Source organism: Corynebacterium meridianum (genome assembly GCF_016342265.1).
GTDB lineage: Bacteria > Actinomycetota > Actinomycetes > Mycobacteriales > Mycobacteriaceae > Corynebacterium > Corynebacterium meridianum.
Genome location: NZ_JAEIOS010000012.1, coordinates 173,015 through 230,685, shown reverse-complemented (window position 1 = coordinate 230,685; position 57,671 = coordinate 173,015). Strand labels below are relative to the sequence as shown.

At 68.2% G+C, this 57,671-nt stretch carries 54 protein-coding genes (2 of these 54 running past the window's edge); 19 read left to right on the top strand and 35 right to left on the bottom strand.

Translation table 11 applies throughout. The features are described from left to right. On the top strand, positions 1-419 hold the final stretch of the coding sequence (locus JDV75_RS07585) for a hypothetical protein (protein ID WP_198738654.1). The gene continues 454 nt to the left of window position 1, outside the view; the window shows 419 of its 873 coding nt (coding positions 455-873); its start codon lies beyond the left edge, outside the window; it ends in the stop codon at positions 417-419. 3 nt (positions 420-422) lie between these two features. Here JDV75_RS07585 and JDV75_RS07580 read toward each other — a convergent pair whose 3' ends face one another. The 9 genes from JDV75_RS07580 to JDV75_RS07540 all read right to left on the bottom strand — a co-directional run bounded on the left by JDV75_RS07580 (position 423) and on the right by JDV75_RS07540 (position 14,495). After that, a complete protein-coding gene (locus JDV75_RS07580; RefSeq protein WP_198738653.1) occupies positions 423-2,489 on the bottom strand; it encodes an ATP-dependent DNA helicase UvrD2 in 2,067 nt (688 codons plus the stop codon). A 15-nt stretch (positions 2,490-2,504) separates the two neighbouring features. Then, positions 2,505-3,398: an NUDIX domain-containing protein gene (locus JDV75_RS07575; protein ID WP_198738652.1), complete on the bottom strand. Its 894-nt coding sequence runs from the start codon at positions 3,396-3,398 to the stop codon at positions 2,505-2,507. Next, entirely contained in the window at positions 3,395-4,471 is a 1,077-nt protein-coding gene (locus tag JDV75_RS07570) for a potassium channel family protein (RefSeq protein ID WP_198738651.1), read from the bottom strand. The genes JDV75_RS07575 and JDV75_RS07570 overlap by 4 nt, the downstream gene beginning before the upstream one ends. A gap of 78 nt (positions 4,472-4,549) precedes the next feature. Next, entirely contained in the window at positions 4,550-7,957 is a 3,408-nt protein-coding gene (locus JDV75_RS07565; protein WP_198738650.1) for an ATP-dependent helicase, read from the bottom strand. Next, positions 7,947-11,219, bottom strand: coding sequence for an ATP-dependent DNA helicase (locus JDV75_RS07560; protein ID WP_198738649.1), 3,273 nt, complete (start codon positions 11,217-11,219; stop codon positions 7,947-7,949). Before JDV75_RS07560 ends, JDV75_RS07565 begins: the two co-directional genes overlap by 11 nt. A 3-nt stretch (positions 11,220-11,222) precedes the next feature. Beyond that, a complete protein-coding gene (locus JDV75_RS07555) occupies positions 11,223-12,098 on the bottom strand; it encodes a TIGR02569 family protein (RefSeq protein WP_198738648.1) in 876 nt (291 codons plus the stop codon). A gap of 62 nt (positions 12,099-12,160) precedes the next feature. Next, positions 12,161-13,300, bottom strand: a complete 1,140-nt coding sequence (locus tag JDV75_RS07550; RefSeq protein ID WP_198738647.1) for a ThiF family adenylyltransferase — start codon at positions 13,298-13,300, stop codon at positions 12,161-12,163. Beyond that, positions 13,293-14,189, bottom strand: a complete 897-nt coding sequence (locus JDV75_RS07545) for a DUF3152 domain-containing protein (protein ID WP_198738646.1) — start codon at positions 14,187-14,189, stop codon at positions 13,293-13,295. Before JDV75_RS07545 ends, JDV75_RS07550 begins: the two co-directional genes overlap by 8 nt. A gap of 81 nt (positions 14,190-14,270) precedes the next feature. After that, a complete protein-coding gene (locus JDV75_RS07540; RefSeq protein ID WP_198738645.1) occupies positions 14,271-14,495 on the bottom strand; it encodes a DUF3107 family protein in 225 nt (74 codons plus the stop codon). A 284-nt stretch (positions 14,496-14,779) separates the two neighbouring features. Between JDV75_RS07540 and JDV75_RS07535 the strand changes: the two genes are divergently transcribed. Together JDV75_RS07535 and JDV75_RS07530 are read left to right on the top strand one after the other, a co-directional pair. Continuing rightward, positions 14,780-16,150 carry a DEAD/DEAH box helicase gene (locus tag JDV75_RS07535; RefSeq protein WP_198738644.1) on the top strand — a complete coding sequence of 457 codons (1,371 nt, stop codon included), beginning with the start codon at positions 14,780-14,782 and terminating at the stop codon, positions 16,148-16,150. Beyond that, positions 16,147-17,433, top strand: coding sequence for an Rv3212 family protein (locus JDV75_RS07530; protein WP_198738643.1), 1,287 nt, complete (start codon positions 16,147-16,149; stop codon positions 17,431-17,433). Before JDV75_RS07535 ends, JDV75_RS07530 begins: the two co-directional genes overlap by 4 nt. Here the strand turns inward: JDV75_RS07530 and JDV75_RS07525 are convergent. After that, positions 17,426-17,908, bottom strand: a complete 483-nt coding sequence (locus JDV75_RS07525) for a hypothetical protein (protein ID WP_248095908.1) — start codon at positions 17,906-17,908, stop codon at positions 17,426-17,428. The two genes, JDV75_RS07530 and JDV75_RS07525, sit on opposite strands and share 8 nt — an antisense overlap. Before the next feature lie 59 nt (positions 17,909-17,967). Between JDV75_RS07525 and JDV75_RS07520 the strand changes: the two genes are divergently transcribed. The 3 genes from JDV75_RS07520 (at position 17,968) to JDV75_RS12330 (ending at position 19,803) form a co-directional block, all read left to right on the top strand. Continuing rightward, positions 17,968-18,948, top strand: coding sequence for a diacylglycerol/lipid kinase family protein (locus JDV75_RS07520; RefSeq protein WP_198738642.1), 981 nt, complete (start codon positions 17,968-17,970; stop codon positions 18,946-18,948). A 283-nt stretch (positions 18,949-19,231) separates the two neighbouring features. Further along, positions 19,232-19,495 carry a WhiB family transcriptional regulator gene (locus JDV75_RS07515; RefSeq protein WP_198738641.1) on the top strand — a complete coding sequence of 88 codons (264 nt, stop codon included), beginning with the start codon at positions 19,232-19,234 and terminating at the stop codon, positions 19,493-19,495. A 233-nt stretch (positions 19,496-19,728) separates the two neighbouring features. After that, positions 19,729-19,803, top strand: coding sequence for a 50S ribosomal protein bL37 (locus JDV75_RS12330; RefSeq protein WP_014300525.1), 75 nt, complete (start codon positions 19,729-19,731; stop codon positions 19,801-19,803). A 115-nt stretch (positions 19,804-19,918) separates the two neighbouring features. On the opposite strand, the gene rsrA is transcribed toward JDV75_RS12330, so the two are convergent. Then, positions 19,919-20,194 (bottom strand): mycothiol system anti-sigma-R factor, encoded by a 276-nt coding sequence (gene rsrA, locus JDV75_RS07510; protein ID WP_232958320.1) that lies wholly within the window; start codon positions 20,192-20,194, stop codon positions 19,919-19,921. Then, a complete protein-coding gene (locus JDV75_RS07505; protein ID WP_198738640.1) occupies positions 20,191-20,838 on the bottom strand; it encodes a sigma-70 family RNA polymerase sigma factor in 648 nt (215 codons plus the stop codon). Before JDV75_RS07505 ends, rsrA begins: the two co-directional genes overlap by 4 nt. Positions 20,839-20,986: 148 nt before the next feature. Between JDV75_RS07505 and JDV75_RS07500 the strand changes: the two genes are divergently transcribed. Then, positions 20,987-21,520, top strand: coding sequence for an aminoacyl-tRNA deacylase (locus JDV75_RS07500; protein WP_198738639.1), 534 nt, complete (start codon positions 20,987-20,989; stop codon positions 21,518-21,520). A gap of 66 nt (positions 21,521-21,586) precedes the next feature. Next, complete coding sequence (locus JDV75_RS07495) at positions 21,587-22,675, top strand: hypothetical protein (protein ID WP_198738638.1); 1,089 nt, start codon at positions 21,587-21,589, stop codon at positions 22,673-22,675. Positions 22,676-22,683: 8 nt separating this feature from the next. On the opposite strand, the gene JDV75_RS07490 is transcribed toward JDV75_RS07495, so the two are convergent. Then, positions 22,684-22,875, bottom strand: a complete 192-nt coding sequence (locus JDV75_RS07490) for a hypothetical protein (protein ID WP_198738637.1) — start codon at positions 22,873-22,875, stop codon at positions 22,684-22,686. Next, complete coding sequence (locus tag JDV75_RS07485; RefSeq protein ID WP_198738636.1) at positions 22,851-23,270, bottom strand: helix-turn-helix domain-containing protein; 420 nt, start codon at positions 23,268-23,270, stop codon at positions 22,851-22,853. Before JDV75_RS07485 ends, JDV75_RS07490 begins: the two co-directional genes overlap by 25 nt. 77 nt (positions 23,271-23,347) lie before the next feature. Between JDV75_RS07485 and JDV75_RS07480 the strand changes: the two genes are divergently transcribed. After that, positions 23,348-24,259, top strand: coding sequence for an MFS transporter (locus tag JDV75_RS07480; RefSeq protein ID WP_198738635.1), 912 nt, complete (start codon positions 23,348-23,350; stop codon positions 24,257-24,259). A gap of 2 nt (positions 24,260-24,261) precedes the next feature. Next, entirely contained in the window at positions 24,262-24,738 is a 477-nt protein-coding gene (locus JDV75_RS07475) for an MFS transporter (RefSeq protein ID WP_198738634.1), read from the top strand. On the opposite strand, the gene JDV75_RS07470 is transcribed toward JDV75_RS07475, so the two are convergent. Beyond that, positions 24,728-25,426, bottom strand: coding sequence for an SOS response-associated peptidase (locus JDV75_RS07470; RefSeq protein ID WP_198738633.1), 699 nt, complete (start codon positions 25,424-25,426; stop codon positions 24,728-24,730). The genes JDV75_RS07475 and JDV75_RS07470 overlap by 11 nt on opposite strands. An 18-nt stretch (positions 25,427-25,444) precedes the next feature. On the opposite strand from JDV75_RS07470, the gene aroA reads away from it, so the two are divergent. The 3 genes from aroA (at position 25,445) to JDV75_RS07455 (ending at position 29,234) form a co-directional block, all read left to right on the top strand. Further along, the gene (aroA, locus tag JDV75_RS07465; RefSeq protein ID WP_198738632.1) at positions 25,445-26,788 is read left to right on the top strand and encodes a 3-phosphoshikimate 1-carboxyvinyltransferase; all 1,344 of its coding nucleotides are present in this window, start codon (positions 25,445-25,447) and stop codon (positions 26,786-26,788) included. Then, positions 26,781-27,797 carry a ribosome small subunit-dependent GTPase A gene (rsgA, locus tag JDV75_RS07460; RefSeq protein WP_198738631.1) on the top strand — a complete coding sequence of 339 codons (1,017 nt, stop codon included), beginning with the start codon at positions 26,781-26,783 and terminating at the stop codon, positions 27,795-27,797. The genes aroA and rsgA overlap by 8 nt, the downstream gene beginning before the upstream one ends. A gap of 153 nt (positions 27,798-27,950) precedes the next feature. Continuing rightward, positions 27,951-29,234, top strand: coding sequence for a chloride channel protein (locus JDV75_RS07455; RefSeq protein ID WP_198738708.1), 1,284 nt, complete (start codon positions 27,951-27,953; stop codon positions 29,232-29,234). An 81-nt stretch (positions 29,235-29,315) separates the two neighbouring features. Here the strand turns inward: JDV75_RS07455 and JDV75_RS07450 are convergent, their stop codons facing one another. From JDV75_RS07450 to JDV75_RS07435, 4 genes are all read right to left on the bottom strand, one after another. Further along, the gene (locus JDV75_RS07450) at positions 29,316-30,620 is read right to left on the bottom strand and encodes a fatty acid desaturase family protein (RefSeq protein ID WP_198738630.1); all 1,305 of its coding nucleotides are present in this window, start codon (positions 30,618-30,620) and stop codon (positions 29,316-29,318) included. Between the two features lie 55 nt (positions 30,621-30,675). Next, positions 30,676-31,779, bottom strand: a complete 1,104-nt coding sequence (locus JDV75_RS07445; RefSeq protein WP_198738629.1) for a ferredoxin reductase — start codon at positions 31,777-31,779, stop codon at positions 30,676-30,678. Between the two features lie 179 nt (positions 31,780-31,958). After that, a complete protein-coding gene (locus tag JDV75_RS07440) occupies positions 31,959-32,465 on the bottom strand; it encodes a DUF6912 family protein (RefSeq protein WP_198738628.1) in 507 nt (168 codons plus the stop codon). A 3-nt stretch (positions 32,466-32,468) separates the two neighbouring features. After that, positions 32,469-32,879: an HAD-IA family hydrolase gene (locus tag JDV75_RS07435; protein ID WP_198738627.1), complete on the bottom strand. Its 411-nt coding sequence runs from the start codon at positions 32,877-32,879 to the stop codon at positions 32,469-32,471. A 292-nt stretch (positions 32,880-33,171) separates the two neighbouring features. Here JDV75_RS07435 and JDV75_RS07430 point away from each other — a divergent pair, with 292 nt between their 5' ends. Then, positions 33,172-33,654, top strand: a complete 483-nt coding sequence (locus tag JDV75_RS07430; RefSeq protein WP_198738626.1) for an Rv3235 family protein — start codon at positions 33,172-33,174, stop codon at positions 33,652-33,654. A gap of 103 nt (positions 33,655-33,757) precedes the next feature. Here the strand turns inward: JDV75_RS07430 and secA are convergent, their stop codons facing one another. The 12 genes from secA to JDV75_RS07370 all read right to left on the bottom strand — a co-directional run bounded on the left by secA (position 33,758) and on the right by JDV75_RS07370 (position 48,944). Next, entirely contained in the window at positions 33,758-36,400 is a 2,643-nt protein-coding gene (secA, locus tag JDV75_RS07425; protein ID WP_198738625.1) for a preprotein translocase subunit SecA, read from the bottom strand. A 198-nt stretch (positions 36,401-36,598) separates the two neighbouring features. Beyond that, positions 36,599-37,270, bottom strand: coding sequence for a ribosome hibernation-promoting factor, HPF/YfiA family (hpf, locus tag JDV75_RS07420; RefSeq protein WP_198738624.1), 672 nt, complete (start codon positions 37,268-37,270; stop codon positions 36,599-36,601). 132 nt (positions 37,271-37,402) lie between these two features. After that, on the bottom strand, positions 37,403-37,849 hold the full coding sequence (locus JDV75_RS07415) for a ComF family protein (RefSeq protein WP_232958318.1): 447 nt from the start codon (positions 37,847-37,849) through the stop codon (positions 37,403-37,405). A 210-nt stretch (positions 37,850-38,059) separates the two neighbouring features. Further along, entirely contained in the window at positions 38,060-39,835 is a 1,776-nt protein-coding gene (lpqB, locus tag JDV75_RS07410) for an MtrAB system accessory lipoprotein LpqB (protein WP_198738622.1), read from the bottom strand. Continuing rightward, positions 39,835-41,472: an MtrAB system histidine kinase MtrB gene (gene mtrB / locus JDV75_RS07405; protein ID WP_198738621.1), complete on the bottom strand. Its 1,638-nt coding sequence runs from the start codon at positions 41,470-41,472 to the stop codon at positions 39,835-39,837. Before mtrB ends, lpqB begins: the two co-directional genes overlap by 1 nt. Positions 41,473-41,546: 74 nt before the next feature. Further along, a complete protein-coding gene (mtrA, locus tag JDV75_RS07400; protein WP_198738620.1) occupies positions 41,547-42,227 on the bottom strand; it encodes an MtrAB system response regulator MtrA in 681 nt (226 codons plus the stop codon). 132 nt (positions 42,228-42,359) lie between these two features. Continuing rightward, positions 42,360-43,004: a dTMP kinase gene (locus JDV75_RS07395; protein WP_198738619.1), complete on the bottom strand. Its 645-nt coding sequence runs from the start codon at positions 43,002-43,004 to the stop codon at positions 42,360-42,362. 40 nt (positions 43,005-43,044) lie between these two features. Then, positions 43,045-43,407, bottom strand: coding sequence for a hypothetical protein (locus JDV75_RS07390; protein WP_198738618.1), 363 nt, complete (start codon positions 43,405-43,407; stop codon positions 43,045-43,047). Positions 43,408-44,488: 1,081 nt separating this feature from the next. Next, on the bottom strand, positions 44,489-45,694 hold the full coding sequence (gene manA, locus JDV75_RS07385; protein ID WP_198738617.1) for a mannose-6-phosphate isomerase, class I: 1,206 nt from the start codon (positions 45,692-45,694) through the stop codon (positions 44,489-44,491). An 18-nt stretch (positions 45,695-45,712) separates the two neighbouring features. After that, positions 45,713-46,708, bottom strand: a complete 996-nt coding sequence (locus JDV75_RS07380) for a hypothetical protein (RefSeq protein WP_198738616.1) — start codon at positions 46,706-46,708, stop codon at positions 45,713-45,715. 167 nt (positions 46,709-46,875) lie between these two features. Beyond that, positions 46,876-48,252, bottom strand: coding sequence for a phosphomannomutase/phosphoglucomutase (locus tag JDV75_RS07375; protein ID WP_198738615.1), 1,377 nt, complete (start codon positions 48,250-48,252; stop codon positions 46,876-46,878). A gap of 245 nt (positions 48,253-48,497) precedes the next feature. After that, complete coding sequence (locus JDV75_RS07370; protein ID WP_198738614.1) at positions 48,498-48,944, bottom strand: DUF3499 family protein; 447 nt, start codon at positions 48,942-48,944, stop codon at positions 48,498-48,500. A gap of 95 nt (positions 48,945-49,039) precedes the next feature. On the opposite strand from JDV75_RS07370, the gene JDV75_RS07365 reads away from it, so the two are divergent. Then, positions 49,040-49,495, top strand: a complete 456-nt coding sequence (locus tag JDV75_RS07365; protein ID WP_198738613.1) for a metallopeptidase family protein — start codon at positions 49,040-49,042, stop codon at positions 49,493-49,495. 75 nt (positions 49,496-49,570) lie between these two features. Here JDV75_RS07365 and JDV75_RS07360 read toward each other — a convergent pair whose 3' ends face one another. The 4 genes from JDV75_RS07360 to rfbD form a co-directional block, all read right to left on the bottom strand. Next, positions 49,571-49,819: a WhiB family transcriptional regulator gene (locus JDV75_RS07360; protein ID WP_198738707.1), complete on the bottom strand. Its 249-nt coding sequence runs from the start codon at positions 49,817-49,819 to the stop codon at positions 49,571-49,573. A gap of 511 nt (positions 49,820-50,330) precedes the next feature. Continuing rightward, positions 50,331-51,422, bottom strand: a complete 1,092-nt coding sequence (manB, locus tag JDV75_RS07355) for a mannose-1-phosphate guanylyltransferase (protein WP_198738612.1) — start codon at positions 51,420-51,422, stop codon at positions 50,331-50,333. A gap of 68 nt (positions 51,423-51,490) precedes the next feature. Beyond that, the gene (locus JDV75_RS07350) at positions 51,491-52,381 is read right to left on the bottom strand and encodes a glycosyltransferase (RefSeq protein WP_198738611.1); all 891 of its coding nucleotides are present in this window, start codon (positions 52,379-52,381) and stop codon (positions 51,491-51,493) included. Positions 52,382-52,385: 4 nt separating this feature from the next. Then, complete coding sequence (rfbD, locus tag JDV75_RS07345) at positions 52,386-53,273, bottom strand: dTDP-4-dehydrorhamnose reductase (protein ID WP_198738610.1); 888 nt, start codon at positions 53,271-53,273, stop codon at positions 52,386-52,388. Positions 53,274-53,394: 121 nt separating this feature from the next. Between rfbD and JDV75_RS07340 the strand changes: the two genes are divergently transcribed. From JDV75_RS07340 to JDV75_RS07325, 4 genes are all read left to right on the top strand, one after another. Next, the gene (locus tag JDV75_RS07340) at positions 53,395-54,981 is read left to right on the top strand and encodes an LCP family glycopolymer transferase (RefSeq protein WP_198738609.1); all 1,587 of its coding nucleotides are present in this window, start codon (positions 53,395-53,397) and stop codon (positions 54,979-54,981) included. A 34-nt stretch (positions 54,982-55,015) separates the two neighbouring features. Continuing rightward, positions 55,016-55,672, top strand: coding sequence for a TIGR03089 family protein (locus JDV75_RS07335; protein ID WP_198738608.1), 657 nt, complete (start codon positions 55,016-55,018; stop codon positions 55,670-55,672). A gap of 29 nt (positions 55,673-55,701) precedes the next feature. Next, complete coding sequence (locus JDV75_RS07330) at positions 55,702-56,733, top strand: ABC transporter ATP-binding protein (RefSeq protein WP_198738607.1); 1,032 nt, start codon at positions 55,702-55,704, stop codon at positions 56,731-56,733. A gap of 274 nt (positions 56,734-57,007) precedes the next feature. Continuing rightward, positions 57,008-57,671 carry the 5' portion of an ABC transporter substrate-binding protein gene (locus JDV75_RS07325; protein ID WP_198738606.1) on the top strand. 656 nt of this gene lie beyond the right edge of the window, so 664 of the gene's 1,320 nt are visible here — the first part of the coding sequence; its start codon is at positions 57,008-57,010; its stop codon lies beyond the right edge, outside the window.

Here is a 57,671-nt window from a genome sequence, read left to right as displayed (position 1 = left end):
ACGAGTTGCCCGGACTGGCGCTTCCGATCCTGCAGCGGGGCGGGGACGTCATTCCCGTGACCGTCGTGGACGGCCGGGTGGTCCTGGGGCCGCTCCGCCTACGGGGAGAGGGGCCGTGCCCGCTCTGCCTGCGACTGCATCAGTGCGACACCGATCCTGACGGCCCGCGGGATACGTTCCGGTTCGGGGACGGCGGCTGGTTGCCCCCGGATCCCGTTGTCCTGCACACGGCGGTCACGTCCGCCGCAGCGCTGGTTCTCCGCTGTGCGGGTGTCACGGCCCCGGCCCCGGGACCCGACCGTGGGTTCCTCTCCGTGGGAACGGTGCTCACCGTCGATCCACACCGGCTCACGACCGGTTCGGTCCGCTACGGGACGCATCCGCACTGCCCGGAGTGCTGGTCAGCTGCGCACCGGTGAAGGTCAGTCGAGGGTGCCGTTGATGATGGCCAGCACCTGGCCGCCGTACTTGTCCACCTTCACCGGGCCGACGCCACTTACCCCGAGGAGTTCCCGCTCATCGGCGGGCATGGCCTCGGCGATGGCCATGAGGGTCGCGTCGGAGAACACGATGTACGCGGGAACCTGATCCTCCCGTGCGGTCTCCGCCCGCCAGGCGCGCAGCTGCTCGAAGATCCCGTCGTCCGCGCCACCCGGACAGTCGATGCAGCGGCGCAGAACCTTCTCCTGCGGGCTCTGCAGCGGGGAGCCGCACACCCGGCACCGTTTCGGGCGGTTCCGGGAGGATCCCCGTTCCACCGGCTCCGGGTCGGTGACGATCCCGTCGAGGAACCGGGTCCGTTTACGCGACTTCCTGCCGCCCTCCTGTCGGGCGAGTGCCCAGGAGCAGAAGAGATGGGTCCGGGCGCGGGTGACGCCGACGTAGAACAGTCGTCGTTCCTCCTCGATCTGGTGGTCCCCGGCCTTGATCGCGTGACTGATGGGCAGGGTGTTCTCGACGAGACCGACGAGGAACACGGCGTTCCACTCCAGCCCCTTCGCCGCGTGCAGCGACGCGAGGGTCACCCCCTGCACCGTCGGCGGGTGCTTGGCCTCGGCCCGGTTCTTCAGCTGCACGAGCAGTCCGTTCATGTCCAGGTCCGGGGTGGCGAGGCCGAGCTCGTGGACGAGCTCCACGAGGGCGTTGAGGGACTGCCACCGTTCCCTGGCCTGGGCACCCTCCGGTTCCTCCGGGGTGAGACCGAGGGGCGCGAGGACGGCGCGCGCGACGACGCGGAGCCCGGGGCCGACGGCCTCGTCGGGGAGATCGTCACGCTGCGCGGCGCGCACGAGCTCGGAGATGGCTTTGCGGACCTCGGTCCGGTTGAAGAAGCCCTCGCCGCCACGGACCTGGTAGACGATCCCGACGTCGGAGAGCGCCTGCTCGAACACGGCGGACTGGGCGTTGATGCGGTAGAGTACCGCGATCTCGGACGGCGGCGTCCCGGAGTCGATGAGCTCCGCGATCTTCTTCGCCACGGCGGCGGCCTCCGCGGGTTCGTCGTCGTGGACGGAGAACTCCGGTTCCGGCCCCGGATCCCGCATCCCGGTGAGTTCGAGCCGGGTACCGGCCACGCGTCCCTTCGCCCGGCCGATCACCGCGTTCGCCAGCCGGGTGACCTGCGGGGTGGAGCGGTAGTCCCGCTCGAGTCGGGTCAGGGTGGCGTCGGGGTACTTCCGGGTGAAGTTGAGCAGGAAGTCCGGGGTGGCGCCGGTGAAGGAGTAGATGGTCTGGTTCGCGTCCCCGACGACGGTGAGGTCGTCGCGGTCCCCGAGCCACGCGTCGAGGACCCGCTGCTGCAGCGGGGTGACGTCCTGGTACTCGTCGACGACGAAGCTGCGGTACTGCTCGTGGAACTCCTCCGCGACGGCGGGGGCGTTCTCCAGGGCGGCGGCGGTGTGCAGGAGGAGATCATCGAAGTCGAGGAGCATCCCCTCCTCCGAGGTCTTAGCCTGCTCGTAGCGGCGGTAGACCTCCGCGACCTTCTCCGCGTCCACGGGCGGGGTGCGCTGTGTTCCGGCGATCGCCTGTGCGTAGGCGTCCGGGGTGACCAGCGAGGCCTTGGCCCACTCGATCTCACCCAGGATGTCTCGCACGGTCTCTGTGCTCGAGTCCACCCCGACGCTGCGGGTGGCCCGCCCGACGAGCGGGAACTTGTTGTCCAGCAGCCGCCACGGCAGGTCGCCGGCGACCTGCGGCCAGAAGTACCGCAGCTGGCGCCGCGCCGCGGCGTGGAAGGTGCGGGCCTGGACACCACCGATGCCCATGCGGGCGAGCCGGTGCCGCATCTCACCCGCGGCCCGGGCGGTGAAGGTCACCGCGAGCACCCGGTTCGGGCCGACGAAGCCCTGGTCGATGAGGTGCGCGATGCGGTAGGTGATGGTGCGGGTCTTGCCGGTCCCGGCGCCGGCGAGGATGCAGACCGGACCGCGGGGCGCGGTCGCGGCCACGCGCTGGTCCGGGTCGAGTTCGTCCAGGTTGATCGCCAAGGGGTGCCTCCGGGGTCAGTGTTCGGTGTTCGTCGTGGCCGCGGTCGCCCGCGCCCGGGCCCACCCGATGATCAGGCGGTGCGCGATGGAACCGGGTGGGGCGATGGGAACCACCCCGTCGAGGATGTCGGCGGGTCCGGCCCAGATGATCTCGGCGAGTTCCCCGTCGGTGCCCCACCGGGCATCGGCGTCGTCGGTGACGGCGGTGAATCCGATCATCACCGAGTCCGATATCGGCCACGGTTGGCTTCCTGCGTAGCGGATGTCCCGGCAGGTGCGCCCGGTCTCCTCCGCGACCTCGCGGGCGAAGGCGTGCTCCAGGCTCTCCCCCGGCTCCACGTATCCGGCCACCAGCGAGAAGAAGTCCCGCCTGGCGTCGCGGGCGAGGAGCACCCTGTCGGTTCCGGCGAGTTCGATCAGACCGATGACGGCCGGATCGACGCGCGGGAAGTAGTCCGCACCGGCGCCGTTGACGGCCCTGCTCCCGGTGTCGTTCCAGGTCAGTACCGATCCGTCGCGGGGGTCGAAGCGTGTTCTCTCGGTGGTTCGCAGGACCGCGACGGCCCGGTCCACGGTCCGGGACCAGGCCCGGCGTTCGAGGTCCCGCGGGGCGACCGCGCGGGTGGCCGATGTCCGCGACATGATGGTCGCGGCCGCGTCGTCGTCGACGCGCAGGGCGTAGTCACGGTCGACGGTTCCCCGGGTGGTGCCCACCTCGAGCAGCACCCGCCCGTCGGTGGGTACGCCGAGGGCGGTGAGCTGCGCGGTCGTGAGGTAGACGGCGGTGAGGTCCTCGGCCATCAGCGCCCTGTCACGCGTGGTGACGCAGAGGTGGTTCTCGTGGACTACGGGTACCGCGTCAACGGTTCCGGGATCCCCGGTGGAGATGTCTGTTTCCTGGACCGTCACTGACCCGACACGTCCTCCCGGAACACGCGGCGCACGAACAGCAGCCGGTCCCCCGGTTCCACGGTCTCGGCCTCGGGTGAGTCGATGCGGTAGAGCTCACCTGATCGCACGACACCGAGAACGATGTCCGCGAGGTGCCGGGGGTTCGCCCCGACCTCGTCCTCCCCGACGAGTCGTTCGGCGATGGAGAAGCCCTCATCCGGGGACAGCAGATCCTCCATCATCTCCACGACGGACGGGGTGACGGTGGCCAGACCGAGCATGCGGCCGGCGGTCTCGGAGGAGATCACCACGGAGTCCGCGCCGGACTGCTTCAGCAGGTGGAGGTTCTCGGATTCGCGCACACTGGCCACGATCGTCGCGGCCGGGGCGATCTCCCGGACGCTCAGGGTGACCAGGACCGCGGTGTCGTCCATGTTCGGGGCCACCACGACGGCCCGGGCCCGGGTCACACCCGCGAGTTTGAGGACGTCGGCCTTAGTCGCGGAGCCGTGCACGGTGACCAGCCCCTGGCTCGACGCCATGTCGAGGGAGTGCCGGTCGGTGTCGACGACGACGATCTGGCTGGGTGGCGTGCCGTCGGCCATGAGTGCGGCGACGGCGGAGCGTCCCTTGGTGCCGTAGCCGACGACGACGGTGTGGTTGCGCATGCGCTTCCTCCAACGCTGGATCTGCAGTGCCCGGCGGGTTTCCTCCGTGAGCACGGACAGGGTGGTACCGACCAGGAGGATCAGGAATGCGATCCGGATCGGGGTGATGATGATGATGTTGATCAGGCGGGCGTTCTGGGTCACCGGGGTGATGTCGCCGTAGCCGGTCGTGGACAGCGACACCGCCGAGTAGTAGACCGCGTCGATGAAGGTGAGGTCCTCGGAGTAGCCGTCCTTGTCCGCGTAGACCATCAGCGCGACGAGAGCGAGCAGGATCAGTGCGTACACCACCCGGCGCGCGATCAGCGTCCACGGGGAGAAGTAGCGCTGCCCCGGGATGCGGATGATGTTCAGCAGCGCGTGATCGGGCAGATCATCGAGTTCGGTGTCGCTGCGGAACCGGTCGCGGAAGCTCTTGCGCATCTCGTCTCCGTGTTCTGGTCGTCTCGCGGTGCCGGTGGGTCCCGGTTGTGCGGCGTGCCCACCCGACGGTGGGGAACCCTACAGCAACCGCGCCAGTTCCCCGGCGTCTGGTAGCTTACCCGGCTCTAGGGTGTGGTCGGGGCCGATGTAGTGGAAAGCCGCCCTGATCTCCGCGGGGTCTATGCCGTGCCCCAGTCGCCTGGACAGCAACTGCGCCCACGCGAGACGGTAGACGGCCAGCTGAACCACCGCCGAATCGAGGTCCCGGCCGGTCGGCGGCCGCCCGGTCTTCCAGTCCACGACCATCCATCCCCGCGCGGGATCGTCCCCCTCGTGGAACACCGCGTCCATCCGACCGCGGACGACGTGCCCGCCGATGGTGATCTCGAAGGGCTGCTCCACGTGGGCAGGTGTCCGCTGCGCCCAGGCGCTGGCGAGGAAGGCCTCCTTGAGCCGTGCCAGTTCGGGCCCGCGGATGTCCTCCTCCCCCAGCCCCGGCAGCTCGTCCTCGTCCAGGAGCGCGGTGGCCCCGTAGCGGTCCTCGATCCACTGGTGCAGGGCGGTTCCCCGTTTCGCGTAGGTGTTGGGTTTGAAGGGCACCGGCCGGCGGAGCCTGCGGGCGAAGGCGGTGGCGTCGCGGGACACGGCCACCAGGTCGGAGGCGGTGAGTTCGCGCCCGATCTCCACGTCGACGACCGGGGTGTCCAGGCGTCGCTGCTCCTCGATCAGCGCGGTGACCTCCTGCTCCCAGAGCTGTTCGATGTCGCCGTCACGGCCCGGAGCGGGCGGGTCGACGGCGGCGGGCCGGACGAGCTCGGCGCCGCGGCGGACGGCGTCGGCACGCGCGCCGAGGTACTCGGGCGGGAACACGGCGTCCGGGGCACCCGCCTCCCCGTCCGTCGACGGTTCGGGACCGGTGGAGGTGCCGGGGTCCTGCGCCTCCGGTTCGTGCCAGTGCGCGACGGTGTCGGGCTGGTCGCGGCGGATGGCGTCGAGGTGGACGTAGGGGGCGGCGGTCGTTCCGGTGTCGCTCACCCCGGAACCGGTGACGTAGAGCAGTCGCTCGGAGCGGGTCAGCGCGACGTAGAACAGACGGGTGTTCTCCTCCTCGAGTGCGGTGCGGAACTGTGCGCGGTGCTCCTCCATCGCGTTCTCCAGGTCCTTCCGGTTCTCCACGTCGGCGGTGTCCAGGACGGGGCTGCCGACACTGTCGGTGGCGTCCTCGCGGGCGTCACCCCGCAGGGTCGCCGGGACCTTCGTGATGTCGGTGAGCCAGGTCTCGACGGTGACCCGGGGCGATGAGGTGTCGGTGTAGGTGCGGTTGTCGGCGTGGAGGACGGCGACGGTGTCCCACTCGAGGCCCTTCGCCTTGTGCACGGTGAGGATCTGCACGCGGTCGGCATTCACACGCACCTCGCCGGGTTCGAGCCCCTCCTCCTGTTCGCGGGCGAGCGCGAGGTGGTCGAGGAGGCTGCGCAGATTCGCCCCGGGGATCTGGGCGAAGGAGGCGACGTGCTCGTGGAAGCGGTCGAGGTGCACGGTTCCGGCGGCACCGTCGGCATGTGGGTCGGTCCGGGCGAGGACCTCTGTGCGGATCCCGGTGATCCGTTCGATGTCGCCGAAGATCTCGGGCAGGTCGTGCCCCAGGGAACGGGTGCGCAGGTGACGCAGGTGGGAGGCCAGCCGACGGAGCCGGGCCAGGCCCTCCGGGCTGTAGCGCTCGGGTTCTCCCAGATCGGCGACGGCGTCGGTGAGCCCGGCGGTGGCGGTGTCGTCCCCGGCGGGCAGAGCTTCGGCGATGATGTCACGGAGCCGGGCGAGTGCCGGGTCGTTGGGGATGTCCTCCCCCGCATCCGGGATGCGGCTCCGGTCGTCGTCACGCCCGCTGTCGGAGCCGCCGGTCGCGCGGCCGGTGAGATTCGCCGCGCGGCCCGCGAGGGCGAGGACGTCGGCGGCCCCCAGACCGACGTAGGGGCCGGTGAGGATCCGGAGTGCCGCCCGGTTGTCCCCGGGTCGGACCAGCATCGTCGCGAACGCCACGAGATCGGCGACCTCGGGGATGTCGAGGAGCCCACCGAGCCCGACGATCTCGACGGGGACACCGCGTTCCCCGAGTGCGGCGGCGATGGCGGCGGAGTGTTTCCGCTTGCGCACGAGGACGGCGCCGGTGAACGTCTCTCCCCCGGCGCGACGGTCCGCGTAGTCGGCGGCGAGGTGATCCGCGAGCCAGCCGATCTCGGAGGCGGCGTCGGCGAACCAGCCCAGCCGGAGGGACCCCGCGGGTGAGCCGGGGCGGGGACGGAGCGGCTGGACGGCCCGACCGGGGTCGTTCGCCGGGCCGAGGACGCTGCGGGAGACGGCGTTGGCCGCGGTGAGGATCTCGGGTGGGTTGCGCCAGCTGGTGACCAGCTCCATCTTCGGTGCCGGCTGCGGCGGTGCGGTGGGGTCGTGGCGGTCGATGCGGGGGAAGTCGGTGACGAAGCGCGTGAGGTTGGCCGCGGTCGCACCCCGCCAGCCGTAGATCGACTGCATGGGATCCCCGACGGCGGTGACCGTCAGGGAGGGGTCGGTGCCGCCGAAGAGGCTGGACAGCAGCACCCGCTGGGCGTGCGAGGTGTCCTGGTACTCGTCGAGCATGACGACGCGGAAGCGGCGGCGCTGGCTGTATCCGACCTCGGGGTGCGTGGAGGCGAGCCGGGCGGCGAGGGACATCTGCTCGCCGAAGGTGATGACGTTGCGGCGGGTGAGTTCGGCGCGCAGTTGTCCGACGAGCGGAAGCAGCGCGAGCCGCAGCAGCTGCCGCTCCCTGATCCTCGCGGTCTTCTGCGCGAGCTTCTCCTTCTGCCGCGGCCCTGGCGGCAGTTCGTCGAAGAGGTTGACGAAGGGATCGGTCTCCTCCTTGATGCCGGCGGCGTCGACCATGTGGTTGTCCATGTCGGCGGCGAGTGCCAGGAGGGTGTCGACGATGTGGGCGCGCCCGGTCTCCATGGGCAGCTCACCACGGTAGGAGCCGACGAGGTCCCAGGCGATCTGGAAGAGCTCGGTGCGGGTGATCAGCCGGGCGGAAGGCTCCACGGGGAGCAGCAGGCCGTATTCGCCGATGAGCCGACCGGCGTAGGAGTCGTAGGTGGACACGGTCGGGGTGATGGCCCGGAGATTGTGCTCGAGAACACCGGTGGGGTCGAGGTCGCGGAGGCGCGGGATCCCGGCGAGGGTCGCCAGCCTGGCGCGGATGCGCTGGGAGAGCTGCTGGGCGGCTTTCCGGGTGAACGTGAGGCCGAGGACCTGGTCGGGGGCGGCGAGTCCCGAGGCGACGAGCCACACCACGCGGGCGGCCATGGTCTCGGTCTTGCCCGCGCCGGCGCCGGCGACGACGAGGAGGGGGCCGGGGTCGGCGCCGATGATGGCGGCCTGCTGATCGGTGGGGGCGTGTTCCTGGCCGAGCCACCGGGACAACAGCACCGGGGAGAGTTTCTCAGCGGGCATCGGTGAGCACCCGTCCTTCCTCCTGCGCGGGGCACATGCGGCGCAGCGAGCACCGTTCGCAGGAATCGTTGATCCTGGCGGCGAGCCGGGGTCCGGTCACCGAGGCGGCGAGCCGCGGCAGGGTGGCGGCGAGGTCGTCGAGCTCCTCCGGGGTCTTTGCGGCCTGGTCGCGGGTGGTGATCTTCGCGGACGCGGTGCCCGGGTAGACGAGGACGCCGCCGCCGACGGATTCGGCGGCGCCGGGGGTGTCGGCGTCGGTGACGCGGATACGCCCGGGTTCGCCACCTGCGGTGGTGTCGGGGACGACCTTCCCCCTCGACAGGGCGAGCTGGTAGGAGGCGAGCTGCGCGTGCTCCCCCATCGACTTCTGGGTGGGTGGGTTGGCGCCGGTCTTCAGGTCGACGACGACGAGGGCTCCATCCGCGGTGCGTTCCAGGCGGTCCATCCTTCCGTTGATGACCAGGTCCCGACCGTCCCTGGTGGTGCCCACGGTCACGGACACGGGGACCTCCACCCCGACGGTCGTGAACACCGAGCGGGAGATCGTGAGCCAGTCGGCGGTGCGTCCGATGAGGCGGTCCCAGGCGGCGAGGTCGATCGGCACCCGCCAGTCCGGGGTGCCATTGAGTTCGAGGACACGGGTGTAGGCGTCGCGCACCAGCAGTTCGGCCGCTTCCCGTTCCGCACCGCACCCCACGGCCTCGGCGAAACCGTGGGCGAGGATTCCGGCGATCAGGTGCAGCGGTATCTCGTCGTCGGTGTCCACCCGCCCGAGGACGGCCCGTAGCGGACACGCCGCGATCTGTTCGATCTGCGACGGGGACAGGGTCACGGTGTCCCGGCGCGGGCGGACCGGCAGGTCGGTGGACGGCCCGGCGAGTCCCCACCACTGATCGGGGTCGGCACCGGGCACTCCGGCCTCCGCGAGGCGGGCCAGTTGGCGGGCGGCCTGGCGCCGGCGGCTGTCGGGTGCACCGGGGTCGCAGACGGCACGGCGGAGTTCGCCGACCATGGCCGGGACCGACAGCAGTCGGGTGCCGACCGGGATTCCGTCGATTTCGGCTGTGCCGCCGTGGTCCTCTCCCCCGGTTTCGAGGGGTCCACCGCCGACCCGGTGGATCTCCACACCGAGCTCCTCCAGGAATCGGGACGGCTCGAGGACCTCGTTGCCCTCCGGGGTGTCGAGGGCCGTGACCAGCAGGGTGTCGGTGGCGCGGGTGCACGCCAGGTGGAACAGGCGCCGTTCCTCGGCGAGACGTTCGACGGCACGGGAGATGTGGACGTCGGGGTCGATGCCGTCGTCGAGGAGGTCGACGAGTTCCTCCTGGCCGAACAGGGTCCCCGTCTCCGAGGTGGTGGGCCAGGTGCCCTCCTGGACTCCGGCGACGACGACGGTGTGCCATTCCCTGCCACCTGCGGCGTGCGCGGTGAGCAGGTGGACGGCGTCGGGTTCGACCCCGCGCCGGTCGCGGGCGCCGGTCGGGAGCTGCTGATCGGTGATGTGCCGGACGAAGGCGGCGGTGCCCGCGGTGGGGCGCCGTTCGACGAAGTCGCCGGCGGCGTCGAACAGGGCCATCATCGCGTCGAGATCCCGGTCGGCCTGGGACCCGGCGGTGCCGCCGCGCAGGGATGCCGCGGAGAGCCGGTCCGCCAGACCGGTGGCGTTCCACAGTTCCCACAGGACGAGCTCCACCGATCCGCCGGTCCGCTGCGCCTCCGTGCCCGCGGCGAGGACGGAGCGGATCCGGTCGAGGATGCCGGTCTCCCGGTCGGTGAGGAAATCGGTGGCGCTGACCCCGTCGTCCGCGGGAGCGGGGGCCGGGTTCTCCACGGCGGAGCCGTGTGGGAGGACCATCTCGGCGAGGACGTCGACGGCCCGGCGTCGCCCGCCACGCCGGAGTTCGGCCTGGCGCAGGCCGCGCAGCAGGCGGCGGAGGGTGACGGGGTCGGCGCCTCCGACGGGACCGAGGACGAGTTCCTCGACCTCGGTGCGTTCCAGTGGGCCTTCGAGTGCGCGGGCGGCCAGCAGAATCGCGGAGACGATCCGCTGCTCGGCCAGGACGGTGTCGGTGGGGTCGAGCTGGACGGGCACCCCGGCGGCGAGCAGTGCCCGCCGGATCGCGCCCAGCGCCGCGGTGGAGCGGACGATCACCGCCATTCTCGGCCACGGGACCCCGTCCATGAGGTGGGCACGGCGGAGGGTGTCCGCCACGGCACCAGCCTGGGCCGCGGCGCTGTCGCAGATCACCGCCCCACGGTGAGCCGGTGTCCGGTGCGGGGTGTCCAGGACGAGTTCGTCGGTGCACGGATACTTCGTGAGGAAGTCGGGGTTGGCGCCGCGGAAGCGGAACACCGCCTGCCCGGGATCACCGGCGATGACGGTCAGCCGGGTCGAGGGGATGAATAGTGTCAGGAGTTCGGCGGTGCGCGGATCGAGGTTCTGTGCGTCATCGATGAGGAGGGTGTGCAGAGCGGTGCGCTGCTGTTCCAGCAGTCCGTCGTCGAGGGCGAGGGACTCGATGGCGACGGTGACGAGTTCGGAGGCGTTGTAGCTGTGCACTCCCCCGAGTGCCATCGTCTGTTCGTACTCGCGGAGGAAGTCCCCCGCCGCCCGCCACGTGGGGCGCCCGTGTTCCCGCCCGAGGCGCACGAGATCCTCCGGCCTCAGACCACGCTCGACGGCGCGGAGCAGGAAGTCGCGGAGCTGGCGGGCGAAGCCGACCATGGTCAGGGCGGGCCGGAGTTCCGCGGGCCAGCTGCCGAGCCCGTCCTCGGCGTGGCCGGCGAGGAGTTCCCGGATCACGGCGTCCTGTTCCGCACCGGTGATGAGCCGGGGTGCTTGATCGCCGGCGCGGGCGGCCGCCGCTCTGAGCAGCGCGAAGGCGAATGACGGTGCAGAGCGGACGAGGGGCGCGGAACCGGCGAAGTCGGGGATCTCGCTCAATCGGTCCGCGAGCTGCCCGCGCAGCCTGCCTGCCGCCTCCTTCGACGGGGTGACGATGAGCAGACCGTCGGGGTCGGAGCCCTCACGCAGCCGGGCCAGGGCGGTGTCGATCAGCAGTGCACTGACCCCGTGACCGGCGGCGCCGGTGACCCGCCAGATCCCCTCCCCGCCGTCGATCAGGCTCCGCGCCCCCGGCTCCCAGGTCCGTCCCGCATGCTCCGGCTGCGCCGTGGAACGGCGCAGCCGGACGGTCGGATTCGGTGGCGGCGCGAGGTGGTTCCACGCACCGCCACCGGTGGTGGAGCGGGTTTCAGGCATGGGTCACAGTGTGTCAGTGACGCCGGACAGGAGGAGCTCGACGACCCGGGCGAGTTTCGCACTCGCGTTCGGATCGGCGTCCTCCAGCAGGGCGTGCAGGTAGAGCCGGTAGAGCAGCGCGCGGCGCATCAGCTGCCCGATGTCGGGCAGGTGGGAGTAACGGGCGATGATGCCGTCGTCGACCTCGCCCGCGACGAGAGCGTCGACGATGACCTGGGCGGCGGTGTAGCCGTGCGGGTGCGCGACACCGACGATGTCGGTGACCACCGGGGGGAGATCCCCGGAGAACAGCGTCGTCGCGTACATGTCCGCGTGTCCGACCTGACGGGTGCCACCGACCGGTTCGAGACTCCTGGTGACCAGTGCGGCCATCGTCATTCCGGCGCGCTGGGTCTCACTGGCCGTGGCGTCCAGCCCGAGGGCAGGGGTGAGGACGGAGGCCGGGTCAGCGGACCAGGCGGCCCGGTCCGCGACCGCGAACAGGTCGGTGACACCGTCCGGGGCACCCACGGGGGCGGTGAGGTGCTCGGGAACCGGCAGCGCCGCGAGGGCGTCCGCCAGCCGCAGTGCCGCGGCGACCGTCTCATCGACTCTGGCGGCCGGTTCGCCTTCGATGAAGGTGGAGGCACGCCAGCCGGACACGACGTAGCGGCCGTCGGTCGACCGTACGGGCCGCGCGGGCCGGATACCGTCGGGACGGAGCTGTTCCCGGACCTTGGCCGACCAGCTCGCGGCGACGGGATCGAGGACGCGGCTGATCACCGTCTGGTCCACCAGCCAGCCGTTGTCCCAGACGGGACCGAGCGGCCGCGGGAACCGGTCGGAGGCGCGGAAGATGCCGCACACGTAGTCCGGTAGTTCCGGAGGGGTGTTGTCCATGTCCGCCACGTTACCGCCCGGCCCCGGGGCAACGGGAACGGAAGTGGCGGTTCACCGGCTACTCACCGCCTCAGCCACCAGCCGTTGATGCCGCCGGACAGGGACACGACATCCGTGAATCCCGCGCGGTCGAGCAGTAGGGCCGCCGCCCGGGAGCGGACACCGGCGGCGCAGTAGACGGCCAGCGGTGTGTCCCGGGGCAGATCGTCCAGGGACCCGAGGGCACCGGCCTTCAGGGTGCTGAGTGGCAGCCGGAGCGGGTCACCGAGGACGCCGCCGGCCCATTCGTGGGGTTCCCGCACGTCGACGAGTCGGACACCACTTCCGGCCAGTTCGGGCCACCGGGTCACCGGGGTCTCGCGGATCCCGTCCGGGGTGACGGCAGGTACAGGGGCGCAGACCTCCTGCTGTTCCTGCGGGTTCTTGTGGCGCAGGTCCGCGGAGGCCGCCTGGGGCTCGAAGCGGACGGTGCGCATGTTCGCGGCCGCACCGTCCCAGAGCGCCAGTCGGCCGACCAGCGGGGTGCCCGTCCCGGTGACGAGCTTGATCACCTCGGTGGCCATGATCGTGCCGACGACTCCGGGCAGCACCCCGAACACCCCACCCTCGGCACAGGTGGGCACCGTTCCGGGCGCAGGCGGTTCGGGGTAGAGGTCGCGGAGCGTGTGTCCGTCGGCGAACACGGACACCTGACCGGAGAACCGGCTGATCGATCCCCAGACCAGTGGGATGGCCCGGTCGGCGCACGTGTCGGCCACCAGGTAGCGGGTGGCGAAGTTGTCGGAGCCGTCGACGACGATGTGCGGGTTCAGCGCACCGAGGACCGCCCCGATCGTGTCCCGGGTCAGCCTCGTGTCGAAGGTGCGTACGGTGACCAGTGGATTGAGGTTCGTGATGAACTCGGCGGCCGAGTGCACCTTGGATGTTCCGACGGCGGCGACGGGGTGGATGATCTGGCGTTGCAGGTTGCTCAGGTCGACGACGTCATTGTCGACGACCCCGAGCATCCCGACGCCCGCGGCGGCGAGGTACTGGAGCACCGGGGACCCCAGACCACCGGCACCGACGCACAGGACCCTGGCGCCGGCGAGACGCTGCTGCCCGACGAGCCCGATTCCCGGCAAGCTCAGGTGCCGGGCGTACCGCTCGACGGCACCTTCGGGCAGTTCGACCGGCCGTACGGGGAGCGTGGTGTCAGGCATGCGGGTAGGGCCAGGGGTTGTAGCGGCACACCGCACCGTCATCGGGGTAGACCTCTCTCGGGCTGATCCCGGCGAGGACGGAGTTGGACAGCGACAGGGTCTGCTGCATCATCACCGGTGCCAGTTCACCGTCACCGCCGCAGGGTTCGTGCGCGGCGAAACCGATGCCGTGCCCGACCTCGTGATTGATGAGGTACTGGCGGTAGGAACCGAGATCCCCGCCGAAGGGCAGTGCGCCGCGGATCCAGCGGGACTCGTTGAGCAGCACCCTGTTGCCGTCGGAGTAGAAACAGCTGGTCTCCATCTCGAGGGAGTGTCCGCACAGTTCGTGTGTGGTGCCGACCGAGGTCAGCTGGATCCGGAGATCCGGGGTGCGGGGATCATTGCCGTCGATGTGCTGGAACGCGAAACGCGGGTCAGCACTCCATCCCCGCGGGTCGGCGAGGGTCGCGTCTACCATCGCCGCGACGGCGTCGTCTCCCCCGTAGACCGAACCGTCCACGCCTTCCTCGACCTCGACGACATAGGTGAATGTCTTTTCCCCCCTACCGATCGGAGGGCCCGCGTAGCCGACGGTGCGGAACTCCCCGGTGCCCTTCTCCATGAAGGGGGCACCTGGCGGGAGTTCTCCGTTGGGCAGTTCGGGTCGGACGGCGTCCACGGGGTTCGGTCCGCCACCGAGCCCGGGATCGGCGGCGGGCGCTTCACCGGCGGATGTGTCCGGGGTGCCCGGAGCGGACGCGCCGGTGTTCGTGGAGGCGGCGCGCAAGGTGTCCGCCTCCTGCGCGTCGGTGGTGAAGATGCTGACCAGAACCCAGACGGTGATCACGATGAGCACCGGAATCGCGTAGGCACGCCAACCGTATTCCCGGGCGAAGCGTACAAGCATCGGTTCCACGTCTCTTCAGGTCTCTCCAGTTGCGGGGGGGTGGCCGTACCCGGCGGTGCCGACCGGCCCGGCGTCAGTCGGTCAGTGCAGGAAGCCCACGGGGCGCGACGTCGTGGTCCCGACCTCGACGTAGGCGATTCGGTTGTTGCGCGCGAGAACGACCCGCCCCTTGTCGTCGGTGAGCCGGAGCACCCCCGCGTCATCGGCCAGGGCGTCGGCGACCTGCTTGACGATGGCCTCCTGATCCTCGTTGCTGCTGACCACTACTTCGCGGGCGGTGTCGGAAAAACCGATCTTGATGTCCACGTCGTGTCTCCTCGGGTTCGTTCAGATTTTCATCGGGCCCACGGATCCGCCGGATCGACCCGGGGGTGTCCGGCGGGAGGGCGCAAAGGTTAAGGGTTTTCACCGGGGAGCCTACGCGCACGGTGAGGCGTACGCACATGCGGGCCCGTCCCCGGCCGGGCGGGATACCGGGACGGGATCGGGCCGCGGGCACCGGACACCGGGACCACCCCGGGAGAGGGTGGGGTTGGTCCCGGGCGGACACCGGGGTGTCTAGCGGGCGTCAACGTGGATACTATGAAGGGGTGTCTGAACAGAAGCTGAAGCCAACGTTCGCCGAACTCGGCGTCGCCAAGGAGATCACCGATGCTCTGGCGAACGCCGGCATGGTCCGGACCTTCGCCATCCAGGAGCTGACGCTACCGCTCGCGCTCGCCGGAAAGGACCTCATCGGGCAGGCGCGCACCGGCATGGGCAAGACGATGGGTTTCGGCGTCCCCCTCCTCGACAGGGTCTTCGATGACGCCGATGTCGAGGAACTCGACGGGACCCCGCGGGCCCTCGTGGTCACCCCCACCAGGGAGCTGGCGGTCCAGGTGGGTGAGGACCTCCGGAGCGCCGCGACGAATCTGCCCGTACGCATACTGACCATCTACGGTGGCCGGCCCTACGACGAGCAGATCGAGGCCCTCGAGGCCGGCATCGACGTGGTCGTGGGCACCCCCGGCCGCCTGATCGACCTGTACAACCGTGGCTGCCTGAAGCTCGATCACGTCGCGGTCCTCGTGCTCGACGAGGCCGACGAGATGCTGGACCTCGGTTTCCTCCCGGACATCGAGAAGCTGCTTAAGGCGCTGACCCACAAGCACCAGACGATGTTGTTCTCGGCGACGATGCCGGGGCCGATCATCGCCCTGGCCCGCACCTTCATGGACCGCCCGGTGCACATCCGGGCGGAGGAGGTCGGGGCAGCGGCGACCCACGCGAGCACGCGCCAGGTCGTGTTCCAGGCTCACCGGATGGACAAGACGGCGGTACTGTCCCGGGTGCTCCAGAGCCGGGGCCGGGGGCGCACGATCATCTTCGCCCGGACGAAGCGCAGCTGCGCCACGATCGCCGAGGATCTCGCCGCAAAGGGTTTCGCCGTCGGTGCGGTGCACGGGGACATGGGCCAGCCGGCCCGGGAGAAGTCACTCAACGCGTTCCGTGAGGGAACCGTGGAGATCCTCGTCGCCACGGATGTCGCGGCCCGCGGTATCGACATCGACGACGTCACCCACGTGATCAACTACCAGACCCCGGACGACGAGATGACCTACGTCCACCGCATCGGCCGGACCGGCCGCGCGGGGCACACCGGTATCGCGATCACACTGGTCGGCTACGACGAACTCGTGAAGTGGGAGCTGATCAACAAGGAACTCGATCTCGGTCAGCCCGAGCCTCCCGCATGGTTCTCCACCTCACCGGAGCTCTACGAGGCCCTCGACATTCCGGAGGGTGCCGGGGAGAGTGTCGGCCCGGCCCGCAAGGTCTTCGGTGGCCCCTCCGTGACCCGTCCCGCCGGAGCCCGCGCGGGCAGCCGCAGACCGCACCGTGACCGCCCATCGGGTGGCGGTTCCCACCACCGTGACCGTGGTGCCGCCTCCCGCGGTGGGCGGGGTGGGAATCGATGAACGGTACCTCCACCGAAGAACCCGGGAAACACGCGGTCGTGCTGCACCGCAGCCGCAGGGATCTCATCGCCACCGGCGTGATCACCGCGGCCGCCGTCCTCGGCGTCGGTACCGTGTGGTTGACCTCGGAGAACCGCGCGGCGGACCTGGAGACCGCCACCCGACCGCACGTCGCGGCGGAGGCACCCGCCACCGCGCCCGCGCAGGTGCACGAGGCGTGGCGGGCCGCCGACTCCGCCGTCCCCGGCCAACCCCAGGTCCAGTCCGCGGCCGGACTCGTGTTCACCGCGGAGGGCGGCACCCTGACGGCCACCGCCCCCGCGAACGGTGAGACCATCTGGTCCTACCACCGCGACAACCACGAGATCTGCTCAGTGGGTTCCGCCTTCGACCGGGTGTACGTCGCGTACCGGACCGGTGTCGGGTGCGGGGACGTGATCGGGCTGGACGCCGCCACCGGAGAGTACCGTGCCGCCAGGTCCGCCATCGCTTCGGAGGAGACGGTGCCGATCCGCTCGAACGACGCCGTGGGCATCGTCTCCCGGGACCGGGTGGAACTCTGGCGCAACGATCTCGTGCGCACCGTCGAGTACGGCGATGTGGAGGCGAAGCAGGAGCCCACGATGCAGCCGAATGAGGAGTGCACCGTCAGTTCCGCGCTGACCCGTAAAGACCTCCTCTCTGTGGTCGAGTACTGTCCCCCGACCGAGGGCCAGGGCGCGGGTTACTGGCTGCGGATGCAGGAACGGGTCCCGGAGGACGCCCGGAAACCGGAGATCAAGACGCAGGTTTTCCTGGGGGGCACGAAGGCCGAGATCGTCGCCGCCGGCGAGGGTGGTGCCGTTGTCTACCGCGATTCGGCGGACGGGGAGCAACCGCGGATGACCGGTTTCAACCTCGACGGCAACGAGACCGGGGTCGCGGTGGTGCCTCCGTCACCGCTGGTCGATTCAGCCGGGGAGCTGTTCTCCCCCGTCGTCGCGGATCTACCGCATCATCTGACCTGGTTCGACGGGGAGCGGCTCTACCTCTTCAAACCCGAGGCCCTGACCCTCGACCACTATTTCCAGGATGCGCTGGGGACGGGTGTGGCGGTCGGCGACCGGCTGCTCTACCCCACGGCCGAGGGGATAGCGGTGACCAACTGGGACACTGAGGAGGTTGAACGGGTCATCCCGGTGGACCGTGGTGGCTACACGGGACAGGTGACGCTGTCACTGGTCGGCGATGTCCTCGTGGAGAAGCGGGGCGACGGCGGGGAGGTCGTGGCGCTCGTCAGCTGAATGCGCCGGCGGCCCAGCCGAGCGATCTGCTGTTGAACGTGAGGTAGAGACCGAACAGCGAACACGCCCCGACGATGACCGCGGGAATGATGAGCCCCGCGGAAGCGATGTACCAGGAGACCGGCAGCAGGAGCATCTGGAGAATGACGACCGGCCCCCTGCCCCAGCGCCGCCCCCGGCGGAGTGCGAAACCCGCGGCGGCCACGGTCCCGAACACAGCGATGAAGAAGGCGGCTGTTCCGTAGCCGACGAAGGTGTTCTCGCTTCCGTCCGCGGAGACGGTGCCGTAGTCGTGTTGTCCGGTGATTTCCCGGAAGATGAGGAACACCGCGTACGCCAACCCGACGAGTGACTCGCAGATTCCGAGTACCCCCGCCCGACGGATGTCCGCCGGCGGTGTCTGGGTTTCTGCCCGGTCGGTGGTCTCCGGGGACGCTGTGCGGGAACTGGGCACGTCGCGGTATGAATCAGTCACAATTCCCAGCCTACCGCGTTGGTGCCCGACTTCCGTGTGCGCGGGTTACACTCGACGCCATGCGTGCCTTGATGCTCTCCAACCCCAACTCGACGGCCCTGACCTCACAGGTCACCCGGCAGATCGTCGCACCGCTGATGGCGGCGGCTGACCTGACCTCGGAGTTCACACAGTATCCGGGGCACGCGGAGGACATCTGCACGGGTCTTACACGCCGGGACGTCGATCTCGTCATCGTGGTCGGTGGCGACGGGACGGTCAACGAGGTCATCAACGGACTGGTCGGTCCCGATCCGGAGAACCGTCTCAGCCCCGGCGAGTTGCCGAGGGTCGCGGTCATCCCGACGGGATCCGCGAACGTCTTCGCCCGTGCGCTGGGGCTACCCAACGAACCCGCCGAGGCCGCCGCGCGGGTGCGTGATCTCATTGCCTCCGACACCTGGCGGCGGCTACCGCTCGGGCGCGTCGAGGACCGCTGGTTCTGCGTGAACGCCGGCTTCGGACTGGACGCGAACGTCATTTCGCTCATGGAGGATCTCCGGGACGCAGGCAAGTCGGCGACCCCGTGGCGCTATGCTGCGGTGACCGCGACCGCATGGCAACGACTCCGACGACGACCCCCCGCCATCACGTACGAGGCCCATTCGTCCCGCGGACTCCGGACCGGCAGCGAGGTCCCCTTCCTCGTCGTGTCCAACACGAACCCGTGGATCTATGCGGGTCCGGTGCCCGTGGTGACGAATCCGGAACAGAAGCTAGACGCGGGACTCTCGCTCTATGCCCTCCGGGACATAGAGGGTCCCGGAGGCCTGGTCGCCCTGCTGCACGCCACGGGAATAGGGAACAGGATCTGGCGGCCACTGCGGGTGGACCTGCGGGAGATCCGGGTTGACGACATCAGTAAGCTCACACTCACTTCCCCAAGACCACTGAAATGGCAGGTAGACGGTGAATCGGCGGGCAAAACAAAGCGGCTGCAACTCAGTTCCTACGCCGATGTGATCGATGTTGTGTCGCCTGCAGACAATGAGAGTGAGTGATATTAGTCACTTTTATGGGTAGAACCCTAGCGGACATCTATGTGTACGTGTCATTATCTTGCAGTAGCACAGACACCCGGCGTTAAACCCGGGTTCATTTTCTGGCATGATGCCGGGGCATACCCCGGGAGCGGACGACCGCACCCGACCCGACCGGCGAACCGGAACCCCGGACGGATCGCCGCCCAGCGTCCCGACACCACGGCACACCAGCTGCCGGACGGTGTTCAGCCATGCCGAATGTCTGACACAGATCACTTATTCTTCTGAAGGAGATTCACCCATGGATTGGCGTCACAAGGCAGTCTGCCGCGACGAGGACCCCGAGCTTTTCTTCCCCGTCGGAAACTCCGGCCCCGCACTGGCCCAGATCGCGACCGCCAAGGTCGTCTGCAACCGGTGCCCCGTCACCTCCGAGTGCCTCACCTGGGCTCTCGAATCCGGCCAGGACGCCGGGGTCTGGGGCGGCATGAGCGAGGACGAACGCCGCGCCCTCAAGCGCCGCCGCAACCGCGGCCGCAGCCGCACCCGCGCCACCGCCCGGTAACCCACCGAAGTACCGAAGCATCCGGTACCCGGTCCCTCATCGAAGGGCCGCGGGTACCGGATATTTCGTGCCACACACCCCACTGCGTATAATCAACGACATTTGTCACTCAGGACAGGAACCGATCCGTCGGAACCACCCGGTGACGATCACAGTAAGTTCCCGGCAGGAAACCCCTGACCGTCATGCTGCGGCCCCGCCGTGGCATACCCCGATACCTTCTGGAGGAAACCATGAGCAAGCGTGGACGCAAGCGTAAGGACCGTCGCAAGAACAAGGCCAACCACGGTAAGCGGCCCAACTCCTGATCCGGAAAAGGCCCGAAGAAAGCCCCCCGCACGTCGTGCGGGGGGCTTTCTCTTTGATCCTCTCATCCGTTGACCCTCTCACCCCGGGACACGGGACGGCGAACCTCCGGATCCGTCATCCCCGGTAACGCTCGACACGGAGCCGGAGAATGATCTTCTCCCGCAACGTCACCGGCGCGTGCGCGCAGCAGCAGCGACGCATGAGCTCCCGGATCTCCTCCTCTATACCGAGCTGTGCGAAGCAGCCGGGGCAGGCCTCGATGTGGGCGCGCAGGACCGCACGCCGCTCGGGCGTGGCCTCACCGTCGAGAAACTCGAAAAGCGAGTCGTAGACCTCTCCGCAGTCAGCCATGTCCGGCATGTGGCCGCCGTTCTCCTCCCGCTGCGTCATTCGCCCGCTCCCTTCCGTGCCTTCTTCGCTGCCGCATCTCCCCGATCACCCGCGAGATCCGGGTGGTTCAGGCCGATGCCCTGTTCGCGCGCCACATCCTTCAACAATCCGCGGAGCTGTTTTCTTCCACGGTGCAGGCGGCTCATCACGGTACCGATCGGGGTGTCCATGATCTCGGCGATCTCCTTGTAGGCGAGCCCCTCCACATCGGCGTAGAACACGACCATGCGGTAGTCCTCGGGAAGCTGGTTCAACGCGTCGGTGATCTGCACGTCCGGCAGCTTCTTCAACGCCTCGACCTCCGCCGACGCCAGGCCCGCCGAGGTGTGCGAGGACGTCTCGACCAGCTGGTGATCGGTGATCTCCTCGGTGGGCAGCTGCGAGGGCTGACGCTGTGCCTTCCGGTAGGAGTTGATGTAGGTGTTGGTCATGATGCGGTACAACCAGGCCTTGAGGTTCGTTCCCGGGGTGAAGGAACCGAACTTCTGGAAGGCCTTCATGTAGGTCTCCTGGACCAGGTCCTCCGCGTCGGCGGGGTTGCGGGTCATCCGCAGGGCACCGCCGTAGAGCTGATCGAGCAGGGGCAGTGCCTCCTTCTCGAATCTGGCCGCCTGCTCGGCGGCACCGGTCTTCGTGTCCGGCATTGGCGTCGCGTCCCTTCCCTCTGCTTGTCGACGCCCTCCCACCCGCGGGTGTGGGGCGGGGCTCGGCGTCCGGCAAGCGCGCCGCACAGCGACGCGCACATCTCCCCCATTGTAGAAAAACACTGCTCCCGCGCGTAATACTGGCTGTATGTCGAAGCGTAGGTCGAAATCATCCGGCGCAGGAACGGCCGCCCTCGTGGTGCTGAACGAGGCGGGGGTGAACCACACGGTGCACACCTTCGAGTCCGGTCACGACCATTTCGGGGCGCAGGCCGCGGCCGAGCTGTGCGGTCCCCTCGGGATCGACGAGAGGCAGCTGTTCAAGACCCTGGTGGTGGACCTGACCGCCGGATCGGGGCCGAAACGAAGGCTCGGGGTGGTGTGTGTCCCGGTGACCGGCCACGTCAATCTCAAGGCCGCCGCGCGCGCGTTCGATGTGCCGAAGGTCTGCATGGCCGAGCCGCGCGACGCCGAGCGATCCTCCGGCTACGTCACCGGCGGGATCTCTCCCGTCGGCCAGAAGAATGCCCTGCCCACCGTCATCGATTCCTCCGCGCTGGAGTTCGGCGAGATCCTGGTCTCCGGTGGGCGCCGGGGCCTGGACGTCCAGCTCACCCCCGATGATCTCGCGGCGGTGACCGGCGCACGGTTCGCCGCGGTCGCGGCACCGGGAGCACACTGACCATCCCGACTCCACCGGGTCCGGGACCCGGGAACCCCGGTCGGAGAGGACCGATAAGGAACCACCATGAATCCCGCTGAACAGCTCGTCTCCGGCCCTCGGGGCCGGGACCTCCTGCTGAATCTGGAGGACGACACGGGCCCGTCAGGTCCTTTGAACCTGTTTCACAGGGCGGCGACGACTCTCGACGTCGAATCCGGGGTGGGGACCATCTACTTCCCATCTTCCTCCCCGTCGCCGGGAAAACCGGTTTCCCACGACTGCAGTGCCGGTGGCCGCCTCCCTGACGTCGTTGATGTCGGGGACATCGCCGCCGCATTCCGGGATGTGGAACTCGCGGAGATCACGTGGCCCGTGCTGCGCGACGCACTGGCCTGCTCCGTCGACAACGCCGCCTACTGGCAGGAACCGTACGGTGCCCAGATCCTCGCGGCAGCCCCGGAGATGCGCGGACCACTGCTCCGGATCGCCGGGGAACTCACCGACTCCCCACTGATGGACGTCCTCACGGCCCCGTTCGATCCGGAGCGGCAGTGGACGCTGTCGGTGCGGGGCTACACAGCTCTGACATCGGGGGTCGGGAAACGACTCACCGCGGAACGTGACGGACTGATCGCCCGGGAGGCCGCTGCGGCGGCGACATTCGATCCGGAGAAAGAGGTGTCGGGGATCTGGTGGTCTTCTCCGATGGGGGCACCGGCCACCACGGCCCCGCTCCCGGACGGTGCTCCCTCCGCTCTCTGGTTCGAGGAGGACTCCTTCGACCTCGGGCCCCGGGAGACGCGCCGGATCGACGTCCCGGGAGATGCCAGGATCCTCGAGATCACCGGTGCCGACTCGTGGGCGGATCTCTGCCGGCGGTTCCCTGTCGAGGTCACCCGGCAGCGCTACCACGACTGGCACCGCACCACGGGGCGTCGGGGACGGTGGGTGATCCCGGACTGGGCCGCCGTCGCGGAGCACCACGACGCCGTGCACCTGACCCATCTCGGATATCTGGCGGCCGCCGGTAGAGCCATCGACGTGGACGCCGGGACAGCGTCCGTGATCGCCGGCTGGAACCCCGGCGAGACCTACTGGCTGACCGATGTGGAGGTCGGTGACCCGGTGCGCTGGTCGTGGGACGAGGACGGGAGGATCTGGGCCCGGGACTGAGACCGCCCTCAGTCCGGTTCTCCGCCGTACCGGAGGTGCGGAGCGAATCCGAGGGGACCGAAGACGGTGATGATCTCCGCACCCGAGGCCCCGTCGCCGCCGAACCGGTGCCGGGTCGTCGTGTCGAACTCGGCGCACCCGCGTCGTTCGGGAACGACGTCATCCTCGCCGACGATCAGGCGCAGCCGCCCGGAGAACACGTACATCCACGCACGGCCCGGATGGTGCGTAGCTCAGACACGGATCCGTCGGGGCGGACGGTGATCTTCCGGATGTGGGCACCCGCCGTCCGTCCGGTCAGCGGGACGACAACCCGGCTCCGGATCACTCTGGGTCGCATCCGGATACGGTGCTCCCCGGTTCCCTGCCCACCGACGAGGGTGTCCGGGTCGACCCGGTGGACGAGGGCCAGCGGCAGGAGCAGGTCGAGGCTCGGGCGGCGCCGCCCGTTCTCCAGCCGGGAGAGGGTGCTCGTCGATACTCCCGTCTTCCGGACGACAGCGTCCAGCGTCAGGCCGCGCTGTTCACGGACGCTCCGCAACCGCGGGCCGAGCTCCTCCAGGATGCGTGCGGTTCCGGCTGCGGTCGACGTCATCCACCCAGCACAGCAGGATTTCCCGGTTTCGGCAACACCCGTTGTCCGGTACGGCTCCGGGCAACCAGTGTGGAGGCATGTTCACGGATTCCCGCACGACCCGATCGCTGCGGCTCATGGCCCTGGCCTGGTGCGCGACGACCGCCCAGATCGGTGTGAGCGCGGTACCCGTGGTCCTGCCCGCCGTCGCCGTCTGGTCCGGTGGCGATCCGGGAACCGCGCGGTGGCTCGTCACCGCTTTCCTCCGGGGGATGACGACCATGGGGCCGGTGTTCCGGTGTCTCGGTGGGATTCTCGGTCGGGATCGCGTGCTGCTCGGTGCGGTGATCCTGTTCACCGTCACAGCGGCACTGTGTGCCCTTACCCCCTCGCCGGGCGTTCTCATCGCCGTGCGAGCGATCCGGGGCGCCGCGGGCGCGGCGCTCGCGGTACTCCCGGTCGCCGCCGTCCGGGATCTGCTCACGGCACGACGATCCGGTTCCGGGCTGGGACCGCACGGTTCGGCGACTGCCGTGGGAACCGCCGCCGGTCCGGTCCTGGCTCGTGTCCTCGTGGATGCGACCGGTTGTCGGGCCGTCTTCCGGATGCTGGCGTGTCTGTCTGTCCACCGCCGTGCCGCTCCGCGCGACGCGTGGCGGTACCGGTGGGACGCATCCGGTCGGGCGACATCGCCGCCGCCCGGATGTCGCGGGCGCGGCGCTGCTCATGGTCGAGGCCCTCGCGTAAGCGACGGCATGCGGCGGGGCCGGGGTTCTCCGGCGCGAACTGTCGGCCTGCTCACGGTGGCGGTGGCTGCTCCGGTCGTGCTCCACCGGATCGAGGGCCGGGATCCACGGCCCCTTCCACCGGAGTGGTCGCTCGGATCATCGGCTGTACGGCGCGCCGTGACCCTCATGGTCGTCGTGGGCGCGGTGATGATGAGCCCCTGTTCATCGGCCCGTTCCGTCTCTCCGCCGCACACGGTCTCACGCCACGGGTCATCGGTCTGATCATGGCTCTCGGTCCCCTGACGTCGGTGGTCGCGGGTGTGATCACCGGGAGATTCGTCACCGGAGACACAGCCCCGGGGTTGACGGTGCCGGGGCTGGCGTGGATGGGCGTCGCGGTGACGGTTCTCGCGGTCGGCGGACCGTGGCTCGGGGTTCCCGGTCACGTCGCGGACACGGTTCTCCTCGCTCCGGGGTACCAGCTGTTCATGGCGGCGAACAACATGACCGTACTGGAGTCCGTGCCCGGGAGCCGCAGAGGCACCGCCGCCGGGGTCCTCGGGTCGGCACGCAACATCGGCCTCGTCACGGGCTCGGCCGCCCTCGGTTCCGTCTTCGTCCGGATCGCCGGGGCCACGGATTCCGGGACAGCGTTCACGGTGACTTACGGGGCGGTGGGTGCGGTGCTGCTGGTCGCCGTACTCGCCTGCGCGGCGACTCTTCACCGGTCGCGGTGCGCGACGACGTCCGTCAACCGGTGATCCGACCGATGTCGTCGATCAACCGCGGCCCCTCGTTGCGCGCGTTGCCCACCGCGCGGTCAACCTCCCGCAGCGCAAGCCGCGACACGAGAAGTTCCCGGGCGGGACGCAGTAGCCCGCGGGCCTGCTCCACATCACCACAGATCCACGTCGTCACCTCGTCGGGAGCGAGGATCCTCGGCATGCGGTCATGCAGCCGGGTCAGCTGTTCCCCGACCGGGGTGGTCGTGATGATCGTGCCGGAGACGGTGTCCAGGCCGGTGTCCCGGAGTCCGGCGATCCACATCACCGGCTCCCCGTCCGCCGGGTGCACGTAGTACGGCCGCTTCTCCCGCCACTCGTACCACCCGTTGAGCGGGATCGCACACCTGCCGCGGACGAACGCGTCCCGGAACGAGGGCTTGTCCGGTACGGTCTCGGCGCGGGCGTTGAACAGCACCGGCCCTCCCTCATCCCTTTTCCAGGACGGCAGCAGACCCCAGCGCGCGGGTGAGATCTCCAGGTCCGGCTCGGCGCCCTCCGGGACGCGCCCGACCCGGCGCAGTACCGGGATGATCTGTGTGGGGGCGATGTTGTACCGCGGCGGGGGTGTTCCCAGGGGCGCAGCGACCGAACGCACCCCGGGCAGCGCGGTCGCGGCGTCGATCAGCGCTTCGGATGTGGTGAACAGGACAAAACGGCCGCACATATTCCCTATCATGGAGGAGTGAATTCACTGAAGCACTCTGATCCACCCCTGTGGTCCGCCCCCGTCGCATCCGCCCCCGTCGACTGCGAGGTCACGGTCCCCGGTTCGAAGTCCATCACGAACCGCGCGCTGGTGCTCACGGCACTGGCCGACGGCCCCTCCACGATCCGGGGCGCGCTGCGCTCCCGGGACACGGAGCTGATGATCAACGCGCTGCGCGGCATGGGCGTCACCGTCACGCCGTCCGATGACGACGGCACGACGCTGTCGGTCGATCCCGGCCAGCTCGGTGGCGGCGAGGTCGACTGCGGTCTGGCCGGCACGGTCATGCGTTTCGTCCCCCCGGTCGCCGCGCTCGCCGGCGCCCCGGTTCACTTCGACGGTGACCCGCAGGCCCGCAAACGCCCCATGTCCACCATCCTGGACGCCCTCCGCGAGCTCGGTGTGGAGGTCACCGGCGACCGGCTGCCCTTCACCGTCACCGCCTCCGCCACCCCGCGGGGCGGCACCGTGGACATCGACGCATCGGCGTCGAGTCAGTTCGTCTCCGGGCTGCTGCTGGCGGGGGCCCGGTTCGGCGAGGGGATCACCGTCCGGCACACGGGCGACCGGCTCCCGAGTCAACCCCACATCGAGATGACCGTCGCGATGCTCCGCGAGGCCGGGGTCAGCGTCGACTGCTCGGCCGCGAACCAGTGGACCGTCCACCCGGGTCCCGTCGGTGCCCGCGCCTGGCTCGTCGAACCGGACCTGTCGAACGCCACCCCGTTCCTCGCCGCCGCCGCTGTGACCGGCGGGCGGGTCCGTATCCACGACTGGCCCACCCACACAACCCAGGCCGGTGACGCCATCCGCGGGATCCTCGCCGAGATGGGCTGCGCGGTGGAGATCTCCGCCGACCCGCAGACCGGCCACTCCTCGCTGACCGTCACCGGCCCGGCCGACGGCGTCCTGCACGGCATCTCCCGTGATCTCGGGGACATCGGCGAGCTCACCCCGACGGTCGCGGCACTGGCCGCCCTGGCGGACTCCCCCTCCGAGCTCACCGGCATCGCGCACCTGCGCGGCCACGAGACGGACCGCCTGAAGGCCCTGTCCGACGGACTCAACTCACTCGGCGGCGACTGCACCGAGTTGGAGGACGGACTGCGTATTCAACCGGTCGGAAGGTCCGCGCTGCACGGCGGGGTGTGGGAGTCGCACCACGATCACCGCATGGCCACAGCGGGTGCGATCCTGGGGCTCGCGGTTCCTGGCGTCGAGGTCGTCGACATCGCGACCACCGGTAAGACCCTCCCGGGCTTCGAACGGATGTGGGCGGAGATGCTCGCACCGGACGAGGAGGCGTCCGAGCGTGGGTAGAGCACGCCGCGACTGGGACGAATCCGACGTCCGGGTCCGCCCTCCCCGCAGGGGGACGCGCCCCCGGACGAAGGAGCGCCCCACCCACGATGACGCCGAGTTCGGGATGGTCGTCAGCAAGGACCGCGGCCGGTGGGGGGTCATCCTCGACGGCACGGACCCACGCTCCGATCCCCTGGTGTGCATGCGGGCCCGGGAGCTCGGCCGGACGGCCATCGTGGTCGGTGACCGCGTCGGGGTCGTCGGGGACACCTCCGGCGCCCCGGGGACACTGGCCCGGATAGTGCGCCTCGAGGACCGCACCAGCGTGCTCCGCCGGACCGCCGACGACACCGACCCGTACGAACGCATCGTTGTGGGCAACGCCCGGCAGCTGCTCATCGTCTCCGCCGTCGCCGATCCCCCGCCGCGTTCCGGGTTCGTCGAACGCGCCCTCGTCGCGGCATTCGTCGGCGGGCTGAAGCCCATCCTGTGCCTCACCAAGTCGGATCTCGCGGATCCGGCGGAGTTCGCCGCGGAGTTCCGCGACCTGGACGTCCCCGTCGTGGTCTGCGGCATCGATGATCCGCTGGATCCGGTCAGGGAGATCGTCGACCACTCGGTGACCGCCCTGATCGGGCATTCCGGGGTCGGCAAATCGACACTGGTGAATCGCCTCGTGCCCGACGCCGACCGGGCGACCGGCGTGGTGTCCGGTGTGGGGAAGGGACGGCACACCTCAACCCAGTCGGTCGCACTCCCCCTGCCGCACGGTGGGTGGATCATCGACACACCCGGTATCCGCTCCTTCGGCCTCGCGCACGTCGACGCAGATCGGGTCGTCGGAGTCTTCGAGGATCTCGCGGCAGCCGTCGCCGACTGCCCGCGGGGTTGCACGCACTCGGGGCCGCCCGCTGATCCGGAATGCGCACTCGATACCCTCGAGGGGGCGAGTGCGCGCCGCGTGACCGCGGTGCGCAGCCTTCTCGAGGCACTCCGCAGCAACGACGACTGGGACCGGCAGGGGTAGGACATGGGCTGGTGGGTAGGTAGCGGGCACTCCCGCGAACAGGACAAGCAGGGTAGCCCGTTGACCGAGCGGCAACTCACCGACGCCCACCACGACCGGGACTCCCACCACAACGAACCCACCGGTGGCGCCAATCCGGTGGCCCGCCCACCGATGACCGTGACGCCACTGAACCGTCTGGCGGTCCTGGCGATCGTCGCCGGTGCACTCACCGGGTTGCTCGTCGCGATGGGCAACCGCCTCATCGTGGCCACCGAGCAGTGGATCTACGGCGCCCACCACCTCATCGTCCTGGACCCGGGCAGCAACGTCTCCCCCGAGCGGCTCGCCGTGACGCTGATCTGCGTCGGCGTCGTCACCTCCTGGATCTGGTACCTGCTCGAACGCTTCGGCCGGCCCGCGGTCTCGGTACCCGGGGCGATGCACGGCACCCCGATGCCGCTGTTCGAGACCGCCCTCTCCGCCTTCACCCAGGTCGTCTCGGTCGCCGCCGGCGCCCCCGTCGGTCGGGAGAACGCCCCGCGCCTGATGGGCGGTATGGTCGCATCCCGGCTCGCGACGGCGCTGTCCATCGACGCCGGAGCCCGCCGGATCCTCGTGGCGTCGGCCGCCGGTGCGGGCCTGGCCGCCAGCTTCCATCTCCCTCTCGCAGGGGCGCTGTTCGCCCTGGAGCTCCTGCTCGTCGAGATGTCGACCCGCACGGTGGTTTCCACGATGCTCGCGTCAGCGACCGCCGTGGCCACCACCGGAATCTTCGTCGACCCGCACCCGATCTACCATTCGGTGCCGCTCAACGAGCACCCCGACATGCTTCTCGCCGCCGTGCTCGTCGGCATCGTCTCCGGGATCTCCGGACACTGGTTCGGCATCCTCGCCCGCAAGGCGGCCGCCTTGCGGCCCCGGGACGCGAACATCCTCTGGGAGATGCCCTTCGTGTTCACCCTCTGCGCGATCGCCGCCTACTTCCTGCCCGGTGTGTCGGCGAACGGGCGCTGGGCCGCGGAGACCATGTTCACCACCGGCCTGCCCATCGGTGTCCTGATTCTCCTCGGTATCGCCCGTGGCGTGATGATCCTCGCGTGTTTCCGTGCCGGGACCGTCGGCGGTACCCTCACCCCGGCCTTCGCTCTCGGGGCGCTGACCGGTGGTGTCATCGGGATCCTCTGCCAGCCGTTCTTCCCCGGTGTTCCCGTCGCGGCGTTCGCCCTCCTCGGGGCGGGGGCGTTCCTGTCTACGACGATGGCGGCACCGATGTTCGGCATGATCGCCGCGGTCGAGTTCACCGACCTCGCCGCCCAGGGGTACCTGGCGATGTTCATCGCCGTCATCACGGCGGCCCTCGCCGTGCGCGTGTGGGGCGTCATCGTCGACAAGGACCAGCGCCAGCTCCCCTTCACCTACACCGCGTGGACCGCCGAGGCCGACATCAGGCCCTGATCCGGGTGGCACGCGGACGCACGCCCTTCCCCGGGTGCGGCACGGGGAGGGGCGGGCGTGGTGGGGACCCTGACGGGCCGGTCAGCTGCGGGTCTTCTCCACGGGGGTGTGGTAGGGGCTGCGGCCGGTGAGTCCCCGGATGCCCTCGACCACGGTGGGACGGAGCTTCTCCAGCATCCTCAGACCGGTGCGCAGGCCCTTGCGGACACCGTCCGCGGCGGCGCCGACGTGCAGCTTCTCCTCCACCTCGGGGTACTTGGTGAACGCCGCGTTCGAGCGCACCTCCGGAGCGTTGTCCGGATCCGCCGCGAGGTACTTGTTCGGCAGCGTCAGCTTCAGCAGCGTCTTCTGCACCTTGATCAGCTGCATCGGGAAGGAGTCGGTGTTGTACGGCAGTTCGAACTCCCGCGCGATGTCCTCCACCCGCTTGCCGACGTCGGCGAGCCGGTTCGACGGCATGTCCGGGAACAGGTGGTGCTCGATCTGGTAGTTCAGGTTGCCGGAGAGGATCGTGAGCAGTTTCCCGCCCTTGAAGTTCGCCGAGCCGAGCATCTGCCGCAGGTACCACTCGTTGTGGTCCTCCGTGGCGTACTGCTCCTTGGTGAACGTCTCCGTCTCGTCGGGGAAGTGCCCGCAGAAGATCACCAGGTACGCCCACACGCTGCGGATCCAGTTGGCGAACGCGTTCGCGGTGACCGTGTGCACGTAGTTCGGCCCGGACAGCGCCGGGAACAGGACGTAGTCCTTGATCACCTGGCGCTTCGACTTGTGCACCGCCTCCCAGAAGCGGACCTTCGTCTCGTCCCAGCCCTGCTTGCCCGCGAAGTAGCGGCCGAGTTCCACGTCGTAGAAGGCGATGGCCCACTGGAACAGAGACGCCAGCACGACGTTGGTGAGCGGCTGGAACGCGTGCTGCGGGGTCCACCTGCGGTCACGGGTAACCCGCAGGATGCCGTATCCCACGTCGTTGTCCATGCCGATGATGTTGGTGTACTTGTGGTGGACGTAGTTGTGGGAGTGCATCCACTGGGAGGACGGGCAGGTCATGTCCCATTCCCAGGTGGTGGAGTGGATCTCGGGGTCGTTCATCCAGTCCCACTGTCCGTGGATGACGTTGTGCCCGATCTCCATGTTCTCGAGGATCTTGGAGACCGCTAGCATTCCGCTGCCTGCCCACCACAGTGGTTTCTTGTGGCTGAACAGCAGTGTCGCCCGGCCGGCGATCTCGAGTGAGCGTTGGAACCGGATCAGTCCCTTGATGTACCGGACGTCGTCCTCGCCCAGGTCCGCCTCGATCTCGGCCTTGATGGCGTCGAGACGACGCCCGATCTCGGCGATGTCCTCGTCGGTCAGGTGGGAGTAGGCCCGGATGTTGTCGATGGCCATGTCGGTGTCCTTAGGGGTCTTCGTTCGATGGGTGTTCTGGGGATGGGGCGGTGGGTCAGACGTCGACGGAGACGTCCCCGGCGGCCACGCACACGCAGGTGCGGATCCGCTCACCCGGTCCGTGCACGTCACCGGTCCGCAGGTCGTGGACGTATCCGTCGGTCAGTGGCCGCACACAGGTCTGGCAGATACCCATGCGGCACCCGAAGGTGAGCTGGATGCCGGCGCTCTCCGCAGCCTCGAGCAGTGTCGTCGCGCCGTCCGCGTGGCAGCTTCCCCGGTGCCCGAAGGTGATCTCACCACCGGTCGCCTCGCTGCTACGGTCGAGGGTGAAACGCTCGGTGCGCAGCTCCTCGTCGGTGTCGAGCTCGGACCACCAGGCTTCCAGGGCGTCGAGCATCTCGTTCGGTCCGCAGGCGTAGGCGGTGCGCTCGGTGACGTCCGGGACGATCTCGCCGACCGTCTCCGGGGTCAGCCGGCCCTCCCGGCTCGTGACGCGAACGATCGCGGTGAATCCGGGATGCTCCCGGCGGAGTTCCTCGAGGACGTCCGGGAACAGCAGGTCCTCGTCGGTTCTCACCGAATGGATCAGGGTCACGTCACCGAACTGGTTCCGGTCGGCGAGAGTCCGCAGCATGCTGATCACCGGGGTGATACCCGTTCCCGCTGTGATGAACAGCAGTTTCTCCGGGATCGGATCGGTCAGGTGGAAGTCCCCCGCCGGGGCCCCGATCCGCACCGTCATGCCGGGGTGTGCGCTGCCGACCAGGTGGTTGGAGAGTTTTCCCCGTTCGACCGCGCGAACGGTGATCGACAGCAGATCCCCCGCGGGGCGGGGACTGCAGGTCAGGGAGTAGGAGCGCCACACGTAGCGGCCGTCGATCTGGACGCCGATCCCGATGTACTGGCCGGCCTCGAAATCGACGGGCACCCCCCACCCCGGGCGGATGACCAGGTTGACCGTGCCCTCCGTCGCCCGGGAGACGCTGACGATCTGTCCCCTCAGCTCCCGCACCGACCACAGCGGGTTGACCAGCTGTGTGTAGTCATCGGGCAGGAGGGGGGTGGTGAAACGTCGCAGTACATGACGCAGGGCACCGAGCCCGTCCCGCGCCCTGGCGGCTTTGGTGACCACAGGTGATTCACTGTCCTTACGCATTTCCGGATGTTCGTACGACACCGTAGCTTACGGCAACGTAGGTTACGTGTCCACGCGGGACACGACATCCGACAGCACGGCGCAGAGAATCTGCGGCCCGGAGGGCGTCCCGTTGCCACCACCTTCGCGACCACCACCCGGCGGCACCGCACAGCACGCGCCAGACCCGAGCGATCCTCTCAGAGGAGCTGCACCAGCGCGTCGAGCTCCTGGACCTCGTACCAGGCCATGAAGTTGTCCAGAGCATCACCGACCGTCAGCTCGGCATCCTCGTCGCCGAGATCCGCGGCGTCAACCACCTCGACGGCGGCCGCGGTGGCGGCCTCGCTGCCGGCGATGTCGACGTGGAAGCACACGATGTCGGACAGGTCGACCTGCGGGGGATCGAGCCGCACCACCGATTCACCCGATTCGGGGGAGACCTCCACGGATCCGTCCTCGATGTCGGCGGAGACCACCACCCTCCGGTGCGGGAAACGCTCCGGCTGCCCCGTGGCGAGCAATCGCAGTGAGGCGCGTGCGGCGTCCTGGAACGCGAGATGCGCGATCTCCTCCTCATCGCCTGAGGTGTAGAACTCCAGCAGAGCCGGGGTGACCGCGAAACCCCACCCTCCCCGCGCGGTGAGGGAGCGTGCCTCCGCGAGGGAGGACAGCATGTCGAAGGTCGCCGGTATGTAGACCCGCACCGCTCAGAACTCCCCTTCGATGTCGAACAGGCCGGTGATCTCGACGACCGCCCGGTCGAACTGCTGGTAGTAGACACCGACGAGGCCCGCACGCACCGCCGCGTGCACATTCAGGATGGAGTCATCGACCATGACGCAGTCCTGGCGCCTCAGTTCGATTGCATCGGCGGCAGCCTGGAAGGCCCCCTCGTCGGGTTTCTCGACGCCGACCTCTCCGGACAGCACCACCGCATCCACGATGCCGCGGTACTCGAGTTCCCGGATGGGCTCCGCCCCGGGACCGCCGGGGTCGTTGGACAGCACGGCCGTGGCCACGCCGTTCTTCTTGGCGGCCGCCAGCAGATTCCGCCACCGGCGCTGGTCCTCCTCGGTTCCGTCCAGGACACCGCAGTAATCGACGATCAGTCCACGCACTTTTGTTCTCTCCGCTCCTCGGACACTCTTTTTAAGCGCTCAACCTCCCGGTCGAGCACACCGACGGGTCTGGCGTCAACGGACGCCCGCAACCCCGGCACCACCAAGGTAGTCGGTCAGCGGCCCCGCTGTCGCGCCGGGTATCGCACAATCCTCGAATCTGGCCCCGGCACCGGCACCATCCACCCGCTACCGCTGATCCGGAAAGCCAGATCCGGAACCGCACACCGGCTTTCCGGGTCCATAGGGACAGAAGGAACATTCCCGACTCACCCCCATCCAGGAGCACACGATGCTGAGCACACTCCCCGGACACGTCCACATCAAGACGATTCCCCGCCGCGGGCACCGTCCCGTCACACCCGGCGCAGGTGACCGTCCACAGGGAACATTCAGTCCGTCGATCCCGGCCTCCCCCGAGGCCGGGAGAGCGTGCCACCGCCTGATCGTCATCGGTCTGGAGGCCGCGTTCGCGGTCCGCCCGCCGACGCAGCTGCGCATGGCGGAGTACTCGGCCCAGGTGCGGCAGCTGGTGCAGATCCGTCACCGTCGCGTCCTCCGGGGGAGGTCGGGAAAACCTGGTCGCGTCATCCTGACCTCGTTTCACATCAGGAGGGAGCACACGATCCCCGACTCCGCGGGTACCGCGGAAAAGTCACTGCTGGAGGTCTGCGGCACCGCTCACGCGGTGGGCCGGAGATGGGCGTTCGCGGCAAGGGTCGAACGTGAGTCCCCCAGCCGACCGTGGCGGATGACGGCACTCCGACTGTTCTGAACCGCGCCGCCGAACACCGGAGACACGACAGCGGTCGCGCGCACCACCGGTGACGGTGGGAGCGCGCGACCGCTGCGAACGGGGAGGGGGCGGTTTCAGCCCCTCAGGGCTCCTGGGGGCCGGAGGTCCGGAGGGAATCCGGGGTGGGGCGGCCGGATTCATCATCCCGGAAGTCCCGGCTGTCGAGCTTCCCGTCGTGGTTGAGGTCCGTCGACCCCGCCTCCTCGATCTTGGGCAGCACCTGCTTGCGCAGGATGAACAGCTGCCGGATCGTTTCCTCCTTGATCCCGTCCTTCATGGCGTTGAACATGTCCCCGCCCTCCTTCTGGTACTCGACCAGGGGATCACGCTGCGCCATCGCGCGGAGACCGATGCCCTCCTTGAGGTAGTCCATCTCGTAGAGGTGCTCGCGCCACTTCTGGTCCACCACGTTCAGGATCACGCTGCGTTCGACCGACCGCATCTGCTCCTCGGAGCCCTGCCTGATGATCGTGTCCTCCATCTCGCTGTACTGGCCGTGCACGTCCTTCAGTACGGCGTCCAGGAGCTGCTCGGCGGTCAGCTCGCCGGGCTGACCGTACTCCGAACCCTTGACGAGCGTCCGCCAGTCCACGGACGGACCGTAGAGGCTCTCCAGGGCGTTCCAGAGACGGTCGAGATCCCAGTCCTCGACATACCCGTTGGCGGTCTCACCGGCGATGTAGGCGGCGATGGTGTCGTCGATCATCGACTGCACCTGGGGTCCGACGTCACGGCCGTCGAGAATCTGGCGGCGTTCCCGGTAGATGACCTTGCGCTGCTCGTTCATCACCTCGTCATACTTGAGGACGTTCTTGCGCATCTCGAAGTTCTGGTTCTCGACCTGCGTCTGCGCACCCTTGATCGAGTTGGAGACCATCTTCGCGTCGATGGGCATGTCGTCCGGCACGTTGAGCCGGTTCATCATGTTTTCCATCGTCGCGCCGACGAAACGGACCATGAGGTCATCGCGCATGGAGAGGTAGAAGCGGGTCAGGCCCGGGTCGCCCTGACGACCCGAGCGGCCACGGAGCTGGTTGTCGATGCGGCGGGACTCGTGCCGCTCGGTACCGAGAACGTAGAGCCCACCGGCCTCGCGGACCTCCTCGGCGTACTTCTCGGACTTCGCCTTCATCCGGGCGATCTCATCGTCCCACGCCTCCTCGTAGGCCTCGGGATCCTCGACGGGATCGAGGCCGCGTTCGCGCAGGTTGATGTCCGCGAGGATGTCCGGGTTGCCACCGAGCACGATGTCGGTACCGCGGCCGGCCATGTTGGTGGCGACGGTGACGGCGCCGGGCAGCCCGGCGCGTGCGACGATCTCCGCCTCCTGCTCGTGATGCTTGGCATTCAGCACGTGGTGCCGGATGCCGCGCTTCTGCAACAGACCCGAGAGGTACTCACTGCGCTCGACGGAGGTGGTGCCGACGAGGACCGGCTGCCCCTTCTCCACGCGCTCGGCGATGTCGTCGACGACAGCCGCGAACTTCGCCTCCTGGGTCTTGTAGACGAGGTCGGTGAGATCCTCGCGCTGGTTCGGCCGGTTGGTGGGTATCGACACGACGTTGAGCTTGTAGATCTGGTGCAGCTCCGCGGCCTCGGTCTCGGCGGTACCGGTCATACCGGCGAGCTTGTCGTAGAGACGGAAGTAGTTCTGCAGGGTGATCGTGGCGAGGGTCTGGTTCTCGCTCTTGATCTCCACCCCCTCCTTCGCCTCGATCGCCTGGTGCATGCCCTCGTTGTAGCGGCGACCGGGCAGTACGCGTCCGGTGAACTCGTCGACGATCATGACCTCACCGTTGCGCACGATGTAGTCCTTGTCGCGGGTGAACAGTTCCTGCGCCTTGATGGCGTTGTTCAGGTAACTCACCAGCTGGGAGTGCTCCGGGGCGTACAGGTTGTCGATGCCGAGCTGGTCCTCGACGAACTCGACGCCCTCCTCGCGGACACCGATCGTCTTCTTCCGGTGGTCCACCTCGTAGTGGACGTCGAGGCGCATCTTGGGGACGATCGTGGAGAACGCCGAGTACCACTCGCTGGATCCGTCCGCCGGACCCGAGATGATCAGCGGCGTACGTGCCTCGTCGATGAGGATCGAGTCGACCTCGTCCACGATGGCGTAGTTGTGCGGTCGTTGCACCAGCGCATCGACGCTCTGGGCCATGTTGTCGCGGAGGTAATCGAAGCCCAACTCGTTGTTGGTGCCGTAGGTGATGTCGGCGTTGTACGCGCGACGACGCTCGTCCGGACGCATGTCGGACAGGATGACGTCGGTCTCCAGCCCGAGGAAGCGGTGCACACGTCCCATCCACTCCGAGTCACGCTTCGCCAGGTAGTCGTTCACCGTGACCACGTGGACACCCTTGCCCTCCAGGGCGTTGAGGTAGGCGGGCAGCACACAGGTCAGCGTCTTGCCCTCACCGGTGCGCATCTCGGCGACGTTGCCGAAGTGCAGGGCGGCACCACCCATGATCTGCACCGGGTAGTGCTTCTGGCCCAGCACCCGCCACGAGGCCTCCCGGGCGACGGCGAACGCGTCCAACAGGATGTCGTCGAGGTTCTCCTTGCCGGACAGGCGCTCCCGGAACGTGTCCGTCATGGCCTTGAGCTCATCATCACTCATTTCGGCGTACTTCGGCTCGAGGGCGATGACCTCGTCGGAGATCTTCTTCAGGCGCTTCACGGCGCGCCCCTCACCGACTCGGAGGATCCGGGACAGTCCAAACACGGGCAGTCGTCCTTTGTCTTTTGTGGGTTCAAGCGGATGGATTCCCGATCATTCTACGCGCCCACCCGGACATGGGAAGCACCCGCCACCTCACATCCGGTGTGGGTGGCGGGTGCTCAAGCCCCGGACCCCGTGGAGCCGGGGCAGTGACAGCAACCTTCGGATGAGCGAAAGTGCTGCACACGAGAATCCGGTCGATCAGTCCTCGGGCTCCGTGAGAGTGATCAGACCGTAGTCGAAGGCACGGCGACGGTAGACGACCGAGGGGCTGCCGTTCTCCTCATTGACGAAGAGGTAGAAGTCGTGTCCGACCAGCTCCATCTCCGACAGGGCGTCGTCGACGCTCATCGGGACGGCCGGGTGCTCCTTGGTACGGACGATCTGGCCGGGGACGATGTCCTGGACGCTGTCCGCGTACGGATCGACATCGAACTCGCCCTTCTTCTCCTGCGGCTGGGCGTTGGCCTCTGCGGTGAGTTCAGCGGCGATCTCTCCGGTGGACATCGGCGCGCGGTGTCCCGAGCGGCTGATCTTCCGACGTGCCTTCACCTTGCGCAGCGACCGTTCCATCCTGCTGAGGGCGGTCTCCAGGGCAGCGTAGAAGCTGTCCTCCTTCGCCTCGGCGCGGGCGATGTGCCCCTTGCCGGTCGCGGTGATCTGGATCTTGTCGCTCTGATCACTGCGGCGCGGATTCGGCTCGTGCTGGAGCTCGACGTGGAAGAAGGTCAACGTCGGGTCCAGACGCTCGATCTTAGCGAGCTTCGAATTCACGCGTTCCGCGAAGTGCTCGGGAACCTCCACGTTCCGGCCCGTGATGCTCACCTGAGTCTCGGGGCGCAGGCCGTCTTTGTTGTCAGCAGGCGTGGTCATTGCTCTTACCTCCCGGTATCGGCCACCGCACAGAAGTGGGTGGGATTACCCACGACGTCCACGGTGACGGGAACTACTGCAACCTCAAGTTTACCTGCCGGTCATAACCATCGGGCGGGATACCCCCGGTAGCTAGGCCGCGGTCAACACCACCACCCCCGTGACCTGTATTCCGGCGACCGCCAGGCACTCCACCGTCACACCGGCGGTCGCCCCCGTCGTCACCACATCATCCACGAGCACCACCCGGTCGACGGATCGTCCCACCCGGTTGATCCTCCGCACCGCGCCCACCAGGTTCGACCGACGGGATGCCGCGTCCAGGCCCGCCGAATCCCGGGTCGAGGGGGCGAGGTAGACCAGGGGAACCACCTCGAAACCACTCTCCCGGCACACCGCCGCAACCGTGTCCCCGCCGCGCAACCTGGCCGACCTACGCCGAGTCGGCGCAGGTGAGAGCACGGTTCCCGGATCCATGGACAGATCCCCCCGGGCCGCGAGATACCTGATCGCGGAACCGAGGACGGCCCCGATCTCCGGGATGGCGTCCCTCCTGCCCCGTTCCTTGAGACCGATCACCGTGGCCCGGTGAACCCCGCCCCAAGGACCGAGCGCGAACACCGGTACCCGGGGATCGACCCGGGGATACACCCGGAACGGTGGACTCCTCCACGCACACCTGCAGAGTTCACACAACGTCACCCCTGCAGCACCGCATCCCACACAACGCCTCGGAAGCAGAAGTTCGAACACGACGGGCTCTCTCCGCTCCCGGATCCGGTCCGCGGCCTAGTCGGCCACCACGGGTACAGCGCGGGTCCCCTGGAGCGCCGGGACCTCCCGCCAGAACGCCGCGGAGTTCGTGGACGCCGGCAGTTGGAGCATCGCGCGGGCGTCGGTCGCGTAAAGGGTGTTGGCGGACGAGGCCACGGCGACGATCGGTGCCGTGAGGTTGCCGGTGGGCAGGGACGTCACGGCGGACCCGTCGACCTCGACCCGCCAGACCGGCGTGTCGGGGGACGACGTCCCCACCAGCAGCGAACCGTCCTGCTGCCAGGACAACGCGAGAGCGGTGTCACCGATCGCCGGCGCGATCTCCACCGGTCGAACGATTTTCCGTTCTCCCGGCGCGGGCCGCGCCACGGTCCCCACCCAAACCCGACCGTTGCGGATCATGGCGACCCGCACACCGTCCGGGGAGAGCCGGAGCACCGAAATCAACTGGTCGTCGCCGCCGTTGTCCGGTTCGTTGAGGGAACTGGCGTCGACCTCGACCTGGGACAGCTCCCCCGTCGACGTCGATCGGGCAACACGGGCGACGGTCCGGCCGTCGAGGACGGTCCACAACGCCGTGGCCTCGTACTCGAAGCTGGGACGGGTCAACGTTCCGGCGGCCAGTACCTCGGCGGTCTGTCCCCCGACCGGCCCGAGCAGCAGACGTGAACTCGCCCGGCCGTCGGTAGCCATGACGGACGTCGACTGGCCCGACGTACCCGCCCCACCCAGGTTCTCCACCACGGCGACCACGCCACCGGACGAGGAGATCTCCGCCGATCCGATGTTTCCCGCCACCCCGAGGGGCCCCGCAACGGGTCGAGCATCGGTGCCGTCCACGAGCATCAGCGATCCCTCATTCAGTGCATAGAGCGGGCTGATCGCTCCGGCGAACGCATTCGGGTTGAACTCGGCCACGTCCTCCACGGTCAACGCGTCGTGGGCGGGATCAATCGGGGTTCCGTCAAGTTCCACCCGGTAGGGCCCGCGAGCTCCCGAATGCGCGAGGGTCCAGACCACCTGTGCCGCGAACCGGTGCCGCTGGTCGATGTCGAGATCCCCGAAGCCGGTGAAGTGGTAGACCCCGTCCTCGGCACCGGTGAACACGGCTTCCGGCGGAATCTCGTCGACCACCCCCGGGGCCAGATCCGCCTGCGGCCCCTCCATGAGCAGGGAGAGCAGTGCCGTATCCAGTGAGGGCTGGCCGTTGTAGACCCAGCGCCTGTCGCGGACGAGGAACTTCCCTGTGGGCGCGAAGAAGAACAGTTCGTGCGGGCTGAACTTGTTCCGGAGCTCCGTGCGCTCGAGAACGACCCCAGGTGGCAGAGCCGAGATCCGCCATTCACCGTTGACCCGGTTCAGCTCCATCGTCGCCTCGTACTCCCCGTTCTCCGGCGTGTACACACCGCCGGTGGCGAGGGTACCCACCACGGTCCCGCGGACCTTGTAGGAGATCGAGTCCTCGGTGGCCCCCGGTTCCGCGTTGAGGTCGATCCGATCCAGGACCAGCGTCGACGCAGTGTCGTCCCAGTTGGACGCCATGGAACCGGTGAGGAATCCCCGGGCCGCCTGATGCTTCTGCGCGGGGTTGCCCGCGGCCGTGAAGAATCCCCGCAGCAGGAGATCGGGCTCCTGCCCCGGAACCGGCGCCAGCTCGTCCTCCGTCGGATGCGTCCTTTCGAAGGGACGGATGGCCTGCGGCGCGGAATCCCCGGGTAGGCTCGTGCACCCCGCGATCAACGCGATGACCAGCATCAGGGTCGCCGGGGTACGGAGACGTCGTTGCGTCATCAGCTGCTCCCCTCTCCAACGTCGATGATCTTGGCCTGCGGAAGTGTCCCTGTGTCCGGTTGCCCTTCCGGTGGCTGTGGAATGCGGCTCTCCGACTCCCGGTCACCCGGGTCGATCGTCAGCGGCAGCGGCGGCTCCCCGTTCCATTTCGTCCCCGGACTCACGGGAAGGGTCAGCCGGAAGCAGGAGCCGGCACCGATCTCCCCGGTGGCCTCCAGTGCACCACCGTGCAGGACGGCGTCCTCGTGGGAGATCGCCAGGCCGAGCCCGGTGCCTCCGGAGTGTCGGACCCTGGACGGATCGGCCCGCCAGAACCGGTTGAACACCAGTTCCTCCTGCCCCGGTTTCAACCCGACACCGTGGTCGGTGACCGTGACCGCGACGACGTTGTCCCCCGTGGCCACGCGGACCGTGACCGGCTTCCCCTCCGAATGATCGACCGCGTTCGCCAGGAGATTCCGCAGGATCCTCTCGATCCGACGGGAATCGCCCACGACGGTCACCGGGATGGCGGGCTGATCGAAATCAACCTCGACCCCGAGTTCCTCCGCGAGGTGTTTCACCTGCTGCCACGCCGCCGCGACGCAGGTACGCAGATCTATCCTCTCCTCGGACAGGTCCGCGACACCGGCGTCGTGCCGGGAGATCTCCAGCAGGTCCGCGAGCAGGGACTCGAACCTGTCCAGCTCACGAACCATCAGCTCCGCGGCCCGCCGCGTATAGGGGTCCAGCTCATCGGCGCGATCCGCGATCATGTCGGCGGCCATCCGGACAGTGGTCAGCGGGGTGCGCAGTTCGTGGGACACGTCCGAGGTGAACTGGCGCTGCAGGTTGCCGTACTCCTCGAGCTGGCGGATCTGCTTCGACAGCGACTCCGCCATGGCGTTGAAGCTCATCGCCAGGCGGGCCATCTCGTCTTCGCCGTCGACGCGCATCCGCTCCCGCAGGTGCCCCGCGGCGAAACGCTGGGCGATCCTCGACGCGGAACGTACCGGGGCGGTCACCTGCTGCGTGAGCAACCAGGCTATCCCCACGAGGAGGACGATGAGGACCACGCCACCGAAGGACAGCAGACCGCGCATCAGAGCAAGTGTCGCCTCCTCATTTTCCAGAGGTAGGACGAGATACAGTTGGAGGCCCGGAATGTCGGATTCCGTGGGGGTTCCGATGATGAGCGCCTTGTAGATCGATCCGTCGGAGCGGTCGATGGTGGAGTACTGGTAGGAGATCTGTCCCTGGGAGACGAAGTTCCGGAGTCGGTCGGGTATCCGGTACGCCTCGGGGGACGTGGCCAGAACGTTCCCGCCGTCGGCCACCACGAGTACTGGTTCGAACACCGCCACCGATTCGGCGGTGCCCCCGGTGCCCCGGTTGGTCAGCGCGGCCCGGGCGGAATTGATGCGAACCTGAGTTGAGTTCGAGGTGTCAGTCGCCGAGACCTGCTGTTCGACGATGGCGCGGGCCCGGTCGATCTCAGAGGTGGCGATGGACAGTTTCGCGTCGACCAGCCGCTGGGCGACGATACTCACCATGGCGAGCCCGAGGATGAGTACCACCGCCGCTGATGCTGCGAGGATCGATCCGATGACCCGCACCTGGAGCGACGTACGCCACGACTCCGTCAGGCGTTGCCGCACGCCCGTCAGTTGACTGTTTAAAACTGTCCCTCTCCCTCATCCCGCGGGTCCGGTGGTGCCGACAACCGGTGCCGCTATTCTCCGGCGCCGGTCTTGTATCCGACCCCTCGGACGGTCAGGACGATCTGGGGGTTCTCCGGATCCTTCTCGATCTTCGCCCGCAGCCGCTGCACGTGGACGTTCACGAGTCGGGTGTCCGAGGCGTGCCGGTAACCCCAGACCTTCTCGAGGAGTTCCTCCCGGGTGAACACCTGCCGTGGGCGGCGCGCCATCTGGAGGAGGAGGTCGAACTCGAGGGGGGTGAGCTGGATCTCCTCTTCTCCCCGCTTGACCATGTGTCCCGGGACGTCGATGGTGAGGTCACCGACCTCGAGTATCTCACTCGGCTCGTCGTCGGTTCTGCGCAGCCGGGCACGGATACGGGCGACGAGTTCCTTCGGTTTGAACGGTTTGTTGACGTAGTCGTCCGCACCGGACTCGAGACCCAGAACGACGTCCACCGTGTCGGTCTTGGCGGTCAGCATCACGATCGGCACGGTGGACTTCTGCCGGATGATCCGGCAGATGTCGATGCCGTTCATGCCCGGAAGCATGAGATCGAGCAGAATCAGATCCGGCTGCTCGCGTTCAGCGACCGCCACTGCCTGCGCGCCGTCCATGACGGCGACGGTGTCGAAACCCTCGGCCTGAAGAACGATGGTGAGCATCTCGGAGATGGCGGGGTCGTCGTCGACCACCAGAATCTTGGCGTTCATCTGTCCTACTTCGCGTGTTGTCCGGGATTGTCCGCTGCCGTACCCGGCATTCCGGGTCAGCTGCCACCGATACGGGCGACGCACGGCTCCTTCCCCCGATACTACCCAGGGTTCACGGTCAGGTCCGGTATCTCAGCTACCCCGCGCGTGGTCGTGCGGGCGCACCGCCCCGAGACGGGACTCGACCGCTGCTGCGGCTTCACCGGTGTCCCTCGGATCCACGATGAGCCACGGCCCCCGCCACGAACGATCGGCGAGCCGATGGTAGGCCGCCAGCGTCCGTTCCTGCAGTCCGAGGTCGGACTCGTAACGGTCCCGGGTACGGGAGCTGTCCGCGGCCTCCCTCGATTCAGCTCTCGAGGCGGCGAGTTCCACGGGTGTGTCCAGCAGCACCTGGAGATCCGGTACGGGCAGTCCGAGCTCCCCGAACTCCAGGTCAGCGACCCAGTCGCACAGGGACAGGTCCTCGGCACGTGCGGAGGAGTACGCGGCATTGCTCGCCACGTACCGGTCGAGCACGATGAGCTCGGTACTGTCCCGGAACCGGTCCAGGACATCCCGTGCGCCGTACCGGTCGAGGGCGAACAGCGTGGCCATTCCGTGGATACTGTCCGTGAGATCGCCCATCTCCCCGTGCAGCGCCCGAGCGGCCAACCGGGCGGGCAGGGAGGTGTTGTAGCGGGGAAAGCACAGGACCTCAGCTCCGGTCCGCTTCCTGAGTTCGGTGACGAGAGTGTTCTTTCCCGCTCCGTCGATGCCTTCGATGCTGACGATCATGAATTCTGTCCTGGGGTGTGGTCGAGAGGACGGACGGTGGTCAGGCGACGACGCCGAGAGCCTCGATGTAGGGCTCCGTGTCGTACTCCTCGTCAACCTCCTCGAGGACCGATGTCGCGTCGTCGTACAACGATTCGTCCCCGCTTCCGATGAGCTCACGGATGAAGGGGTATTCCTCGACGACGTCTCCGGCCGAGTAGGGTGCGCCGGCCCAGATCGCGGCGATCGTCGCAGCGCACTGTCCGTTCGCCCGGTCGACGTCGGTCACGTGCGGATCGCCCAGCAGCAGCTTGCAGGCATCCGCGACGGTCTCGACGATCTCGTCGTCGTCGAGGGCGGTCAGCTCATCCAGAAAATCCGTGTTGACCGGATCGTTGAGGATCTTGTTATCCCATGCGCCCATGTGGACTTCTCCTGCTCTCTCGAGGGCAATATCGCCCGTGACCGGGCTTCCCCGATCCGGACACCATGCTAATGTCTACTGTCACAGAGCCGCCACCTGCGGTTTCCGCCGGGGATGAACCGGTGGGGAACCACGGGTGCACCGGTAGCGGATCATGCGGCACCGAAAAACCACCGAGTACGACGAGGCACCACAGTCCCTGCCACGGTGCTCCGAGGAGAGGCGATGAAGCGAGAAACGGGAAGAATCCTCGTTTTCATCGTCATCGGGTGCCTCCTCGCCTGTGCAGTTGGACTCGGGGTCTGGCGATCAACGGCTCCGGCACCTACCTTAGCCACAACGGCACGGGAGTCGACAACACCGACATCGACGGCCACGACCGTATCCACTTCCCCGACCGCTTTCACGGAATCGACGGCGCCACTGTCCGCCACCTCGACCGCGACAGATCCACGGGAGGGGCCCGTCGAGGCACGCCCGCCGGCCACGGCACGGATCACGATCGACCGGTCGGATCCCCTGCTCCCACCGAACGCGCACATACCCGCCCCCGGATCGCAGGGCTCCCGACCCGCCACCCCGACCACCGCATTCCGCCCCCCGGCCCAGCCCGGCCCGTCCCGGCCGGGTTCCGCACCGGTGGCGCCGGTCCCAGGCCACGATGAATCCGACACGGGGGTCTCGACGAGCGCCACGCCCGTAACGACGACGTCCCCGGTACCCGACTCACCGTCCCCGACCGTCGAGGCCACGGAGCCGTCCACGACCACCGCAACCACCAGTCCCGCGGCCGAACCGGCCCCCACCGCAACGACCACCCCCGCAGCCGAACCGGCCCCCACCGGGACCACGGAACCCGATCAGGGGAACCCGGTGGAACCGCCACCGACGGCCATCGAGCCGCCTGAACCGCCGCTGGTTCCGACCGGGGATGCACCTGAAGCCGACGCTCCGGTTTCCCCCGCACCACCGGTTCCGTCAACGGGGACAATCCCGGACGCCCGGTCCGGCCCCGTGGAGACGGGGGTCCGGTCACCGGAACGTCCTGCCCCCACCAACGACCCCGGCTAGGCTGCGCCTCTCAGGCCTTGGCGACGAACAATTCCGATCCCTCGGAGGTCGACACGGTGACGGCGCTGTCCGAGGCCGGGATCCAGAGCGCGGTGCCCGGAGTCATTACGAGAGGTTCATCCTCGACGCCGTGGCTCGCCGTCGCCTGGCCTGCGGTGCACAGGACGATGACCGGACCGTCATGTTCCACGACCGTGGACGATCCCGGCCGCAGATTGTACCGGGTGAGATCGAACTCCCCGGTCGGAACCGGGTAGTGCGTGGCCTCACCGTCAACTTCGCCCCGGACTACGGGATCCCCGAGAGCCCGGAAGGTGAGCACCCTCACCAGCTCGGGCACGTCGACGTGTTTGGATGTGAGTCCGCCACGCAGGACGTTGTCCGAATTGGCCATGATCTCGACCCCCATGCCGGAGACATAGGCGTGCAGCTGGCCGGCATCGAGGAACACCGCCTCGCCGGGGTTCAGGTTTATCTTGTTGAGCAGCAGGGCCCCGAGCACCCCGACGTCACCCGGATAGCGTTCGTCCAGCGCCAGGATGTTCCGGAGGACATCGAGGATCCAGGGGTCGATGTCGGTGTTCCCGATGGTCCGCCGGATGCACCCGGTGACCTTATCGATCAGAGCGGTCCGGGTCGCGGCCGGAATGGTGATCCAGGTGGTGAACAACGCACGGAGATTCGTCTCCTCATGCTCGGGATCACTGTCGAGCATGGTCAGGTACCGCTCCAGCTCAGGGCACGCGATGGCGTCGAACAACCGGACGGTCTCGGCCAGGGGCCGGAATCCGGCGAGAGCCTCGAAATCTGTGAGGGCGACGATCAGCTCGGGTTTGTGGTTGTCGTCACGGTAGTTGCGGTTGTTCGCGTTCCGGGGGATCCCGGCCGCATCCTCCCTGGCGCAACCTTCGCGCGCCTGATCGAGGGACGGGTGGGCCTGGAGCGACAGCGGCTCAGCCGCCGCGAGGATCTTCAGCAGGAACGGCAGGCGTCCGCCGTACTGTGAGCAGACCCGACCCCCCAGGGCGGACTCCGGATCGGATGCGATGATGTCGATCAACGGGGTGTCCCCCACCGTCGAGGATCCTCCCGGGTGGGATCCGAACCAGAGTTCAGCTTCAGGCCGGGGGGATGGCGTCGGCAGACCCCGGAGCTCCGCGATAGCCGTCCGTGAGCCCCACGGATACGTACGGACCGTACCTGTCAGCAGATGCATGTTTCTGAACTCACGTCCTCATTCGGTGGCGCGGTAGATGGAAGCGGCCCAGCCGCGGGTGGTCAGGCGCAGCGCGCCCGCGAGTCGACCCGGCGCCGGTTCTCCCCAGCCCTGAGCGGTCGCGTCGGGCAGTCGGGTGTCCTCAGCCGCCCAGACAACAATCCTCAAGGATAGCATCGCCGGACGATCGTCGAGATAGGGGTCATGGAACACATCCGTCACATGCGGACGGAGCGCAGGCAGCGCGACAGCCAGTTCGGGCTGCGGGATGACGGCACCCGGGAGCCCCGCGGAGTCCCAGATCGCGGTGACCACGCCCGCCACCGCCGTTCCCACCGGCTCCTCCGCCGAGTGGATGATAGTGCGGCCCGCGATACTGTCACGGAGTCTGCGGGCCGGATTCACCACCTCATCGCGCTCGGGCCTCACGGTGACCAGCTCGGCGTCGATCTCGTCCGCGACCCGCTTGAGGGATTCGACGACGAGTGCGGGATCCTGCTCGAGCAGGTCCAGGACCGCGTCGACGGTCGCGACGACCCTGGCGGGAGAGATCGCCTGGACGGTGGGTGGTTCCGGAACCACGGCGACGCGGGCCGGAGCATCATCCACGAGCGGCCCCCGCGCCGGTGCGACGAGTATCGCGGCGCAGCCACGTCCCACCGCCGCGGACAGTGCCCGGGCGCGCTCGGGATCGTCGCCACGGCCCGAAGCGACGATGACCACATCCAGGGGGCCCGCGTAGGAGGGAAGCACGTCGGTGACCACCATTGGCTGCCGCAACGGCGACCGGAGCGAGACGGCGAGCTGTGCCGCCCGTGTCGAGAGCAGGTCACCCGCGACGATGATCACGCTCCGGGGACGGGTACCGACGATCTCGTCGAGTGCGCCGTCCGCGATGAATCCGGCGACGCACCGCACCTGTGCGCCCTCGTGGGCGACGTCGAAGAACCTGACGGCGTCACCGTCGTACCGTGATCCGTCCGACCAGTCGGGTTCGTACGTGGCATTCTCCATGACCGGGATCCTCTCTGCACGCGAATCGCCGACACCGGAGGGAACTCGGAGGCGACTTCCCGACCATCCGTTCCGTGCATCATTGCACCACCGGTGTGGTGTTGTGTGATCCCCCAGGGTAGCGCGGAACGGCCCCCGAAGGATGGCGCCCGGCCGGCGGTGGCCGGCTAGGCCCGAATGATCGCCAGTATCTCGGAAACGAGCGCGTCGACCTCCCCGGCACTGGGTGCCTCGACATTCAGACGCAGCAGCGGCTCGGTGTTCGAGGCCCGCAGGTTGAACCATGCGGGAGTGTCCGCGAGGCTCACCGTGACCCCGTCGAGACGGTCGACGGATTCGGTGCGGTCGGCGAACGCCTCAAGGACGGCCTCGGTCCGCTCGGCCTGCGCGGTCGAGTTCTCGAGACGTGAGTTGATCTCCCCGGAGGCCGCGTATCGGTCGTACCGTGCCATCATCTCGCTCATCGGGGAGTCCTGGTGCCCCAGGGCCGCGAGAACGTGCATGGCCGCCAGCAGACCGGAGTCCGCGTTGAAGAACTCCGTGAAGTAGTAGTGGGCGGAGTGCTCACCGCCGAAAACGGCGTTCTCCTCCGCCATGGTCGCCTTGATGAACGAGTGTCCGACGCGGGTACGGACCGCGCGGCCGCCGTTCTCCGCGATGATCTCCGGTACCGCCCGGGAGGTGATCAGGTTGTGGATGATCGCAGCACCGGGACGGTCCGCCAGATAGCGTTCCGCGACGATCGCGCACACCGCGGAGGGACTGACGGGCCGGCCCTTCTCGTCGATGACGAAACACCGGTCCGCATCGCCGTCGAGCGCGAGTCCGATGTCCGCCCCCGTGTCGAGGACGAACTGCTGGAGATCCCGGAGGTTGGCCGGCTCCAGGGGGTTCGCCTCGTGGTTGGGGAAGGTTCCGTCGAGCTCGAAGTAGAGCGGGCGGATGTCCACGGGCAGCCCCTCGAACACAGCCGGTACGGTCAGTCCACCCATGCCGTTGCCCGCATCGACCGCGACCGTGAGCGGGCGGATCCCGGAGAGATCGACCAGTGAACGGAGGAATGCCCCGTAGTCGGCGAGGACGTCGCTCTCCGTCACCGTCCCCGCGGGCCCGTCGAACCCGGGCACACCGGCGACGAGGTCGTCCGCGATGGTGGCCAGGCCCGAGGACTGACCGACCGGGCGCGCCCCCGCGCGGCAGAGTTTGATTCCGTTGTATTTCGCGGGGTTGTGGCTCGCGGTGAACATCGCACCGGGACAGTCTTTCGCCCCAGACACGTAGTAGAGCTCGTCGGTGGAGGTCAAACCGAGCATCTCGACATCGAGGCCCTGTTCCGCGACTCCCCCGGCGAATGCGGTGGCGAGTTCGGGCGAGGAGTCACGCATGTCGTGCCCGACCGCGACGAGTGTGGCCCCTTCCGCACGCATGAGCCGGGCGAAGGCGGCGCCGGTGTCGCGGACGAAGTCGGCGTCGATGCCGTCCCCGACCACTCCCCGGATGTCGTAGGCCTTGATGACGGCGTCAACGGAAGCGCGGGTACGCATGTGCTGGTTCTCCTTCGGGATGGGCGCAGAAGCTGCAGAACACCGGCGCAGGTCCGGCGTTCACGCGTCATTCACTCAGCGCCGTTTCTGTTTCCGCCCGATCATACCCGGAGGCTTCCGGAACGCCATCCCGGAGAAGTCCCCGGGATGCGGTTTCACGCCCGGACCGGGGTGCGTGATCCAGAGGTCGACCACCGTCGACCGCACCCGGGTCGCGGCGCTCTCACACTCCGGGACACACTAGGTCATTCATCCCGTTCGCCGGATGAATCGGGGCTGGTCTCATCGGGATCGGGCACGACGTGCAGATGTGAACGACGACGCTGCCGGGCCGCCTGGATGCGCGGCATGCGGCGGGCGGGATGCCTGGAGTCGTCGGGTGGCGGAGTGGAGTCGGTGCCTTCCGGAACGAGCCCCGAGGTGGACCGGCCTGCTTCGCGGACGGCCTCAGCCAGGGCGGTGAGGTCATCGTCCTCGCCGAATTCCGGATGTATGTGGTTGAACCGCAGCAGTTCCCACCCGAGGGGTGCGGTGATGGAACCGGCGTGATGGTCGCACAGGTCCCAGCTGTGGGGCTCGCTGTTCGGGGCGAGTGGACCGATCACCGCCGTCGACTCGGCGTAGGCGTACGTCAGTGTGGCCACGGCGGGTTTGCCGCAGCCCGGGCGGGAACAGCGTCGGAATTGGCTCACGGGGTCAAAGTCTAGACCCTTGGTTGAGGTTTAGGTAGCACCCTCCCCCGGCGCGTCCCCTCACCGGCGACGCTCGACGCCTCTACGATGAGCACATGCCCGTCCAGTCACCCCGGAACCGCCGGAACAGAGGACCGCGCGGTCCGCTCCTCCCTCCCGGGACGCCCCGACACCGGACCGCGAGCCAGCGTTTCGACGCCGCCGTAGTCGACGCCTACACCCCCCTGCTGGACGCCTACCCCGAGCAGCTCCGGAATCTGGATATAGCGGTCGACACCGTCCCGCGCATGCGGCTGCGCCCGGACATGACCGTATTCCCCGAGGAGATCGTCGCCGACGGTCCGGTCCCGCTGGGACGGGTCATTCCGGCCGGCGTGGACACCCTGGGCCGCCCGACACGCGCGCGAATCGTCGTATTCCGGAAGCCTGTGGAGCAGCGCTGCACCGGGATCGACGAGCGCACGGAACTGCTGCACCGAATTCTCACCCGTCTCGTCGCCGCGCACCTCAACATGGATCCGGCGGACATCGACCCGCGGTTCCACGACTGACGGGAGGATCAACGCGGACGGCACCGCCGAAACCGGTGGATCAGGCGACAGGCCGGGTCAACGAACGGGACGGAGCTATCCGAGCTGCTTTTTCAGTCTCCGGCGCTCCCGCTCCGAGAGCCCGCCCCAGATGCCGAAGCGTTCATCATGTTCGAGCGCGTACTCAAGGCACTCATCGCGGACGCCGCACGCCTGACAGATGCGTTTCGCCTCACGCGTGGATCCACCCTTGTCCGGGAAGAATGCCTCGGGGTCGGTCTCGGCGCAGAGCGCCTGTTCCTGCCATTCCTGCTCGACGGCACCGAACAGCGCATCCAGGGGCATATTCACTCCACGGAGGACGGGGCCGTCGTTCGACGCCCCTTCGTCGCGGCCATCCACGCGCACGCTACGGAGCGGCGCGCCGGACGCGTAATCCTCCATGGACGCCCCCTTTCCCTGATTGGCGCTGAACAAAGACTCGTGACGGTTGACAGGTGCCGGATAGCGGATCCCGACCGGCCGGCCGAGGCGCTGACACGGAGGCCGATACCGGGATCACCCCGGAGATCACTCCGACAGCCAGTTACACAAGTGTGATTACACACGCGCCCCTAGATATCGTCAACCCGCGGAGGCCCTATTTTTCACCCCGGGCACATTTCCGCAGGAAGCAAATCACATTAGCCACAGCAGCCCCACAGTCGGGACAGCGGGGGTAAACCCAGGGTGTCCCACATGTAGTGGCATGAACTCTGTCGCATCGCAAGGGCCGGAGGCTGCGGCGTGTCGCAACAGCAATCCGGAGCACAGGGATGTTAGGGCCAGATCTCGTCCCGGTGCGGCATTCCGGAACTCAGGCGTCCGAGGAGAACCGCACACCACCGTCGGGCAAGACGACCCCGGGCCAGACGCGCATCCCGTTCCGCAGTTCACACCGGGCGCCGATCTGCGCCCCCTCACCGATCACGGCGTCGAAGATCCGGGCGTTGGGCCCGATGTGCACGCCCGAGGCGATGATGGAGTTCTGGATGATCGCCCCCGGCTCGATCGTGACACCGTCGAACACCACCGTGTCATCCAGCCGACACCCCGCCCCGATCTCGGTCCCGCGCCCGACGGATGTGCCGCCCAGCAGCAGAACCCCGTCTTTGACGCCTGCCGATTCGTGGACGAGCGATTCCCCGGTTCTCCCGTCGAGCAGGGGGGATGGGGCGATTCCGCGCACCAGGTCGCTGGAGCCGCGGACGAAGTCGTGGGGGGTCCCCATGTCCCGCCAGTAGGCGTTGTCCACGTGCCCGTACACCCGGCAGCCTTCCTCGAGAAGGCGCGGGAAGGTCTCCCGTTCGACCGAGATGTTCCGCCCCTCCGGGATCCCCTCGATGAGTTCGCGGCGGAAGACGTAGCAGCCCGCGTTGATCTGGTCGGTCGGCGGATCCTCGGTCTTCTCCAGAAAGTCCTGCACCCGCCCCTCGGCGTCGGTGGTCACGCATCCGTATGCCCGCGGGTCCGCCACGCGGACGAGGTGCATGGTCAGATCGGCATCCTTCTCGGCGTGCGTACGCAGTATGCCCCCGAGATCGGCTCCGCCGAGCACGTCACCGTTGAACACCATCACCGTGTCATTGCGGAGATGATCGTAGACGTTCCGGATCGCACCACCGGTACCCCGGGCCGTCTCCTCGACGACGTACTCGATCTCCAGTCCCATGTCGGAACCGTCACCGAAGTACTCCTCGAAAACCTCTGCCCGGAAAGAGGTCCCCATGACCACATGGGTTATCCCCGCAGCGCGGATCCGACCGAGCAGATGGGTGAGGAAGGGAACGTTGGCGGTGGGCAGCATGGGTTTCGGGGTCGAAACGGTGAGCGGCCGCAGCCGGGTCCCCTTGCCGCCGACGAGAATGACGGCGTCGGTGTCCTTGGCTAGCTCGTGGTGGTCAGTCATCTGGTCTCTTTCTTCCAATCGATTCTTCGGGTGAGGGTACCGCACATCCGGCCTGCCCGAGGGGGCGGTCACCGGCGACGGGGAAGCAGTCGGGATACCGCGAGCGCCACCGCGGCACGGATCTTCAGGCCCGCCCAGAGGAGGCCCCGGAGGGGTGCCATCCACGGTGCCGCGTGCCGGTCGGCCTGAAACCGGTAGGCGCTGTCGTGGTGCGCCGGGAGCATGAGATCGAGATGGGCGGACGCCGAATGCCCCTGGTCATGCTCGATCAGGGCCCCGGGGCAGTAGATGTTCTCCCACCCCGCGCGTCCCAGCCGGTCGCCGAGGTCGACGTCCTCGAGATACATGAAGTAGCGCTCGTCGAATCCCCCGATGGCGTCGAATGCCGACCACCGGAGCAGCAGACAGGACCCGGACAACCATCCCGCGGCCCGCTCGGTGTCCATGTCCGTGTCCGCGCGGTAAGACGCGGTCCAGGGGTTGGATGGCCAGATCCCCGAGAACAACGCATGGCCGACACCGTTCCTTAGCGTGGGAACCGCACGTGCCGAGGGGTAGGTGCCGCCGTCCGCCTGGCGTATCCGGGGCCCGACCGCGCCCGCGCGCGGATGCCTACGGGCGCAGTCGAGCAACTCGTCGATGCTGCCCGGATCGAAGGTGACATCCGGATTGACGACCATGAAGAAGTCGGGGTCCAGCTCACCCCGGTCCCGCCGGACCCGCAGCATCCGGGCGGCGACATTGATGGCGCTCCCGTACCCGAGATTGCCCCCGGTACGCAGCAGTTCGACGTTCCCCCGCTCGTCGGCGGCCCGCTCCGGGACACCGTCGGTCGATCCGTTGTCCGCAAGGATGACGTGGAGTTCCCGCTCACTGGCGTCGGGCAGAGAGCGGAGGAATTCACCGAGGTGTCGCCCAGGCGAATAGGTCACGGTCACAACGGGTAGAGGGAGGTTCACGGGGTCAGAGTCTAGCGCCAACGGCGCGGGCGACACCGGAGCGCCACTCCGGCAGTTGACCGTATCCGAGTGCACACCAGTCCCCCGTGTCGAGAACCGACCACGCCGGCCTGGGTGCGGGCCGTGGATATTCCCGGCTCCCGCAGGGCTCGACCCGTCCAGGATCCGCACCGGCCTCAGCGAACACGTGTCTGGCGAGACCGAACCAACTCGTGCACCCCGTACCGACGGCGTGCAGGATTCCCGTGGGCGCGGATTCGTCGGCGACGAGCCGCCAGAGTCCACGGGCGAGATCCACGGCGTACGTGGGATTCCCGATCTGGTCGTCGACCACCCGGACCGGACCATCCCCCGCGGCGAGCCGCAGCATCGTGCCGACGAAATCACGGTGCCCCGGCAGCAGGGCACCCGAGTAGACCCAGGCGGTCCGCACCACCGTCGCCCGGACGCCCCGCCGCTCCGCGACCTCACCGACAGCACGTTCCCCGGCGAGTTTGGTGATCCCGTAGACACTGTCGGGGTCGGTCGGTGCGTCGACGGTCAGCGGTCCGAGCTCCGCGCTCGCGGTGGAACCGAACACGTAATCGGTACTGAGGTGCATGAACCGGGCACCGGTCTCCGCACACCGTCCGGCCAACAGTTCCGGGGCCCGGACGTTCAACGCGTCAACCTCAGTGCGGCGCGCAGGATCCTCCGCCCCGTCTACGTCCGTGAACGCGGCAGTGTTGATCACGACGTCGGCACCGGAGAGTGCTGCGGACGTGGTGACCGCCTCCAGCGACGTTACGTCCAGGGCCCGGTGATCCAGCCAACGCACCCGGATCCCCTCGGGAGCGGTGAGTCTCAGGGCCGAGGCGACCTGTCCGTTGCTTCCGGTCACTGCGACGTCCATGACATAGACTCCTTCTCTGACAGCGGCGTGCACCCCACGCCCGTGCGGTGACACCCCTTTCTCCGGGATTGTCCCACCGCCACCTTAAGGCCCTTTCCGTCAACGCAGTTGGAGCTTGCCCGTGACCGATCACCACCGCCCGGTACGCGACATCCAGCCACCGCCGTCACCGGTCCCGGAGCTCAGGCAGACCGGCCCCAGGTCCCTGCGGATACTTCTCTCGCTGATGTCGGTCGCCGTGCTCGTCGTGTCCGGAATGGGCTATTTCACCGTCGGCCGCCTCGGAGACACCGTCGCCGGTGCGAGCAACCTGAACCTCGGTGGCGGAACCAAAGTGAAGAAGGGACAGCAGCTCGACGGTGCCACCGACATCCTCCTGGTGGGTTCGGATTCCCGCTCGGACGCCCAGGGCAATCCCCTCACCCCGGACGAGGTGGCCATGCTCCGGGCCGGTGACGAGGCGAACGACAACACCGACACCATCATGGTGATCCGGGTGCCCAACGACGGCTCGTCGGCGACGGCGATCTCCATTCCCCGGGACACCTACATCCACGATGACGAGCTGGGCAACACCAAGATCAACGGGGTCTACGGTGCGTACAAGGCCCAGCGCAAGGAGGAACTCGTCGAGGACGGAGTCAGCGACGAGAGCCGGCTCGAGGAGCAGTCGAAGGACGCGGGGCGCAAGGCGCTGATCAATTCGGTGGCGAACCTCACCGGTATCACCGTCGACCACTACGCGGAAGTGGGGCTCCTCGGTTTCGTGCTGCTCACCGATGCGGTCGGCGGCGTCGAGGTCTGTCTCAACGACGCGGTCTACGACGAGTTCTCGGGCGCGGACTTCCCCGCCGGGCGGCAGAAGCTCTCGGGACCGGATGCGCTTTCATTCGTCCGCCAGCGGCACGGTCTCCCCCGGGGCGACCTGGACCGGATCGTCCGTCAGCAGGCCTACATGGCCTCACTCGTCAACCACGTCCTGAGCAGCAGGACACTGTCCAATCCGAAGACGCTGACCCAGTTGGGTGAAGCCGTGAGCCGGTCGGTGATCATCGACGAGGACTGGGACGTGATGAGTTTCGCGAACCAGCTGCAGAATCTCGCCGGCGGGCGGGTGCAGTTCACCACGATCCCGGTGACCTCCATCGACGGCGTCGGCGACTACGGCGAGTCGGTGGTGACGGTCGACGTCGACTCCGTCCACGATTTCTTCGACACCCTCCTCGGCGATGAGGACGGCGAACAGGAGGGTTCCTCCGGTTCCAGCACCACCCCGTCCGACGACAGGAAGCCGGTACCGGAGCTCGACGTCCACGTTCTGAATGCGACCACGGTCTCCGGTAAGGCGGGCCGTGTCGCCGGTGCGGTGAAGGAACTCGGTTACCGGATCGGCGAGGTCAGCAACGCCCCGGACGGGCTGTATCCGGAGAGTGTCATCGTCGCGGCGGATGCCACGGATCCGGCGGTCAGGCTCCTCTCCGAGCAGCTGGGCGGCCTCACCATCACCGAGTCCCCGACGCTGGTCGACGGTGAGGCGGTCGTCGCGGTCGCCGCGGACTGGTCGGGGCCGGTGGGCGCCGAGCCTGTCGACGGTTCCGGCCCGGCGTCCGGTACCGACGGCGACACCGTCGGGCAACCGGGGCCGGACCCCGCCCCCGCGGCACCGGTCATCGATGCCGGTGGCGACGGGCCGAGGTGCGTCAACTAGGACCGTCGCCGCGGGTTTCACCTACCCTCGGGGTATGGACCTGCTCCGAGATCTGTTGGCCGCCGACCCCGGTGTGCCCCGTTTGACCGTCTACAGCGAGACCACTGGTGCCCGTCTCGATTTCTCCGCACAGACCCTCGACAACTGGGCGTCGAAGGTGGGGAACATGCTCTACGAGGAGTTCGACCTCCAGTCCGGTTCCCGGATCGCGGTTGACCTCCCCGCGGGTTGGCAGTCGGCTGCCGTGGTGCTCGGTGCCCTGGCCGCGGGGATCGACTACACGATCGGCGCCGACCCCTCCGCGGAGGTGCTCTTCACGGCACCGGACCGGGCGGACTCAGCCTTCGCCGGCGACATCGCGGTCGTCACCGACGATCCCTTCGGCCGCGGAGTCGAGGAGTGCGGCGGCGCGGTCCCGGACGGGGTCGTCGACTTCGGTCCGGTCGTCCGGTTCTACGGCGATCAGTTCCCCTACCCGACGAAGCCCCTCCGGGAGCTCATCGACGACTCGGTGGTCCTTCCCCCCACGGGGGCCCGGATCCTGATCACCGGTTGGAGCGACAACGCCGGATTCAACTCCGGGGTGCTCGCGCCGCTGGCGGTCGGGGGGTCCGTGGTGGTTGTCAACGGACCCGTGGACGCGGACAGGCTCGAGGCCATAGCCACCACCGAACGGGTGAACCACAGGTGAGACTCCGGTACCGCTGCTAGATTCTCCTCATGGCTACCGTTCGCTTCGACAACGTCACCGTCCGCTATCCCGGCGCAGAGCGCCCTTCCGTCGACGCCTTCGACCTGGAGATCGGGGACGGCGAGTTCCTTGTACTCGTGGGTCCGTCGGGCTGCGGAAAGTCCACGACGCTCCGGGCGCTCGCTGGACTGGAGGACGTCGAGAGCGGGAGCATTCTGATCGACGACCATGATGTGACCCGGTCCGAACCCGCCGACCGGGACATCGCGATGGTGTTCCAGAACTACGCCCTCTACCCCCACATGAGTGTCGCGGAGAACATGGGCTTCTCGCTCAAACTGGCGAAGCTGCCGAAGAACGAGATCGAGACCAAGGTCCGCGATGCCGCGGAGCTCCTCGGACTCACCCCGTTCCTCGACCGGAAGCCGAAGGATCTTTCGGGCGGCCAGCGGCAACGCGTAGCGATGGGGCGGGCAATCGTCCGAAACCCCGCGGTGTTCCTCATGGATGAGCCTCTGTCGAACCTCGATGCGAAACTCCGTGTGCAGACCCGCACCGAACTCGCTGCACTGCAACGTCGACTCGGCACGACGACGGTGTACGTCACCCACGACCAGGTCGAGGCCATGACCATGGGGGACCGCGTCGCGGTACTCAAGGACGGCATCCTCCAGCAGGTCGCACCACCGCGGGAACTGTACGAGCGCCCGGTCAACGCCTTCGTCGCCGGATTCATCGGATCGCCCTCGATGAACCTGATCGCCGCGGACGATCCCGAGCGCGGCCGGGTGACCCTGGGTATCCGCCCCGAGCACGTCCGGCCGCTCCAGGATGGGGAGGCGCACCCCACGGGACCGGTCATCGAGGCCGAGGTCGATCTCGTGGAGGAGCTGGGGTCGGAGTCGTATCTCTACGCCCACCGCGTCGACGTACCCGACGTGACCGTCGTCGCCCGGCTCAATGACATCCCGGCGCCGGCCCGCGGCGACCGCGTCCGGTTGGTTCCGGACATGTCCCGGGCACACTGGTTCGACGCGGAGACCGGGGACCGCCTGCGGTGAGTGCCCCCGGGAGCATCGGGTGAACGGCGTTCCCACGTACAGCGGCCGGTCCCCGGTCAAGGCACGTCAGCTGCGGAATCCGGATGACCACTCCCCCGTCGGAACAGCGTGACTCCCCCCACATCCGACATGTGGAGGTACCGTCCCGTCCGTTTTGAACGGTATCGAAGGTATAGTCGATCACAACCGCCCCGACATGTGTCACACTTCATTGCCCGTCTCCCGGGCCGTGCGGGAACACACCGGGGAACACCGAACGAGAGGTAGTCACCTTATGACGATCAGATTCAACCGCAGGGCCGTCACCGCCGTCGCAGCCACCGCTTTCCTCGCGACCGGCGCGCTGACCGCCTGCTCATCCGACTCAGATGACGCCGGCGACGCGGTCACCTCCGGAAGCTCCGCGGCATCGTCCGCGGCGAAGGAAGCCACCTCCTCCGACGACGAGGCCCGCGGCCCCATCACCTTCGCGATGGGCAAGAACGACACCGACAAACTCAAGCCCGTCATCGAGAAGTGGAATACCGAACACCCGGACGAGGAGGTCACCCTCAAGGAACTCGCCGGCGAGGCCGACGAGCAGGCCGACACCCTCAAGCAGGCTCTGCAGGCCAAGAGCACCGACTACGACGTCATGGCGCTCGACGTCATCTGGACCGCGGAGTTCGCGGCCAACCAGTGGCTGGAGCCCCTCGAGGGCGACATGGCCGTTGACACCTCCGGACTCCTGCAGTCCACCGTCGATTCCGCGACCTACGTCAACAAGCTGTACGCGGTGCCGCAGAACACCAACGGTCAGCTCCTCTTCCGGAACACGGCCCTCGTGCCCGAGGCCCCGGAGAACTTCGGGGAACTCGCCGAGGACTGCAAGAAGGTCTCGGAGCAGGACAAGGACTGCCTGACCCTGCAGCTGAAGAAGTATGAGGGCCTGACCGTGA

Bases quoted from the DNA above. Each gene is read 5' to 3' on its own strand.
- rfbD (WP_198738610.1), bottom strand. From the start codon at position 53,273: ATGGACGTCGCAGTGACCGGAAGCAACGGACAGGTCGCCTCGGCCCTG.
- JDV75_RS07550 (WP_198738647.1), bottom strand. From the start codon at position 13,300: ATGCCTGACACCACGCTCCCCGTACGGCCGGTCGAACTGCCCGAAGGT.
- JDV75_RS07495 (WP_198738638.1), top strand. From the start codon at position 21,587: ATGAATCCCGCTGAACAGCTCGTCTCCGGCCCTCGGGGCCGGGACCTC.
- JDV75_RS07500 (WP_198738639.1), top strand. From the start codon at position 20,987: ATGTCGAAGCGTAGGTCGAAATCATCCGGCGCAGGAACGGCCGCCCTC.
- JDV75_RS07485 (WP_198738636.1), bottom strand. From the start codon at position 23,270: ATGACGTCGACCGCAGCCGGAACCGCACGCATCCTGGAGGAGCTCGGC.
- JDV75_RS07570 (WP_198738651.1), bottom strand. From the start codon at position 4,471: ATGCGCAAGAGCTTCCGCGACCGGTTCCGCAGCGACACCGAACTCGAT.
- JDV75_RS07470 (WP_198738633.1), bottom strand. From the start codon at position 25,426: ATGTGCGGCCGTTTTGTCCTGTTCACCACATCCGAAGCGCTGATCGAC.
- JDV75_RS07395 (WP_198738619.1), bottom strand. From the start codon at position 43,004: ATGATCGTCAGCATCGAAGGCATCGACGGAGCGGGAAAGAACACTCTC.
- JDV75_RS07430 (WP_198738626.1), top strand. From the start codon at position 33,172: ATGCTGAGCACACTCCCCGGACACGTCCACATCAAGACGATTCCCCGC.
- JDV75_RS07560 (WP_198738649.1), bottom strand. From the start codon at position 11,219: ATGCCTGAAACCCGCTCCACCACCGGTGGCGGTGCGTGGAACCACCTC.
- JDV75_RS07530 (WP_198738643.1), top strand. From the start codon at position 16,147: ATGAACGGTACCTCCACCGAAGAACCCGGGAAACACGCGGTCGTGCTG.
- JDV75_RS07390 (WP_198738618.1), bottom strand. From the start codon at position 43,407: ATGGGCGCATGGGATAACAAGATCCTCAACGATCCGGTCAACACGGAT.
- JDV75_RS07330 (WP_198738607.1), top strand. From the start codon at position 55,702: ATGGCTACCGTTCGCTTCGACAACGTCACCGTCCGCTATCCCGGCGCA.
- hpf (WP_198738624.1), bottom strand. From the start codon at position 37,270: ATGACCACGCCTGCTGACAACAAAGACGGCCTGCGCCCCGAGACTCAG.
- JDV75_RS07505 (WP_198738640.1), bottom strand. From the start codon at position 20,838: ATGCCGGACACGAAGACCGGTGCCGCCGAGCAGGCGGCCAGATTCGAG.
- JDV75_RS07375 (WP_198738615.1), bottom strand. From the start codon at position 48,252: ATGCGTACCCGCGCTTCCGTTGACGCCGTCATCAAGGCCTACGACATC.
- JDV75_RS07365 (WP_198738613.1), top strand. From the start codon at position 49,040: ATGCCCGTCCAGTCACCCCGGAACCGCCGGAACAGAGGACCGCGCGGT.
- JDV75_RS07450 (WP_198738630.1), bottom strand. From the start codon at position 30,620: ATGGCCATCGACAACATCCGGGCCTACTCCCACCTGACCGACGAGGAC.
- manB (WP_198738612.1), bottom strand. From the start codon at position 51,422: ATGACTGACCACCACGAGCTAGCCAAGGACACCGACGCCGTCATTCTC.
- JDV75_RS07515 (WP_198738641.1), top strand. From the start codon at position 19,232: ATGGATTGGCGTCACAAGGCAGTCTGCCGCGACGAGGACCCCGAGCTT.
- JDV75_RS07545 (WP_198738646.1), bottom strand. From the start codon at position 14,189: ATGCTTGTACGCTTCGCCCGGGAATACGGTTGGCGTGCCTACGCGATT.
- JDV75_RS07445 (WP_198738629.1), bottom strand. From the start codon at position 31,779: ATGCGTAAGGACAGTGAATCACCTGTGGTCACCAAAGCCGCCAGGGCG.
- JDV75_RS07335 (WP_198738608.1), top strand. From the start codon at position 55,016: ATGGACCTGCTCCGAGATCTGTTGGCCGCCGACCCCGGTGTGCCCCGT.
- JDV75_RS07475 (WP_198738634.1), top strand. From the start codon at position 24,262: ATGGCTCTCGGTCCCCTGACGTCGGTGGTCGCGGGTGTGATCACCGGG.
- JDV75_RS07360 (WP_198738707.1), bottom strand. From the start codon at position 49,819: ATGCCCCTGGATGCGCTGTTCGGTGCCGTCGAGCAGGAATGGCAGGAA.
- manA (WP_198738617.1), bottom strand. From the start codon at position 45,694: ATGCATCTGCTGACAGGTACGGTCCGTACGTATCCGTGGGGCTCACGG.
- JDV75_RS07520 (WP_198738642.1), top strand. From the start codon at position 17,968: ATGCGTGCCTTGATGCTCTCCAACCCCAACTCGACGGCCCTGACCTCA.
- JDV75_RS07480 (WP_198738635.1), top strand. From the start codon at position 23,348: ATGTTCACGGATTCCCGCACGACCCGATCGCTGCGGCTCATGGCCCTG.
- JDV75_RS07555 (WP_198738648.1), bottom strand. From the start codon at position 12,098: ATGGACAACACCCCTCCGGAACTACCGGACTACGTGTGCGGCATCTTC.
- rsrA (WP_232958320.1), bottom strand. From the start codon at position 20,194: ATGACGCAGCGGGAGGAGAACGGCGGCCACATGCCGGACATGGCTGAC.
- JDV75_RS07455 (WP_198738708.1), top strand. From the start codon at position 27,951: ATGACCGTGACGCCACTGAACCGTCTGGCGGTCCTGGCGATCGTCGCC.
- mtrA (WP_198738620.1), bottom strand. From the start codon at position 42,227: ATGAACGCCAAGATTCTGGTGGTCGACGACGACCCCGCCATCTCCGAG.
- JDV75_RS07380 (WP_198738616.1), bottom strand. From the start codon at position 46,708: ATGGAGAATGCCACGTACGAACCCGACTGGTCGGACGGATCACGGTAC.
- lpqB (WP_198738622.1), bottom strand. From the start codon at position 39,835: ATGACGCAACGACGTCTCCGTACCCCGGCGACCCTGATGCTGGTCATC.
- JDV75_RS07565 (WP_198738650.1), bottom strand. From the start codon at position 7,957: ATGCCCGCTGAGAAACTCTCCCCGGTGCTGTTGTCCCGGTGGCTCGGC.